This window comes from Thermocrispum sp. (assembly GCF_002919275.1).
In the GTDB taxonomy this organism is placed as follows: Bacteria; Actinomycetota; Actinomycetes; order Mycobacteriales; family Pseudonocardiaceae; genus Thermocrispum; species Thermocrispum agreste.
In genome coordinates, this window is sequence record NZ_PKFA01000056.1 from 1 (window position 1) to 44,599 (window position 44,599).

The 44,599-nt window shown below is 69.0% G+C and carries 44 protein-coding genes and 2 tRNA genes; 28 read left to right on the forward strand and 18 right to left on the reverse strand.

Annotated elements, in window-relative coordinates; all coding sequences use genetic code 11:
- Window positions 1–7: 7 nt before the first annotated feature.
- Window positions 8–83 (reverse strand) — tRNA-Lys (locus tag CXP56_RS14015).
- Window positions 84–205: 122 nt separating this feature from the next.
- On the opposite strand from CXP56_RS14015, the gene CXP56_RS14020 reads away from it, so the two are divergent.
- The 7 genes from CXP56_RS14020 (at window position 206) to CXP56_RS14050 (ending at window position 5,300) form a co-directional block, all read left to right on the forward strand.
- Entirely contained in the window at window positions 206–664 is a 459-nt protein-coding gene (locus tag CXP56_RS14020) for an SRPBCC family protein (protein WP_084609309.1), read from the forward strand.
- A 282-nt stretch (window positions 665–946) separates the two neighbouring features.
- Window positions 947–2,617 carry an amidohydrolase family protein gene (locus tag CXP56_RS14025; RefSeq protein WP_211227609.1) on the forward strand — a complete coding sequence of 557 codons (1,671 nt, stop codon included), beginning with the start codon at window positions 947–949 and terminating at the stop codon, window positions 2,615–2,617.
- 268 nt (window positions 2,618–2,885) lie between these two features.
- On the forward strand, window positions 2,886–3,116 hold the full coding sequence (locus CXP56_RS14030) for a hypothetical protein (RefSeq protein ID WP_028848342.1): 231 nt from the start codon (window positions 2,886–2,888) through the stop codon (window positions 3,114–3,116).
- A 74-nt stretch (window positions 3,117–3,190) separates the two neighbouring features.
- Entirely contained in the window at window positions 3,191–3,655 is a 465-nt protein-coding gene (locus CXP56_RS14035) for a DUF6879 family protein (RefSeq protein ID WP_245566695.1), read from the forward strand.
- Complete coding sequence (locus tag CXP56_RS14040) at window positions 3,618–4,505, forward strand: helix-turn-helix domain-containing protein (RefSeq protein WP_038045435.1); 888 nt, start codon at window positions 3,618–3,620, stop codon at window positions 4,503–4,505. The genes CXP56_RS14035 and CXP56_RS14040 overlap by 38 nt, the downstream gene beginning before the upstream one ends.
- A gap of 119 nt (window positions 4,506–4,624) precedes the next feature.
- Window positions 4,625–4,900, forward strand: coding sequence for a hypothetical protein (locus tag CXP56_RS14045; protein WP_286901397.1), 276 nt, complete (start codon window positions 4,625–4,627; stop codon window positions 4,898–4,900).
- Window positions 4,881–5,300 carry a hypothetical protein gene (locus CXP56_RS14050; protein WP_169725260.1) on the forward strand — a complete coding sequence of 140 codons (420 nt, stop codon included), beginning with the start codon at window positions 4,881–4,883 and terminating at the stop codon, window positions 5,298–5,300. Before CXP56_RS14045 ends, CXP56_RS14050 begins: the two co-directional genes overlap by 20 nt.
- Window positions 5,301–5,427: 127 nt before the next feature.
- On the opposite strand, the gene CXP56_RS14055 is transcribed toward CXP56_RS14050, so the two are convergent.
- A complete protein-coding gene (locus CXP56_RS14055) occupies window positions 5,428–6,954 on the reverse strand; it encodes an aldehyde dehydrogenase family protein (protein WP_051310322.1) in 1,527 nt (508 codons plus the stop codon).
- Between the two features lie 128 nt (window positions 6,955–7,082).
- Between CXP56_RS14055 and CXP56_RS14060 the strand changes: the two genes are divergently transcribed.
- Together CXP56_RS14060 and CXP56_RS14065 are read left to right on the forward strand one after the other, a co-directional pair.
- A complete protein-coding gene (locus CXP56_RS14060) occupies window positions 7,083–8,117 on the forward strand; it encodes a metallophosphoesterase (RefSeq protein ID WP_028848348.1) in 1,035 nt (344 codons plus the stop codon).
- Between the two features lie 111 nt (window positions 8,118–8,228).
- Entirely contained in the window at window positions 8,229–8,840 is a 612-nt protein-coding gene (locus tag CXP56_RS14065) for a TetR/AcrR family transcriptional regulator (RefSeq protein WP_028848349.1), read from the forward strand.
- A gap of 14 nt (window positions 8,841–8,854) precedes the next feature.
- Here CXP56_RS14065 and CXP56_RS14070 read toward each other — a convergent pair whose 3' ends face one another.
- Window positions 8,855–9,631, reverse strand: a complete 777-nt coding sequence (locus tag CXP56_RS14070; RefSeq protein ID WP_286901399.1) for an ABC transporter permease — start codon at window positions 9,629–9,631, stop codon at window positions 8,855–8,857.
- A 56-nt stretch (window positions 9,632–9,687) separates the two neighbouring features.
- Window positions 9,688–10,680, reverse strand: a complete 993-nt coding sequence (locus tag CXP56_RS14075; RefSeq protein WP_051310325.1) for an ATP-binding cassette domain-containing protein — start codon at window positions 10,678–10,680, stop codon at window positions 9,688–9,690.
- Between the two features lie 147 nt (window positions 10,681–10,827).
- On the opposite strand from CXP56_RS14075, the gene CXP56_RS14080 reads away from it, so the two are divergent.
- Window positions 10,828–11,490, forward strand: coding sequence for a TetR/AcrR family transcriptional regulator (locus CXP56_RS14080; protein WP_286901401.1), 663 nt, complete (start codon window positions 10,828–10,830; stop codon window positions 11,488–11,490).
- A 135-nt stretch (window positions 11,491–11,625) separates the two neighbouring features.
- On the opposite strand, the gene wzt is transcribed toward CXP56_RS14080, so the two are convergent.
- Window positions 11,626–12,414 (reverse strand): galactan export ABC transporter ATP-binding subunit Wzt/RfbE, encoded by a 789-nt coding sequence (wzt, locus tag CXP56_RS14085; RefSeq protein WP_028848353.1) that lies wholly within the window; start codon window positions 12,412–12,414, stop codon window positions 11,626–11,628.
- Between the two features lie 7 nt (window positions 12,415–12,421).
- On the reverse strand, window positions 12,422–13,342 hold the full coding sequence (wzm, locus tag CXP56_RS14090) for a galactan export ABC transporter permease subunit Wzm/RfbD (protein WP_245566696.1): 921 nt from the start codon (window positions 13,340–13,342) through the stop codon (window positions 12,422–12,424).
- A gap of 110 nt (window positions 13,343–13,452) precedes the next feature.
- Here wzm and CXP56_RS14095 point away from each other — a divergent pair, with 110 nt between their 5' ends.
- Window positions 13,453–15,186, forward strand: a complete 1,734-nt coding sequence (locus CXP56_RS14095) for an acyl-CoA dehydrogenase family protein (protein ID WP_051310326.1) — start codon at window positions 13,453–13,455, stop codon at window positions 15,184–15,186.
- Between the two features lie 107 nt (window positions 15,187–15,293).
- Here the strand turns inward: CXP56_RS14095 and CXP56_RS14100 are convergent, their stop codons facing one another.
- Complete coding sequence (locus CXP56_RS14100) at window positions 15,294–15,881, reverse strand: bacterial proteasome activator family protein (RefSeq protein ID WP_028848355.1); 588 nt, start codon at window positions 15,879–15,881, stop codon at window positions 15,294–15,296.
- A 171-nt stretch (window positions 15,882–16,052) separates the two neighbouring features.
- Here CXP56_RS14100 and CXP56_RS14105 point away from each other — a divergent pair, with 171 nt between their 5' ends.
- Entirely contained in the window at window positions 16,053–17,252 is a 1,200-nt protein-coding gene (locus CXP56_RS14105; protein WP_028848356.1) for a cysteine desulfurase-like protein, read from the forward strand.
- 158 nt (window positions 17,253–17,410) lie between these two features.
- Window positions 17,411–18,268: an EamA family transporter gene (locus tag CXP56_RS14110; RefSeq protein ID WP_028848357.1), complete on the forward strand. Its 858-nt coding sequence runs from the start codon at window positions 17,411–17,413 to the stop codon at window positions 18,266–18,268.
- Between the two features lie 6 nt (window positions 18,269–18,274).
- On the opposite strand, the gene CXP56_RS14115 is transcribed toward CXP56_RS14110, so the two are convergent.
- Entirely contained in the window at window positions 18,275–19,246 is a 972-nt protein-coding gene (locus CXP56_RS14115; protein ID WP_286901403.1) for an NAD(P)H-quinone oxidoreductase, read from the reverse strand.
- A 54-nt stretch (window positions 19,247–19,300) separates the two neighbouring features.
- On the opposite strand from CXP56_RS14115, the gene CXP56_RS14120 reads away from it, so the two are divergent.
- Together CXP56_RS14120 and CXP56_RS14125 are read left to right on the forward strand one after the other, a co-directional pair.
- The gene (locus tag CXP56_RS14120) at window positions 19,301–19,963 is read left to right on the forward strand and encodes a GNAT family N-acetyltransferase (protein WP_038045438.1); all 663 of its coding nucleotides are present in this window, start codon (window positions 19,301–19,303) and stop codon (window positions 19,961–19,963) included.
- A gap of 104 nt (window positions 19,964–20,067) precedes the next feature.
- The gene (locus CXP56_RS14125; protein WP_028848360.1) at window positions 20,068–21,606 is read left to right on the forward strand and encodes a M28 family metallopeptidase; all 1,539 of its coding nucleotides are present in this window, start codon (window positions 20,068–20,070) and stop codon (window positions 21,604–21,606) included.
- Window positions 21,607–22,088: 482 nt separating this feature from the next.
- Here CXP56_RS14125 and ypfJ read toward each other — a convergent pair whose 3' ends face one another.
- A complete protein-coding gene (ypfJ, locus tag CXP56_RS14130) occupies window positions 22,089–23,024 on the reverse strand; it encodes a KPN_02809 family neutral zinc metallopeptidase (RefSeq protein WP_028848361.1) in 936 nt (311 codons plus the stop codon).
- A 516-nt stretch (window positions 23,025–23,540) separates the two neighbouring features.
- Between ypfJ and CXP56_RS14135 the strand changes: the two genes are divergently transcribed.
- A tRNA-Ser gene (locus CXP56_RS14135) sits at window positions 23,541–23,627 on the forward strand.
- A 113-nt stretch (window positions 23,628–23,740) separates the two neighbouring features.
- Here the strand turns inward: CXP56_RS14135 and CXP56_RS14140 are convergent.
- Complete coding sequence (locus CXP56_RS14140) at window positions 23,741–24,214, reverse strand: nitroreductase family deazaflavin-dependent oxidoreductase (protein ID WP_211227611.1); 474 nt, start codon at window positions 24,212–24,214, stop codon at window positions 23,741–23,743.
- A gap of 176 nt (window positions 24,215–24,390) precedes the next feature.
- Between CXP56_RS14140 and CXP56_RS14145 the strand changes: the two genes are divergently transcribed.
- The 5 genes from CXP56_RS14145 to CXP56_RS14165 all read left to right on the forward strand — a co-directional run bounded on the left by CXP56_RS14145 (window position 24,391) and on the right by CXP56_RS14165 (window position 30,193).
- Window positions 24,391–25,632 (forward strand): glycosyltransferase 87 family protein, encoded by a 1,242-nt coding sequence (locus CXP56_RS14145; protein WP_051310328.1) that lies wholly within the window; start codon window positions 24,391–24,393, stop codon window positions 25,630–25,632.
- A complete protein-coding gene (locus CXP56_RS14150; RefSeq protein ID WP_028848363.1) occupies window positions 25,613–26,266 on the forward strand; it encodes a response regulator transcription factor in 654 nt (217 codons plus the stop codon). Before CXP56_RS14145 ends, CXP56_RS14150 begins: the two co-directional genes overlap by 20 nt.
- 244 nt (window positions 26,267–26,510) lie before the next feature.
- On the forward strand, window positions 26,511–27,848 hold the full coding sequence (locus CXP56_RS14155) for an Nramp family divalent metal transporter (RefSeq protein ID WP_028848364.1): 1,338 nt from the start codon (window positions 26,511–26,513) through the stop codon (window positions 27,846–27,848).
- A gap of 66 nt (window positions 27,849–27,914) precedes the next feature.
- A complete protein-coding gene (locus CXP56_RS14160; protein ID WP_245566697.1) occupies window positions 27,915–29,273 on the forward strand; it encodes a sensor histidine kinase in 1,359 nt (452 codons plus the stop codon).
- Window positions 29,270–30,193: a TAXI family TRAP transporter solute-binding subunit gene (locus CXP56_RS14165; RefSeq protein ID WP_028848366.1), complete on the forward strand. Its 924-nt coding sequence runs from the start codon at window positions 29,270–29,272 to the stop codon at window positions 30,191–30,193. The genes CXP56_RS14160 and CXP56_RS14165 overlap by 4 nt, the downstream gene beginning before the upstream one ends.
- A 73-nt stretch (window positions 30,194–30,266) precedes the next feature.
- Here CXP56_RS14165 and CXP56_RS14170 read toward each other — a convergent pair whose 3' ends face one another.
- From CXP56_RS14170 to CXP56_RS14180, 3 genes are all read right to left on the reverse strand, one after another.
- Window positions 30,267–30,722, reverse strand: a complete 456-nt coding sequence (locus CXP56_RS14170) for an acyl-CoA thioesterase (protein WP_051310329.1) — start codon at window positions 30,720–30,722, stop codon at window positions 30,267–30,269.
- A 437-nt stretch (window positions 30,723–31,159) separates the two neighbouring features.
- Window positions 31,160–31,525, reverse strand: a complete 366-nt coding sequence (locus CXP56_RS14175; protein WP_028848367.1) for an MmcQ/YjbR family DNA-binding protein — start codon at window positions 31,523–31,525, stop codon at window positions 31,160–31,162.
- Window positions 31,526–31,708: 183 nt separating this feature from the next.
- Window positions 31,709–31,891 carry a hypothetical protein gene (locus tag CXP56_RS14180; protein WP_028848368.1) on the reverse strand — a complete coding sequence of 61 codons (183 nt, stop codon included), beginning with the start codon at window positions 31,889–31,891 and terminating at the stop codon, window positions 31,709–31,711.
- Window positions 31,892–32,112: 221 nt separating this feature from the next.
- Between CXP56_RS14180 and CXP56_RS14185 the strand changes: the two genes are divergently transcribed.
- From CXP56_RS14185 to CXP56_RS14210, 6 genes are all read left to right on the forward strand, one after another.
- Window positions 32,113–32,316 (forward strand): heavy-metal-associated domain-containing protein, encoded by a 204-nt coding sequence (locus tag CXP56_RS14185; RefSeq protein WP_028848369.1) that lies wholly within the window; start codon window positions 32,113–32,115, stop codon window positions 32,314–32,316.
- Window positions 32,313–33,275 carry a DUF8832 domain-containing protein gene (locus CXP56_RS14190; RefSeq protein ID WP_286901406.1) on the forward strand — a complete coding sequence of 321 codons (963 nt, stop codon included), beginning with the start codon at window positions 32,313–32,315 and terminating at the stop codon, window positions 33,273–33,275. Before CXP56_RS14185 ends, CXP56_RS14190 begins: the two co-directional genes overlap by 4 nt.
- A complete protein-coding gene (locus CXP56_RS14195; protein WP_286901407.1) occupies window positions 33,268–35,490 on the forward strand; it encodes a heavy metal translocating P-type ATPase in 2,223 nt (740 codons plus the stop codon). The genes CXP56_RS14190 and CXP56_RS14195 overlap by 8 nt, the downstream gene beginning before the upstream one ends.
- Window positions 35,491–35,603: 113 nt before the next feature.
- Window positions 35,604–36,083: a hypothetical protein gene (locus tag CXP56_RS14200; RefSeq protein WP_286901409.1), complete on the forward strand. Its 480-nt coding sequence runs from the start codon at window positions 35,604–35,606 to the stop codon at window positions 36,081–36,083.
- Window positions 36,084–36,247: 164 nt separating this feature from the next.
- Window positions 36,248–36,838, forward strand: coding sequence for a hypothetical protein (locus CXP56_RS14205; protein ID WP_028848373.1), 591 nt, complete (start codon window positions 36,248–36,250; stop codon window positions 36,836–36,838).
- A gap of 22 nt (window positions 36,839–36,860) precedes the next feature.
- Window positions 36,861–37,559: a nucleoside/nucleotide kinase family protein gene (locus CXP56_RS14210; protein WP_028848374.1), complete on the forward strand. Its 699-nt coding sequence runs from the start codon at window positions 36,861–36,863 to the stop codon at window positions 37,557–37,559.
- Here the strand turns inward: CXP56_RS14210 and CXP56_RS14215 are convergent.
- The 5 genes from CXP56_RS14215 to CXP56_RS14235 form a co-directional block, all read right to left on the reverse strand.
- Window positions 37,535–38,416, reverse strand: coding sequence for a PfkB family carbohydrate kinase (locus CXP56_RS14215; protein ID WP_038045442.1), 882 nt, complete (start codon window positions 38,414–38,416; stop codon window positions 37,535–37,537). The genes CXP56_RS14210 and CXP56_RS14215 overlap by 25 nt on opposite strands.
- Before the next feature lie 16 nt (window positions 38,417–38,432).
- Complete coding sequence (gene lpdA / locus CXP56_RS14220) at window positions 38,433–39,827, reverse strand: dihydrolipoyl dehydrogenase (protein WP_028848376.1); 1,395 nt, start codon at window positions 39,825–39,827, stop codon at window positions 38,433–38,435.
- Between the two features lie 501 nt (window positions 39,828–40,328).
- Window positions 40,329–41,138 (reverse strand): hypothetical protein, encoded by an 810-nt coding sequence (locus CXP56_RS14225; protein ID WP_051310330.1) that lies wholly within the window; start codon window positions 41,136–41,138, stop codon window positions 40,329–40,331.
- A 21-nt stretch (window positions 41,139–41,159) separates the two neighbouring features.
- Entirely contained in the window at window positions 41,160–42,047 is an 888-nt protein-coding gene (locus CXP56_RS14230) for a DUF4393 domain-containing protein (protein ID WP_051310331.1), read from the reverse strand.
- 1 nt (window position 42,048) lies between these two features.
- A complete protein-coding gene (locus tag CXP56_RS14235) occupies window positions 42,049–43,383 on the reverse strand; it encodes a DUF445 domain-containing protein (RefSeq protein WP_245566698.1) in 1,335 nt (444 codons plus the stop codon).
- Between the two features lie 230 nt (window positions 43,384–43,613).
- Between CXP56_RS14235 and CXP56_RS14240 the strand changes: the two genes are divergently transcribed.
- Window positions 43,614–44,471: an exodeoxyribonuclease III gene (locus CXP56_RS14240; RefSeq protein WP_028848379.1), complete on the forward strand. Its 858-nt coding sequence runs from the start codon at window positions 43,614–43,616 to the stop codon at window positions 44,469–44,471.
- Window positions 44,472–44,599 lie beyond the last annotated feature (128 nt).

A 44,599-nucleotide genomic window follows, 5' to 3' on the forward strand; every position in this document is an offset into this window, starting at 1 on the left:
GGGGTTTTGGTGGGTCGCCCGGGGCTCGAACCCGGAACCTACGGATTAAAAGTCCGCAGCTCTACCAATTGAGCTAACGACCCTCGTCAGTCAGCGTACCGGCACCAGCCGCGCTGGTAGAGAGCCTACCGGCTGTCAAGGTGCGATCTTCACCCTGGTCACGTACCCTGCCCCGGCCAGGGTTCGCAGAACGAGGGGGTGCGTGATGAACGCAGCAGAACCGATGGTGGCGTTGGCGGTGGAGCGGACCTTCGCGGCCGACCCGGAAGCCGTTTTCGACTGGATCACCGACGGCAACAACCTCATGACCGCGCGGCTGGTGCTGCGGGTGCGGCGCACTCGCGACGGCGAGGGATACGTGTGGGGGAAGGGCGCTCGGCGGGAAGTCCTGGCGGTCGGGGCATGGTTCCGTGAGGACATCGTCGAGTGCGACCGCCCCTACCGCTACGGCTACCAGATCGTTCAGTCGTTCCCGCCCATGCGGCACCTCGGCGGCTTGATCACCGTGACGCCGGTCGACGGTGGCGGTTCGCGCGCCCGATGGGAGTGCAGCTTCGACCTGCCGCCGACTTCCGGTGGCAGCTTCGTCGCCCGGCTGACGAAGGGCATGTTCGCCAGCACGTTCAACCAGATCTTCGACGCCGCCAAGCGTCAGCTTGGCTGAGACGGCCGAAGACGTCGCCGGGGCTGCCGATCCAGGTAGTCCCCGGCGCCAGGTAGTCCCACGGCGTTGCCGGCTACGACCTGCTGCGTCGGCGGGAACGGGCCGTGGGCCGGACTGGCATCCGGTGACGTCCATCGGCGATCCCGCATGCTCTCCTCCGGCCTGACCCAACGGGCTCGACGATACGGCGAAAGGTGGAAACTTCTCCCTCGGCTCTGGCCGCGCAAAAAATCATGAACTAATCTCACGTTTCCCTGCTGCCGGCCTGCTGCGAGGTGCGCCGTGTCCGTTCGCCTGATCTCCGGTCTTCGGGTCGCCGCCGCTCTCACCTTCACCGCCGTCCTGCTCGGCGGGTGGAGCCTGAGCCAGGAAACACAGCGTGCGGCGACGGCCAGCGACCAGCCAGAGGCGGAGGTCAACGTCGAAGGCTTCGCGTTCGACGACAACGAACTGGGCAAACCCGTCCACGGGCTGTTCCAGTCACACAACCACCACTGGTCGTACAAGGGCTTCGGCCAGGGTCCGTTCTGCGGCAAGACCTTCGACGTCGAGGGCATCACCAAGGCCATGGTCGACTGCCCGGAGCACGAGCCGTTCGGCATACCGGCGTGGTTCGAGCAGCTGGCCAGCGGGCAGTCGCTGCTCACCCCGCACAGCACCACCGGATGGCCGACGTTCACCGACTGGCCGCGTCCCGACTCGGCGACCCACAACGCCACCTACTACAAGGGCATCGAACGCGCCTGGCGCGCGGGCGTGCGGCTCTACGTCGACCACCTGGTGACCAACCGCGGGCTTTGCATGATTTACACGCCGCGCCGCGCATCGTGCGACGAGATGGACGCCATCCGCGCGCAGGCGCAAGAGGCGCGCGCCTTCGAGGCCTACGTCGACGCCAAGTCGGGCGGTCCGGGCAAGGGCTGGTACCGCATCGTGGGGAGCCCGCAGGAGGCCCGCGAGGTCATCGCAGAAGGCAAGATGGCCGTCATTCTGGGCATCGAAACCTCCGAGCCCTTCGGCTGCTCGCGCAAGCTCGGCAAGCCGCAGTGCACCAAGGAAGACATCGACCGCGGCTTGGACGAGGTCTACGACCTCGGCGTGCGCAGCATGTTCCTGTGCCACAAGTACGACAATGCGCTGTGCGGTGTCCGCTTCGACTCCGGCACCAACGGCGTCGTGGTCAACCTCGGCAACTTCATCACCACCGGCCAGTTCTGGCAGGCCGAGACCTGCACGGGGCCGCACCACGACAACACCATCCCGCCCGCCGACGCCGGCGTGCTCGCGCTGCTGTGGAGCAAGCTGCAGGGCGTGGTGGACCCGGTGACGTTGCCGATCTATCCGAAGGCACCGCACTGCAACAAGCTCGGCCTGACCGAACTGGGCAAGTACGCCCTGGAAGGCATGATGAAGCGCGGCATGATCGTCGAGCTGGACCACCAGAGCGTGAAAGCCGCCGACGAGACGCTGAAAGTGCTGGAGGAGCACAACTACAGCGGCGTCATCTCCGGCCACGACTGGATGGACCAGGGCTACTACGAGCGAGTCGCCAAGCTCGGCGGCATGATCACGCCGATCGTCGAGCCGCACGGCCACACGGCGGACATCTGGCGCAAGGTCAAGGCCGTCGCCGACCCGCGCTACCAGTTCGGCTTCGGCTTCGGGCTGGACCAGAACGGTTTGCACCTGAGCCTGCCCAAGGCCGGCGAAAGCCCGCGCATCGAGTACCCGTTCACTTCCTATGACGGCAAAGCGAAGCTGCACAAGCAGATCTGGGGCAAGCGGGCCTGGGACTTCAACACCGACGGCCTGGCGCACGAAGGGCTGACGCCGGATTGGTTGGAGGCCGTGCGGCTGGAGGCCGGCGCCGACGCCGAGGAATTCGTCGCCGACATGGTCAACGGCGCGGAGGCCTACCTGCAGATGTGGGAGCGCGCCCAGCAAGGGCGCTGATCCGGCGAGCGTTCCGCCAAGGTCGCCGCGGTTGCAAGGAGGCGGCAGTCCGTCGGCTGCTGGGCCGTCGTCGCCGTCGACGCCGGTGTCGGCTGCGTCGTACCAGCGTGAGGGCATGTCCGGAACTCACATCGCGTCAACGGGTGTGCCGGCATCCCGACTCGTGCACTCGGCCTGTGACGTTCGGCCATCGCCCATCCGGGGAGTTGACGCTCGACACCCCGCGCGCGAAGTTGGCAAGAATAGTCGCGAATATTCGAGGAGATGCATGAGAGTACGGTTCTTGGGGAAAGATCCGGAGTCCACTGTCGGGACTTCTCCCACGTTGTTCGCCACCGATCGGACTGATCGCAGGACGTACATCGTCCAAGGCTGGGTGGTGAGGGATCCGGAAGTCTTGCGTGACGTCGGGCCCGTACCCGAGGGTGAGACCCTCGTCGAGGTGCCGGAAGAAGTGCTGAAGTTCTACACGCGGCGCGACCACGGGGAGGAGAGCTGAGCCGTCGCATTCATCCCGGTTCGGAGCTCAGGGAGCTCTTCCGGCAGTTCGAGCACACCGCATTTCGTCTGGAGGTGCGCTCCGCGTATGCGGTGTCGATCGAAGAAGAGGCATTTCGAAAGTTCCTTGCCGGTGAGCCGTACGACCTGTCTTGGATGGACGACTGGCTCGAGACAGTGCGAGCGGCGACCAGTGAAGGCAAGCAGTTCCAACGTGTGCGGGTCGTCGACGAACCCATGAGCGACTACGCCAGGTGGAGCTTGGAAGTAGCGCAGCACAACAATGCGGCAGGGGAGGACATTCGCTACCTGCAGAGGGAACGGGCGCGTGCGGCCGGATTGCCGAACCATGACTATTGGCTGTTCGATTCGCGGCTTCTGGTGCGCATGGACTACGACGATTGCGATCAGTTCTTAGGCGGTACAATCATCGAAGATCCAGCCGAAGTCGTGCAACACAACTACTGGCGCGATGTCGCATGGCATCACGCCGTGAGACGGGATGAGTTTGCCGCCGACGAACGGTCCGGTCACACCTGACATCCATGCGGCGCGTGCCGCCTTGGGCAAGCGGCTCCGCGAGCTGCGCCGTGCCGCCGGCCTCACCGGCACGCAGCTCGCGGAAGTGTTGTCGTGGACGCAGTCCAAGGTCTCCAAGTTGGAGACCGGCCGGCAAACCCCCAGTGCGGACGACATCCGAGCGTGGACTCGCGGGACCGGCGCCGAAGCGCGAACCGAAGAGCTACTGCTGGAGCTGCAGGTCCTCGAGGAGCGTCATGCGGACTGGCAGCGCGTCCTGCGGCCCGGCCTACGTCGGCATCAGCGTGAGATCCTCGAACTCGACGCCAAGACGCGCCTTTTTCGAGTCTTTGAATCTACCGTGGTCCCGGGACTGCTGCAGACTCCGGATTACGCCAAGTCCCAGCTGGCGCAGGGGGTCGTACTGCATGGTGCGGCCAACGACGTCAACCAAGCAGTACAGGCGCGGATGAAGCGGCAAGAACTGCTCTACCGCGAAGACAAGCGGTTCCACTTCATCATCACCGAGGCTGCGCTGCGGATTCGCTTGGTTCCGCGTCACGTGATGCTTGCTCAGTTGGACCGGCTCGTATCGCTGTCGACGCTACCCAATGTGCGATTCGGAATCATCGGCTTCGACGCCAGGTATGCGATAGGTCCTTGGCACGGCTTTTGGCTCCGTGACGACGAACGCGTCGTCGTGGAGACGTATTCCGCTGAACTGACGCTCGTGCAACCAGAAGAAATAGACCTCTACCGTAAGGTCTTTGATCATTTCGCGTCCCTCGCGCGCCATGGCCACCTGGCGCGAGAAATCATCGTGCGCGTCGCTGACGAGCTGGCTGCGACTGAAGAACCTGACGGCCAGTAGACAACGAGAGAATTTCCAAGTCTGCCAGGGAATATTGGCGAATATTCCTAGTCGGGTAGCCGTCCGTTCCCTACCTTCTCGGGGCGTGTCGACAGACGTCCGATGATGAGGAGGCTTCGGTGCTGGTCAGCAGCGCGAGCAGGGACGCGGGACAGCCCAGCACGTACTCGCGCGAGTTCTTGCAGGCTGTCGCCGCGGATCGTCGACTTTTCGAACGGATCGCGCAGGTGCGGCCGGGGATCATTCGCACCCTGCTGATCCTCCTCGGCGATCTGGAAGACCTGCTCGATCTGCCTACAGGTGTGCAGAAGGCGCTCGGCGAACGCATCCGCCGCATCGGCGAGACGGTGATGGCCCGCGCCGACCGTGCTTCCGGTGATGCCGATGCCGAGTAGCTTCTTCGGGGCGTCGAGTACCTGGCGCGGCAAGCACTGGCACGCTTACATGGTTCTCGACTCGGTCGACGATCCTGTGTCGCGGTGGCGGCGGTTGCAGCGAGAGCCTGACACGGTTCTGGACAACCCGTTTGCGGTCGCGGAATGGATCGAGCAACGAATGCTCAATCTCGGGGCACGCCGTGCGGTGTCCGCTGTCGCCGATCACGAATGGGTCGAGATCAAAGACGCCGAAGACTTGGCCCATCTGTACGGCGAGCACATGTTGATTGCTTCGCGCGGTGATTCGGTCTATGTCGACGTCTACCACCCACCGCGTCGTGTTGAGCTGTTCGTGGAAGCAGTGAGTCGTCGTCAATGCGAGCACCATATGACGACCGCGAGCACTCAAGGCGGCTGACGCAGTCACTGCCACGGTAGGGAAATCGTCCTGCGGTTGGCGAGCACCCACGCACCAAGCTCAGTGCACGGCGGAACTACTGCATGTGCGCGAACGCGGGGCGTGATGTCGACTCGGCGGTGGGGACTCACCGCCCCCGGCCGTGCAGCAGCCGCACGACCCACATCACCAGTTTCATGTGCCGCGGCTTCCGCGCGAACGACAGCAACGGCAACGGCATGCGGTACTTCTGCCGCGCGATGGACTTGGCCGCCGCGAACTCGCGCAGGCCGTCCGGTCCGTGAATGCGCCCGAAACCGGAGTCCCCGAGCCCACCGAACGGCAACGCGCCGACCATGGCGTACGTCTGCACCGAGTTGATCGACGTCATTCCGCTGCGCAGCCGGCGGGCGATCTCCATTGCCTTCGACGTCGAGCGCGTATACACCGCCGAACCCAGGCCGTAGCGGGTGGCGTTCGCCTTGGCCACCGCCTCCTCGAGGTCGCGCACCCGGTTGATGGTGATGGTCGGCCCGAACGTCTCCTCGGTCATCGCCGCGGAGTCCTCCGGCACGTCGGTCAGCACCACCGGATGCACGAACGGCGGCCGGACCGACTCGGGCCCGCCGACCACCGCCTTCCCGCCACGCTCCACGGCATCCGTGATGTGCTTGCGGATGATCTCCACCTGGCTCGGCATGGTGATCGGCCCGAGCTGCGCATCCTCCTGCGCGCCGACCCGGATGCCCGCGGCGATCGTGGCGACCCGGTCCACGAAGGCGTCGAAGACCTTCTCGGTGACGTAGGCGCGCTCGATCCCCACGCACGTCTGACCGGCGTTGCCCATGGCGCCGAACGCCACAGCCTCCGCCGCGGCTTCGATGTCCGCGTCGTCGGCCACGATGACCGCGTCCTTGCCGCCTGCCTCCACGATCACCGGCGTGAGCGTTTCCGCGCAGGTGGCCATCACCTTCTTGCCGGTGGCCGTCGACCCGGTGAACGCCACCTTGTCGACCCCGCTCCGGCACAGCGCCGCCCCTGTCGGCCCGAACCCGGTGACGACCTGCAACACCGGCTCCTCCGGTACGGCCTCGGCGAACGTCTCGGCGATCCAGGCCCCCACCCCCGGCGAGTGCTCGCTCGGCTTGAACACCACCGCGTTGCCCGCGGCCAGCGCATACGCGATCGAGCCGACCGGTGTCAGGATCGGGTAGTTCCACGGCCCGATCACGCCGATGACGCCCAGCGGCTGGTACTGCACGCTCGCGGCGAGGTTCATGGCCAGCGGCCCGGTGCGCACCTTGCGCGGGCCCAGCACCTTGCGCGCGTGCTTGGCCGCCCAGTCGATGTGCTCGATGGCGCCGATGGTCTCCAACCGCGCGTCGTCGGTCGGCTTGCCCGTCTCCGCATGCATCAGCCGGGCGAGCTCGTCGATGCGCCGGACGATGGTGCGTTTCCAGGCCAGCAGCCGGTTCTTGCGCTCGTCGAACCCGAGCCCCGACCACCAGCGTGCGGCCTTCCTGGCCCGCGCGACAGCCTCCGCCACCGCCTCCTCGTCGTGCACCGGATACGTCCCGACGACCTCACCGGTCGCGGGGTTGAGCGATTCCAGTACCTCGCCCGCGGGCGCGCTCGACATGGACTGCGTGGACTCCGTGGACGCCGTGACCGACATGGGACCTCCCAGGTGACCGGAGGTCCATCTTCACTCGGACAACTGACCAAGTCAACGGCGATCCGCTGGACCAGCGCCGCTCGGCACGGCAAGATTCCCGCCAGCTTCGCCCAGTCCGGAGGTCGGTCATGACGGAGTTCAGCAGGCGCAGTGCCCTCGTAGGAGCCGCCGCCGCAGGCGCCCTGTTGGTGCCCGGTGTGGCTCGGGCGACCACGGTCACCAAGTTCCCGTTCCCCACGACGCCGGAACTCACCGTGCTGGTCACCGGCGACGCAGGCACCGGCAATGCGTCGCAGTACGCGGTCACCGCGGCCGCACGGCAGGTACTGGCCGGCGAGCGGCTGTCGCTGGCGCTCGGGCTCGGCGACAACATCTACGAGAACGGGCCGGAGACCCCGGACGACGACGAGTTCGCGGACAAATTCGAGGTGCCCAACACCGGGCTGGACGTGCCGTGGCTGATGGCCTTGGGCAACCACGACAACAGCCTGCTCATCCCCGGTGACGGCAGCTGGCTGCTGCGCGGCAACAACGAAGTCGGCTATCACGAGCGCTCCCCGCGCTGGTGGATGCCGTCCCGCTACTACTCGGTCGCGGTGCCCGACCACGACCCGGTGGCCGAATTCTTCGTGCTCGACCTCAACCCGCTCACCGCCTACCTGCCGAAGTTGCTCTACTGGGCGCCCTACGGCCCCTACATGCGCAAACAGCGCGAATGGTTGAAGCAACGGCTGGCCACCTCGCGGGCGAAGTGGAAGTTCGTCTGCAACCACTACCCGTATCTGAGCAACGGCTCACACGGGAATGCCGGCGCCTACGACGGAGTACCGCCGCTGCTTCCGCACGCCAACGGCGCCTACGTGAAGAAGTTCTTCGAGGACCTCGTGCTCGGCCGGGCCCAGTTCATGCTCGCCGGCCACGACCACACCCTCCAGGTGCTCAAGCCGACCCCGGCCACGAAGGGCACGATCCAGCTGGTCAGCGGCGCGGCGGGGAAGACGTCCGGGCATGGTGGCGGCGACAATCCCGCCTACTTCCAGCGGTTCGACACCCTCGGGTTCATGCTGCTGGACATCACCAGCAGTTCCGTCGGCGTCCGCGTCTACACCGTCGATCCGGCCACCCAGCGCGCTGAGCTGGCGTACCAGCGGCAGCTGGCCTGACCGCGATTGACGTCGACGCCCCTCTATGGCCCCGATCTGGGCCGGGCGGAGCAGCCGGATGCGGCGTGTTGGACGCTTGACGCACTACCGGGGCTGCGTAGCGTAATGCGCATGTCCAGGGTCCCGGTCGACGTGCGTCGTCGTGATCTCGTCGACGCGGCGATCACGGTGATGGCCCGGGATGGCGTCGCGAAGGCCACCACCCGCGCCATCGTCAACGAGGCAGGTGTCCACCTCGGGCTGTTCCACTACTGCTTCAAGTCCAAAGAGGACATGCTGCTGCAGGTCATCGAGACGCTGCACGAGCGGCATCTGCGCGCGGTGCTGGACAGCGTGGATCCGCGGGCAGGGTTCGAGGACATGGTGCGCGCGGGCATCCGCGAGTACTGGGATCGCGTGGAGCGGTTTCCCACCGAGTACCAGCTGAGCTACGAGCTGACCCAGTACGCCCTGCGAAATCCCGCGCTGGCCCGGGTGGCGCGGCGGCAGTACGAGTTGCACCTGGAGTACGCGCGGGCGTTCCTGACTGCCGTCGCCCAGGCTGCCGGGGTGCGTTGGAGAGTGCCGTTGGACGTGCTGGCTCGCAAGGTGCAGAGCGCGGTCGACGGGGTGACGCTGGCGTGGATCGTCGATCGCGACACCGAAGCGACCCTTGCGGTGCTGGATCTCTACGTCGAGCAGCTGGTGGCCCTCGCCGAGCAGAACGTCACCCAGCGCGCCTAGCTCCGTCACCGCGCTCACCGGACGCGCCGGTGGAACAGCACCCGTGCCAGCAGCACGGACACCACGAAGATCCCGCCGCACCACGCCGCGGCCAGCAGGGCGTTCGAGCCGGCGGGACCGCCCAGCAGCAGTGCGCGCAGCGTTTCGATGACCGGCGTGACGGGCTGATTCTCGGCGAAACCCTGCACCCACCCCGGCATGGTGTCGACCGGGACGAAAGCACTGCTCGGGTACGGCAGGAAGGTCATGAAGAACGTGAATCCGCTGGCACCCTCCTGGGTGCGGGCCAGCAGGCCGATCACCGCCGATACCGCGGAGATGGCCAACACGAACATGACCACGACACCGGCGGCCAGCAACCACTCCCGAAGCCCGGCGACGGGCCGGAAACCGATGGCGAACGCCACCGCCAGCACCAGGGCGGTGGACACGACGTTGCGGGCGAGGCTGGCGGTCACGTGCCCGGTCAGCACCGCCGCGCCGGAGACGTCCATGGACCGGAACCGATCGATGGCGCCGGACGACATGTCGGTGCTGACCGTTTGCGCGGTGAGGGATGCGCCGAATCCCGCGCAGAGCAGCAGGACGCCGGGAACGACGTAGGTGACATACGCCGTGCCGGTGTCGATCGCGCCGCCGAACAGGTAGACGAACAGCAGCATCAGGATGACCGGCAGCGTCAGCGAGATCAGCAGCGCCTCCGCGTTGCGGCTGGTCAGCCGCAGGCTCCTGGCGGCCATGGTGATCAGGTCGCCGACGCGTGACGGGGCAGGTGCGATGTGCTCTGGCATGGGAGTTCCTTCGAGGTGTTGCGCGCCTTGATGCGTGCGAGATGCGACGGCGGAGCTCAGGCGTGGGCGGGTTCCTTCGGGCGTTCCTGCGCCGGGCGGCCGGTCAGGGCCAGGAAGACGTCGTCGAGCGAGGCGGTACGGGTGCGGAAGTGCGCGATCGTCGTCCGGCTCGGATCGATGTCGTCCAGCAGCGACCGGACATGGGCGGCGCTGCCGTCGGTGACGGTCGCCAGCCGCAGCTCCTCCGGCTCGGCCGACACCACCGCGTCGCCGAGCTTGGCCGATGCCGCCCGAAAGCTCGCTCGGTCGACGAACGTGATGTCCAGCCGGGTGTCGGCCACCTTCTGTTTGAGTTCCGCGGCCGTGCCTTCCGCGACGATCGTGCCGTGGTCGAGCACCGCGATGCGGTCGGCGAGCTCGTCGGCTTCCTCCAGGTACTGCGTGGTCAGCACGACGGTGACGCCACGAGCGACCAGGTCCTTGATCGCCTGCCACAGGGCCAGCCTGCTGCGCGGATCCAAGCCGGTGGTCGGCTCGTCCAGGAACAGCACCGCGGGCTCGGTCACCAGGCTGGCTGCCAGGTCCAGGCGCCGCCGCATGCCGCCGGAGTAGGTGCCGACGCGCCGGCCGGCGGCCTCGGTCAGGTCGAAGCGCTCCAGAAGCTCCGCGGCCCGGGCGCGCGCCGCTGCCCGCCGGAAGCCGCGCAGTCGCGCCATCATGACCAGGTTCTCGGTGCCGGTCTGATCCTCGTCGACGGCGGCGTACTGTCCGGTGAGGCTGATCCTGCGGCGCACTTTCGTGCGCTCCCGCACGACGTCGTACCCCGCCACCCGCGCGGTCCCGACGTCCGGTGGCAGCAGTGTCGACAGGATTCGCACCGTCGTGGTCTTGCCCGCGCCGTTCGGCCCCAGCAAGGCGAAGACGCTGCCCCGTTCGACGTGCAGGTCGACACCGCGCAGGACGTGCACGTTTCCGTACGACTTCTCCAGTCCGTGGGCCGCCACGGCCAGTTCTTCGGTCACCGCAAGCTCCTTGACTGCGTACGCCATACGCTGTTGCGTACACCATACGCAGTTTTAGGATGAGGAGCAACTGCGACAGGTCGGAGGCACATGGCGGAGCGCCCGGAACTTCCCTCGAGCCTCGAGCTCGCCTGGGGCCGACGCGCGCCGTCGGGGCGCGGACCTCGGCCGGCATTGAACGCCGAGCGCATCGTGGCCGCCGCGGTGCGGGTGGCGAACGCCGAAGGCCTGGAAGCGGTCTCCATGAATCGCGTGGCCGCGGAGCTCGGCTCGTCACCGATGGCGCTGTATCGCCACGTGGCGTCCAAGGACGAGCTGCTGATGCTGATGTTCGACCTGCCGTTGGAGAAGCCGCCCCGGTTCCCGGACGACGCAGGCTGGCGAGAGCGACTGATCATGTGGGCCCAGGCGCACCGCGAGGTGTTCCAGCGTTACCCGTGGATGGTCCGGATGCCGATCAGCGGACCGCCGATCACGCCGAACCACATGGCGTGGTTCGACGCCGGGTTGGCCGCACTTGCCGACACGGCGTTGACCGAGGGCGAAAAAGTCGGCGCGGTCCTGTTGGTCAGCATGCACGTGCGCAGCAACGTTCAGCTGAACGCGGACATCGAGGCGGCGGAAGCCAACACGGACCAGGCCATGGTGCTCGCCCACTACGGCGCCTACCTGCGCCAACTGATCAATGCCGAGGATCATCCGGCGGTCTGGCGCGCCCTGCAGGCCGGGGTGTTCGCGGCCGAAGCCATCGAGGCCGACGACGACTTCGAGTTCGGCTTGGAGACGATCATCGCCGGGCTGGAGGCGCTGATGCAGCGCCGCGAGCGGTCCGCGTAGCGTCACTTCGCCCGCCCGGGCGCCGGCCGCGGTCGCACCGGTGCTGCCTGCCGACGTCAGTGTTGCCTAACCGGGCGCCGGTGCCGTCTGCCCGGCGCCAGTGCTGTTTGCCGAGCGTCGGTGCGGTCTGGCGCGTCAGTGGACGCCGAGCCGCTCCGCCGTCTCCGCGGGCATGGTCTCGAACGGATCCCTGCCCTTGTAGGCGGTGATCACCTCGCGCAGCGGGCCCTGCTGCTTGATCCGGCCGCCTTCCATCCACACCGCCGACGTGCACAGCTCGAGCAGCAGGTCGTCCTGGTGGGAGGCGAACACCAGCAGGCCGGAACGGCGGACCAGGTCGACCAGCCGGTCCCGCGCCTTGTTCATGAACGCCGCATCCACCGCGCCGATGCCCTCGTCCAGCAGCAGGATCTCCGGGTCGATCGAGGTCACCACGCCCAGCGCCAGCCGCACCCGCATGCCGGTCGAGTAGGTGCGCAGCGGCATCTGCAGGTAGTCGCCGAGCTCGGTGAACTCGGCGATGTCGTCGATCCGCTTCTCCATCTGCCGCCGAGACATGCCGAGGAACAGCCCGCGGATGATGATGTTCTCGTAGCCGGAGATCTCCGGGTCCATGCCGATGCCCAGGTCGAACACCGGCGCCACCCGGCCGACGATGCGCGAGCTGCCCCTGGTCGGCTCGTAGATCCCGGCAAGCAGCCGCAGCAAGGTCGACTTGCCCGCGCCGTTGTGCCCGACCAGGCCCACCCGGTCGCCTTCGGACAGCGACAGCGTGATGTCCTGCAGGGCCTCGATGACCGGGACCTTGGTGTCGGTGCCGATGTTCCCGCCGACCTTGCCGAGCACCCGCTTCTTCAGCGACCGCGACTTGGCGTCGAAGATCGGGAAATCGACGTACGCCCGCTCGAGTTCGATGCTCACCATGTGTCGCTCACACCCAGTACGAGACGCGGGAACGGTAGTTGCGCATGGCCACCAGCGTCAGGCCCCATCCGACGACGGTGATGATGCCGACCACCAGCCAGTGCGTCCACGACTGCTGGTTGCCGATCATCGGGGCACGCAGCAGCTCGACGAAGTGGTACAGCGGATTGAGGTCGGTCACCAGCGCCCGCCAGCCTGCCACGTTGCCGAACTTCTGGTACAGGATGTCCGCCGACCACACGATCGGGGTCATGAAGAACATCAGGCTGGACAGCGCCACGATGAGCTGCGGAATGTCCCGGAACCGGGTCGAGACGATGCCGAACAGCAGCGTCACCCACGCGCCGTTGATCACCAGCATGGCGAACGCCGGGACGGCCAGCACCGCGGTCCAGCTCAATCCGGGGTGCCACCACTCGAAGTCCCCCGGCTGCGCCTCGATGATCTGGTACGGCTGCGCCAGGTCGTCGAAGAAGATGACCAGGATGATCGCGTAGACGATCAGGTTGTGGGCGAACATGATCGTCAGCCGGTACACCGTGCGCAGCGCGTACACCGACAGCGGCGCGGGCAGGTGCTTGATCAGCGCCTCGTTGTGGATGAACGTCTCGGCGCCCTCGGTCATGCAGCCGATGATGAAGTTCCAGACGATGAAACCGACCGTCAGATACGGCAGGAACGTGCCGATCTCCGCGCCGAACAGCTGCGAGTAGAGCAAGCCGAGGCCGATGGCGGTCACGCCCATGCTGAGCGTGATCCACAGCGGGCCCAGCACCGAACGGCGGTAGCGCTGCTTGATGTCCTGCCAGGCCAGGTGGCTCCACAGCTCCCGGTCACGCAAGCCGTCGCGGATGTCCGCGATCGCGCGAGCCCAGCTGCGCCGCGTGGCCACCGGAGCGTCCGGCTGGGCGGGAGTTGACACCTGCACGGAGCACGAGCGTACCCGGCAGGTTCGCGCGGCTTGAGCCGACCGTGGGCGGAGGTCGTCCGTTCGTTCTTCGGCGCGCGGAATCGCGCCGCTGCCGGTTCAATGAAGTGATGACCGACCGCCCGCAGCCCGACGGCGGGGCGCAGCCCAGCCCCTCGTCGTTCACCAAAGCCATGTTCTCCGGAGTGCTGCTCGACGAGCTGGTGTTCCCGTACCCGCAGTTGAGCCGCGAGGAGGCCAAGAAGGTGCACGAGCTGATCGGCACCGCGCGGGAATTCCTCGGCGAGCACTACGACCCGTGGCGGGTCGAGCGGGAGCGCTGGGTGGGCGACGACATCATCCGCGGCCTGGGTGAACGTGGCCTGCTCGGGCTGTACGTCTCGCCCGAGTACGGCGGGCAGGGGCTGTCGCAGACCGGCTACTGCCGGGTGATGGAGGAGTTCGGCGGCATCGACGCCACGCTGTCGGTGGTCATGGGCGTGCACCAGTCCATCGGCATGAAGCCCATCCACATGTTCGGCACCGAGGAGCAGAAGGCCCGGTTTCTCCCGGACCTCGCGGCCGGGCGGAAGCTGGCCGGCTTCGGGCTGACCGAACCGAACGCCGGATCGGACGCCTACCACGTGCAGTCCTACGCGGAACGGCAGGCGGACGGCTCGTTCGTGCTGAACGGGGAGAAGCGCTGGATCGGCAACGGCGCCAAGGACGTGGTGTGCGTGTTCGCCCGGTGCGAGAACGGCCACGTCGCGCTGATCCTGGAGAAGGGCATGGACGGGTTCGACGCGCCGCACCGCTTCGACACCCTCGGCCTGCGCGGCAACGACCTGCGCAAGCTGACGTTCACCGACGTGCGGGTGCCCAAGGAGAACGTGCTCGGCGAACCCGGTGACGGCTTCCGCATCGCCATGGCCACGCTGAACAACGGCCGGATGTCGCTGGGCACCGGGGTGGTGGGCGGCACGAAGGCCCTGATCGAGCAGGCGATCGAGCACACGAGCGAGCGCGAGCAGTTCGGCGTCCCGTTGGCCGACTTCGAGCTGGTCGAGGACAAGATCGCCTGGATGGTCAGCTACCTGTACGGGCTGGAGTCGCTGGCCTACCTGACCACCGGCCTGGTCGATGCCGGGGTGGCGGACTACTCGCTGGAGTCGGCGATGTCGAAGGTCGCGGCCACCGAGTTCAACTGGTACGCGGTCAACCGGGTCTTCCAGCTGCTGGGCGGTGCGGCGTTCATGGCCGATTCGCCGATCGCCAAGTCGCTGCGCGACACGCGGATCTTTCCGATCTTCGAAGGCGCCAACGACGTGCTCCGCGCGTTCATCGCGCTCAACGGGCTGAAAGTCGTCGCCGAGGAGTACGACGACCTGCGCGGCATCAACCTCAGCGACCCGATCAGGACCATCGGCACCATCGCCGAGTTCGTGCGCGGGCAGATCACCCGCAGGCTCCGGCCCGCCGGGCTCGAATCGGTGCACCCGGCCTTGGCCAAGCAAGCCGACGCGGTGTCGGACCAGACCAAGAAGCTGCGCGCCGCGGTGGAGTCGCTGTTGCGCCGGTACGGCAAGGACGTGCGATCGCGGCAGCGGCACCAGAAACGGCTGGCCGACGCGGCGACCGACATCTACGCCCAGGTCGCGACGCTGTCCCGGACGAGCGCGCTGTTCGAGGACCAAGGGGTCGAGGCGTCCGGGCAGGAGAAGTTCATTGCGCACTCGTTCTGCGACCGGGCTGCGGCGCGGGTGGAATCCCAGCTGCGGCTGATCGACCACAACGACGACGACGCGATGCATTCCATCGCGCGGCTCGCCTACAACCACGGAGGGTACGGGCCCCGGCTGCATTGAGCCGGTGACGACCACGGTGGAGCGGGCCCGGCTGCATCGAGCTCGGCCGCTGTGCGCCGGGTGTCCCAGCTCGCGCAGCCGGCCCGCTCGTCACCGCCAGTCGGACGTCACAGGTACTGGCCGGTGCCGTGGCTGTCGCCGGGGCCGGAGCTGTGCCCGGTGGAGTGGTGGCCGCCGGTGGGCAGCCCGCGGCGCATCTGCTCCAGCTGCACCCTGGCCGCCATCTGCTGCGCGAACAGCGCCGTCTGGATGCCGTGGAACAGGCCCTCCAGCCAGCCGACGAGCTGGGCCTGCGCCACCCGCAGCTCGGCGTCGGACGGCGTGGTGGACTCGGTGAACGGGGCCATCAGCCGTTCCATCTCTTCCCGCAGCTCCGGGGCGAGCGCGTCCTCCAGCTCCTTGATCGAGGTCTCATGGATCTCGCGCAGCCGGTTGCGGCTGGCGTCGTCCAGCGGAGCGGCCCGCACCTCCTCCAGCAGCTGCTTGATCATCGTGCCGATCCGCATCACCTTGCCGGGCTCTTCGATCAGCTCGCCGACGTTGCCGTTGTCGTCGTCGGACGACTCGGCAGGGATCTTCGCGGCACCCACCGGAGAGCCGTCGGGACCGACAACCACCACGTGGTGTGACGCTTCCTGCTCGGCGTTACCTGCTGTGCCGGATTCTGGGGTGTTCGGCTCGGACATGTGCTCCATCCGTGTGGTCGACGGTGAACGCGGCCGGGCCGGCCGCGATGGCCCACTCTCGAGAGTAGTCGCTACCTGGGCAATCGAGCCCGCAGAGGGCACCCCGGACCGTCCCACCTCTGGCAGCGTCCGTACGGTGTGTTGTCGTGGGGGGACGGGGGGCACTTTGCGGAGGTGAGGATGCCATTCGACATCGCCCGCATCCGTGGCCTGATGCCGGCCCTCGGCGATGGGTGGGTGCACCTCGAGGGCGCTGCGGGAATGCTGGTTCCCGAACAGGTCGCCTCCGCGGTCGCCACGGCGATGCGGGCACCGGTGTCCAGCCCGGGTGGCGTCTTCCCGGCGTCCCAGCGTGCCGACAGCATCGTGGCGGCGGCGCGCCGGGCGATAGCCGACCTGACCGGAGCGGATCCGGAAGGCGTCGTGCTGGGCCCCAGCAGCGCGGTGCTGCTCTGGCGCCTGGCCACCGCGCTGGGTGACGTGTGGACGCTCGGCGACGAGGTGGTCGTCTCCCGGCTGGACGAGCCGGCGAACCAGATTCCGTGGGTGGAGGCGGCGCGGCGGGTCGGCGGCGTGGTCCGCTGGGGCGAAGTGGACATCGAGACCTGTGAGCTGCCCGCGTGGCAGTACGAGACGCTGGTGACGCCGCGGACCAAGCTGGTCGCGCTCACTGCCGCCTCCGGCACGGTCGGCACCCGGCCGGACGTGGCCACGGTGGCGGAGTTCGCGCGCCGAGTCGGTGCGCTCATGGTGGTCGACGCCTCCTTCGCCGCCCCGTTCGTCCCTTTGGACATTCACGCCTCGGGCGCCGACGTCATGGTGGTGTCCGCGCTGTCGTGGGGCGGCCCGGCGGTGGGGGCGCTGGTGTTCCGGGACCCGGGGTTGCTGAACCGCATCCACTCGGTGTCGCTGGACCAGGCCGCGCGCGGCCCGGCCCGGCTCGAGGTGGGGGCCCATGCGTACGCGCTGCTGGCCGGCATGGTGGCTTCGGTGGACTTCCTGGCCGGTTTGGACGACACGGCTGCGGGGTCGCGGCGCGAGCGGCTGCTGGCGTCGATCGCCGCGGCCCGGCACCACACCTCCGAACTGCTCGCCCTGCTCACGTCCGAGCTGCGGGCGATGCGCCACGTGATGCTCATCGGCGACGCCATGCGGCGCATCCCGGCGCTGGCTTTCACCGTGGTCGACCACAAGGCCGCGGAAGTCGTGCAATACCTGGCGTCGCGGGGGATCTGCGCGTTCGCCGACGACGGCACGACGGGATTGTTCGCCGCGCTCGGGGTGGGCGAGGTCGGCGGGGCGGTGCGGATCGGCCTGGCCCACTACACCAGCAGGTTCGAGGTCAACGAGCTCATCAGGGCCCTGCGCGACCTGGCGTGACGCCGAGCGGGCCAGGCGTGTGCTGCCGCCGCATGGCGGCTCGTGCCGTGATCCGGCCCATTGGCGGGCGAGCCGGTGTGCGGCATGATCCATCGCCGATGACGTCGAGTCGGTGACGGGACGCGTGGCGAGGGCGGCGCGCGGAGACGGGTGAGGGCGTGGGCGTACTTCTGGCGCTGGGGTCTGCGTTCAACTACGGCTTGTCGGACTACGTGGGTGGCGTCGCGTCGCGGCGGGCGTCGTTCCTGCGCATCGCGATGCTTGGGCAGATCGGCGCGCTCGTGGTGGTCGGGCTGGCCGCTCCGGTGGTCTCGCCGGAGATTCCCGCCCTGGCCGACCTGGCGTGGGGCGGGCTGTCCGGGGTCGGCACCGCCATCGGGATGACGTTCTTGTTCCGCGGCATGGGGCGCGGTGCGGTGTCCATCGTGGTGCCCACCAGCGCGGTCGGCGGGGTCGTGCTGCCGGTGCTGGTCGGTGTGCTGGTGCTCGGCGAGCGGCCGGAACCGCTCGCGTGGCTGGGCATCGTGATCACGCTGCCCGCGTTGTGGGTCATCTCGCGCGGCAACGGCGACGACGCCCACGCCGCCAGAATGTCGGTGCTGGACGGGCTCGTCGCCAGCGTCGGGATCGCACTGCAGTACCTGGCGCTGGCGCAGGCAGGACCGGACTCCGGGATCTGGGCGGTGGCGTCCGGTCGGGTCACGTCGATCGTCACGGTCCTCGTGCTGGGCATGATCGTGCCTGCGCAGCACATCGACGCGATCGCCGGCGACGGCGAAGCGCGGCGCGCGACGGCCGGAGGCCTGCTGGCCGGAGTGCTCGCCGGCGCCGCGCTGGTGTGTTACCTCTACGCCACGCGGGTCGAACTGATCACGGTCGCGGTCGTGGTGGCGTCGCTGTACCCGGTGGTTCCGGTGATCCTGGGCGTCACCGTCCTGCGCGAACGACTCAGCCGAGGGCAGAGTGCCGGCTTGGTGGCCGCGATGGCGGCCACCGTCATGATCGCGTCGGCCTGAGACGGCTCACCCGACGGTGAGCAGTACCTTGCCGAAGACCTGGCCGCCCTCGAGCGCGCGGTGCGCCTCCGCCGCGTTCGACATCGGCACGGTCTGCCCGATGACCGGCCGGACGGCCCCTTTCTCGATCAGCGGCCACAGGTGCTCCCGCACCGCGGCGACGATGGTCCCCTTGTCGTCCACCGGGCGCCCGCGCAGGTTGGTCGCCGTCACCGAGCCGCGCTTGCTGAGCAGCTTGCCGATGTTCAGTTCGGCTTTCGTGCCGCCCTGCATGCCGATGATCACCAGGCGGCCCTCGGTGGCCAGCGCGTCGACGTTGCGGTCGAGATACTTCGCGCCCATCACGTCGAGGATGACGTTCGCGCCGCCTTCGGCCTTGACGACCTCGACGAAGTCGTCCTCGCGGTAGTTGATCGCGATGTCGGCGCCCAGCTCGCGGCACCTGTCCACCCGCTCCTGGGAGCCCGCGGTGATCGCGACGCGCGCGCCGAGCGCCTTGCCGACCTGGATCGCGTGCGTTCCGATACCGCCTGCTCCGCCGTGCACCAGCAGCAGCTCACCGGCCTGCAGCCGGGCCACCATGACGACGTTGGACCACACCGTGCAGGCGACCTCCGGCAGCGCGGCGGCCTCGACCAGGTCGACGCCGCCCGGGACCGGTAGCAGCTGGGCGGCGGGCACCGCCACGCGCTCCGCGTAACCGCCACCCGCCAGCAACGCGCACACCTCGTCGCCGACCGACCAGCCGTCGACCCCTTCGCCGACCTCGACGATCCGGCCGGAACACTCCAGTCCCGGGTACTCCGGCGCCCCGGGCGGCGGCGGGTAGTAACCCTGGCGCTGCAACACGTCGGCCCGGTTGACCGCCGAGGCCACCACCTCGAGCAGCACCTCGCCCGCGCCCGGCCGCGGATCGGGCACCTCGGTCCACTGCAGCTTTTCGGGTCCGCCTGGTTCGCTGATCGTTACCGCACGCATGCGCCAACCGTATAACCAGTGGCGGCCCGTGCCCGGAGACCGCACGATGTGCCCATGACCGCTGACCCGTGGCCGTTGCGTCATCTCGTGCTCCGCACGCCCAGACTGGAACTGCGCCCGGACGACGACGACGGGTTGTTCGAGCTGATCGAGGTCGCCCGGGCCGGGATCCACCCGCCGGAGGAGATGCCGTTCGCGTTTCCGTGGACCGACGCCGGACCGGAAGCGCTCGGCCCGAACACGGTGCGGCATCACTGGGAACGGCGCGCATCGATCGTGGGCGGGTCGTTCGTGGTGAACTTCCTGGTGCGGCTGGACGGCAAGGTCATCGGCGAGCAAGGATTGGTGGCCGAGGACTTCCCGATCACCAGGGAAGTGTCCACCGGGTCGTGGCTGGGCAGGGCCTGTCAAGGGCAGGGCTTCGGTACCGAGATGCGGGCGGCCGTGCTGATGTTCGCGTTCGATCACCTGGGCGCCGAGACGGCCCGGTCGTCGGCGCTGGACGGCAACGAGGCTTCGGCCGCGGTCAGCCGGAAGCTGGGGTACCGGCCGGACGGCACACGGCTGCTCGTGGTGCGCGGCCGACGGCGGGTCGAGCGGCGATTCCTGCTCACGGCGCAGGATTTCGTTCGTCCGAAGTGGACACTCTATACCGAGGGTGCGGATGCTTGTGTGCCCTTTTTAGCCAGTGGCCAGATTCCGCCGGTGAAACCTTGACGTATCGGGCAATCCGCATAGGGTCATGGCGCTATCGGGGCGCAGCGGCCGGCGGGGCGGCCCGCGCCACGGTGGACCCTTTCCACGAAACCGGGAGTTCGGTTATGCCATCGGTGAGAAAGAAGCTCGCCGCCGTTACCGCGGTCGCGGCGGGCGCTGCTTTGGTGCTCGGCGCGCCAGGTGCCGGCGCCGCTCCGAAAGCGGATCAGAATCTGCCGAAGAAACTGGTCAAAGCGGTCAATCCGGACAAGGTGCAGAAGCACCTGATCGCGTTCCAGCGTTACGCCGACCAGAACGACGGGAATCGAGCCGCCGGGACGGAAGGACACAACAAGTCCGCCGAGTACGTCGCCTCGAAACTGGAAGCCGCGGGCTTCGACGTCACGCGTCAGGAATTCGAGTTCGTCTACGACGAGACGGTGACCGAGACGCTGACCGTGGGCGGCGAGGACATCCCGGTCATCCGCATGGCCTACAGCGCCAACAGCCCGGAAGGTGGGGTGACCGCGCCGCTGATCGCCATCCCGGAGGACGAGACGCCGGGCTGTGAGGTCAGCGACTACAGCGCGGACGTCGAGGGCAAGATCGCGGTCATCCAGCGCGGTGCGTGCACCTTCGCCGAGAAGCAGACCGCCGCGGCCGAAGCGGGTGCCGTCGGCGCGATCATCTACAACAACGTCGACGGCGCGCTCAACGGGACCCTGGGCGACCCGGAGGTCGGTGCGATCCCGACCGGTGGCGTGACCCAGGAGGACGGCGCCAAGCTGGTCGCGGCCGCGGGCCAGGAAGCGACTCTGGACCTGCAGGGCATCACCGAGCAGCGCACCACCAAGAACATCATCGCCGAGACCAAGACCGGTCGGCACGACAACGTGGTGATGGCCGGTGCGCACCTGGACGGTGTGCCCGACGGCCCGGGCATCAACGACAACGGCTCCGGTTCGGCCGCGCTGCTGACCACGGCGCTGGAGCTGGGCGCCACCCCGAAGGTGAACAACGCGGTGCGGTTCGCCTGGTGGAGCGCCGAGGAGCTGGGCCTGGTCGGCTCGGAGTACTACGTGTCGCAGCTGTCGGAGTCCGAGCAGTTCGACATCGCGCTGTACTTGAACTTCGACATGATCGGCTCGCCGAACGCGGCCTACTTCGTCTACGACGGCGACGACTCCGACGGCGTGGGTGCGCCGGAAGGCCCGTACGGCTCGGCCGACATCGAGAAGACCTTCGTCGACTTCATCAAGAAGCAGTACAAGATCACCACGCAGGGCACTGACTTCGACGGCCGGTCCGACTACGGTCCGTTCATCGAGGTCGGCATCCCGTCGGGTGGTCTGTTCACCGGCGCCGAAGGGATCAAGACCGAAGAGCAGGCCAAGCTGTGGGGCGGCAAGGCCGGTGTCGCGTACGACCCGTGCTACCACGCCAAGTGCGACAACCTCGGCAACCTCGACCGCAAGGCGCTCGAGGTCAACAGCGACGCCATGGCGTGGGCGATCGCCAACTACGCGCTGAGCACCGAGAAGGTCAACGGCATCAAGCCGGGTGGCAAGAAGTCGAAGGCCGCCATCGCCAAGCTGCGGGCGGGCGAGCGTGTCCTGCCGAAGGTGGCCAACAGCCACGCGCACGAGCACGCCGCGGTGAGCTGAGGCAGCTCGATACTCCTCTGACGCGGGCGGTTCCTCGAGCGGGAGCCGCCCGCGTTGCTTTGTCCGCGGCCTGTCGGGGATGCGTCAGCCGGGCCGCGCACCTGAGCGCGGAAGCTACGGCAGCGCAACAGGATCGCGGTTGTCCGGCTGGCCGCGAGCACGCCACTCGGTGTGTGGCCTCGCTGGCACCTGCCGGAATCCCAGTGGCTGCGTCAAGGTGGTCGACCAGTTCTCGCCGCCTTGCGCGGCCGCCCTTCGTTCCAGTGAGGTGACGAGCTGGGAGAAGCCGCGCGGGGTCGTGGTGGCGGGATGACGGCGGGCAGCTGGCCGGCTCGTGGTGGCGGGCGAGCTGCGGTGGGCGGCTTGCGCGGGTCGTGGTTTGTGGTGCGTGGCGGTGGGCTGTTTGCGGGGTTGTGGTGACGGTGGGCAGCCGGCGCTGGTTCGCGGTGACTGGTGTGTCACGCGCCGCGCCGATGGACAGGTCAGCCGAGGTCGTTGGTGTTGAACGTGTCGCAGGCCGCCGGGTCACCCGTGTTCAGGCCGGTGAGCAGCCATTTCTCCCGCTGCGCCGACGTGCCGTGGCTGAACTGGGACTCGTCCACCCGGCCGCCACCGAACTCGCGCTGCAGGTAGTCGTCGCCGATGTGCTGCGCCGCATCGAGGGCCTGCCTGATGTCTTCCTGCGTGATGTTGGTGATCAGCGGTTCGCCGCTCTCGGTCGGTGTGGTGGCGGCGTTGTGCGCCCACACTCCCGCGTAGCAGTCGGCCTGCAGTTCCAGGCGCACCAGGCCCGAAGTCGGCCCGGTCTCGTTGTGGTTGATCCGGGACGAGCGGCCCAGCAGGTTCTGCACGTGGTGCCCGTACTCGTGGGCGAGCACGTACGCCTCGGCGAACAGTCCGCCCTCGGCCCCGAACCGGCGCTGCAGCACGTCTTCGAAGAAGGACAGATTCAGGTACACGCCCTCGTCGGCCGGGCAGTAGAACGGGCCGATGCTGGAGTCGGCCGCCCCGCAGGCGGTCTCGACGCGGTCGGTGAAGAAGGTCGTGGTGGCTGGGCGATACGTCGTGCCGGAGCGAGCGAACGCGTTGCTCCAGTAGTCCTGGATCGAGTTGACGATGGCGACGATGGCGCAATCGTGGTTGCGCTTGGCGTCGGCGCCGGTGCGACATTCGGAGCTCAGGTCGCTGTTGGTGACCTGCTGACCGGAGCCGAGGCCAGCCAGCCCGCGGTCCAGCCCGAACCCGCCGCCGAGATTGCCGAAACCGCCCCCGAACTGCGACAACAGCAGGTAGATGATCACGCCGACGATGCCGAGCCCGCCGCCGCCTGCGACGACCCGGCCCCCGATGCCTCCTGTGACACCCCGCAGGTCGCGAATCTCACCTGCGTCGAGGTCGGCTCCTTCGTTGAAGTCCACGTCGCACTCCTCACTGCGCCGTGTGAAGCGTAACCAAGCTGCGCCGTCGATCCGCGCCGTGGACAAGCCTGGGCGCGGTCGCCCGCGCTGTCCAAACGGGCACCGCGCCCAGGGTGAGAGGTTGTTGGGGCGATTGGCCGCACCGCGGGCCGGCGGCTAGCACTGCTGGCCGATATGGACACCTGGCCGAGGCAGGCTGGAACACCGTCGAGATACGCGACCATGTGCGCGCATTCGGAGGACACCCGCGTCTGACGACCGCTCTCGTCCTCGCCGGAATCGGGTCAGGCCGCTCCAAACGAGGGGGCACAGTCGGCGGCCAACCGCGAAGAATCATTCGACACTGCACCACCTGCCCTTCCCGGGAGGGCCGGCCCCGCCGCTGTTCGCCGCGGAACGCCATGGGCCGTGACCATCCGTACACCCAGCATGCGCCTGTCGTGCTGATGAGACAAGGCCGTTCACCTTTCCCGGTCGCTCCGTGCGGGGGAGGTGTCGCTACCCTTTGGGCATCGAGGAGGCGTGGCAGAGCGGCCGAATGCAGTCGCCTTGAAAGCGACCGTCGGGTGAAACCGACCGGGGGTTCAAATCCCTCCGCCTCCGCGTGACGATCGACGACGGGCCGAGCCGGGCAGCTCGGCCCGTCGTCTTCGGAGGGCTACGCCGGACAGTTCGTATGCCGCTGTCTGAGCAGACGCAGCGAAGGGCCGGAAGCGTCATCGAGGACGGAAAGCCAACGCTTTGACGGTGGCGGCCACTTCCGGCCATCGCGGGTCGTCCGGGTCGGCGGGGAAGCCGAGCAGTGGCGCGAGGCGCCGCCAGGCGCGGGGATGCTTGCGCTGGTAGGTGCGGAGCGCGCGGAGCGTTTCGTCCGGCTCGAGGCGCCGGTGTTCCGGGTTCAGCCAGCGATCCCTGCCGATGCGGACCTCCACGGCCGGGGCGGCTTGCAGGTTGCGATACCAATCCGGGTTCGGGCCCCATGCCGCCACGACTACGGCCTCGGGAAGGTCGGGCCGGAAGTCGACGACTTCGACGACCACCTCGCGCCGGGCCCCGGTGCGCCGTCCGCGATGAACCAGGTAGAGCAGCCGCCGCCGGAAAACCCATCCGAGGTGTGCGCGATACAGCCAGATCGGCGCGCGCAGCAGGGCGCGGAGCACTCCCCGTGGTTTGCGATCCGTCAAAGCCATCGTCATGCCACCGTATGCCGTCGGAAAGCCGTCCGCTTGCCGCCCCGGTGTCGTCGGCGTTCCTCGCCCTGTGCACCGCTTGCCCGATATCGGCCGGGCAAGTACCGGCAAGGGGTTGGCGCGTTGCCGGTGGTGATCGGTAACCTCGCGGCGATTGGATACAGGGGGCCGCAGGCATGTACGTCACCACGGGGAATTCTGTGGAGGCGTCGCGCCAACGCCGCGGCTGGCGGGTGGAGCCGGCGGTGGCTTTGGTCGCGATCGCGTTGATCGGTGTCGTCGGGTACGACGTCGTGCGCTCCTGGGGCGGTGAACTCCTCGACGTGAACGTCTACCGCCAGGGCGCACAACAGTGGCTGACCGGCCAGGACGTCTACGCGACGAGCGGGTTGGACATCAACCTGCCTTTTCTTTATCCGCCGCTGGCCGCGGTGCTGTTCAGCTCGCTGGCGGTCGTGAGTGCCGAAACCGCCGGTGTCGTGATGACGGTTCTGTCTTTCGCGGCCCTTGTGCTCGCGGCGGTGGTGCTGGCTCGCAGATTGCCCGAGCGAACCGGTCCGTGGCCGCTGGTTGCCGCCGGAATGGTGGCACTGTGCCTGCAATTCGAGCCGGTCAGGCACACGTTCGGATTCGGCCAGATCAATCTCCTTCTTCTTGCGCTCGTCGTCGTCGATTGTTTGGTCGACCTTCGGTGGTTGCCGCGCGGGGTGCTTGTCGGGCTCGCCGCCGCCATCAAGCTCACGCCCTTGGTGTTCCTGGTGTATTTCCTGCTACGACGGGACACACGTGCAGTCGTGGCGACGGTCAGCTCTTTCGTCGGGTGCATGGCCCTGGGCTTCCTTCTTGCGCCACAGGCCTCCATCTCGTATTGGACCGACGTCGTCTTCGACACCGCAGAACGGGTCGGCAACGAGTATGCGGGCAATCAGTCGATTTACGGTGTGCTGTCCAGGGCCGGGTTCGACGAAGGCGGGTTGATCGTGCTGTGGCTGCTCGTCGCGATCGCGGTCACCGCGATCGGCGCCGTGGCCATGCGCCGCGCGCTGCGCCTGGGCTCCGAACTGACCGCGGTCGCGATCTGCGGTGTCGTCGGCGTGATGGTCTCGCCCATTTCGTGGAGTCATCACTGGGTGTGGGTGTTGCCTGCGCTGGCTGCCACGCTGGAAATCATGTCGTGGCGCGTGCTGCTGCCTGCGGTCGTGGTCGCGGCGATCTTCGTGCTGGCGCCGCACTGGTTGGTGCCGAACAACGACGGCCTCGAGTATGGGTGGACGGCCGGCGAGTGGCTGCTCGGCAACGCCTATCTGCTCACCGCGGCCGTCGTTCTGGTGATCGTGGCGGTGGCCGGTTTCCGGCGGCGGGTGGCGGAGTCGCACCCACGCGGCATCATGTCTGCCGATGCGGATATTGGTGGTTGAGGACGACGACGGCGTCGCGGGTGCGATTCTGGATGCGCTCCGCGCCAGGGGACACGGTGTCTTCCGGGCCGCAGTCGCGGCGGAAGTACCTGTGCTGCTGCCGGATGCCGAGCTGGTGCTGCTCGACCTCGGATTGCCGGACGGCGACGGCTTCGAGGTGCTGCGCACCATCCGGCGCGCCTCCCCGGTCCCGGTGCTGGTGATCACCGCCCGGTCCGCGGAGCGCGACGTGGTCCGTGCCCTCCACCTCGGTGCCGACGATTACCTGGTGAAACCGGTCAGGCTCAAGGAATTGTTGGCGCGGGTGGATGCCGTCGTGCGGCGCGCGCGAGCGCAGACCGCTGATCCGGTTGCCGAAATCGGCGATCTCCGCGTCGACCTCGCGGCCCGGCGGGTCACCGTCGGCGGCGCAGAACTGCGCCTGACCGGCAAGGAGTACGACATCCTGGCTGCTCTGGCGCGGCGGCCGGGTGTCGCGGTCAGCCGCGACGAACTCCTGCTGCAGGTGTGGGGCCATGTCGACAAATCGGTTTCGCGCGCCCTGGACGTGCACCTGGCGGCGCTGCGCGCCAAGATCAACCGGCCCGGGCTGCTGACCACTGTTCGCGGTTTCGGCTTCCGGCTCGGCGACTGACCGGTGAAGCGCACCGGTGCGCTTGGTCGGTTGTTGGTGGCCGGGGGTGTTGTGGTGGCGGGGGTGTCTCGGTGCGTTCGGTCGGTTGTTGGTGGCCGGGGATGTTGCGGTGGCAGGAAGCGTCCCGGTGCCCGGTCCGTTATCGATTCTGTTCTTAAGAACGTGTGAAGCTGGCCCGTCCGCCCATGGCCTGCGCCGTATCGTGCTCGCCGACATTCTCCGGCGCAACGAAGGGCAGGAGGTCATGAGCAGCGATTCCTCCAGCACGAAGACGGCATCCGCAGAGGTGCCGACCGGAAAGGCCAAGCTCCGCTGGCTCGGGCCGGGACTGGTGGCCGCGGCGACCGGTGTCGGCGCAGGCGACCTGGTCGCGACGATGGTGGCGGGCGCCCAGTACGGCACGATGCTGCTGTGGGCGGCGATCGTGGGCACGATCCTCAAGCTGGCACTCGGTGAGGGGGTCGGTCGCTGGCACGTGGCCTCCGGCACCACCCTGCTGGACGGCTGGCGCCGACTCGGCTACTGGGCCACGGTCTTCTTCGGCGTCTACATGATCCTGTGGGGCTTCGTCTACGGCGCGACCGCGATGTCGGCGACCGCGTTGCCGCTGAACGCGCTGTTCGGCGGGCTGTCGGTGCGTTACTGGGCGATGATCGCCGGGGTCGTGGGCTTGATCCTGGTCTGGCTGCAGCGCTACCGGGCGTTCGAGAAGGTCATGACCGCCCTGGTGCTGGTCGCGTTCGTGTCGGTGATCCTGATCGCCGTCCTGGTCTCGCCCAACCTGGGCGAGGTGTTCGGCGGTCTGGCGCCCCGCCTGCCGGACGGCTCGGTGGTGTACGTGCTCGGTCTGATCGGCGGGGTCGGCGGCACCATCACCATGGCCGCATACGGCTACTGGGCATTCGCCAAGGGGTGGAAGGGGCCGCGCTGGCTGTCCATGATGCGGCTGGACAACGCGGTCGGCTACATCATGACCGGCATCTTCGTCGTGGCGATGCTGATCGTGGGCTCGACCTTGCTGCTCGGTCAGCAGCTGACCGAGAGCGACACCGGCCTGCTGGTGCTGGGCGAGGAGCTGGGTGAGCAGTACGGCCAGTGGGCCCGCATCGTCTTCCTGATCGGCTTCTTCGCGGTTTCGGCGACCTCGCTGCTGGGCGTGTGGAACGGCGTGAGCCTGCTGTTCACCGACTGGACCCGCACCATTCGCCTGCCGCACGGCAGGAAGGCCGAAGCCGCGATGGCCGAAGCCGCGGTCGGCGAGCAGGCGGAAGGCGGCGAGCCGGTGGCGTACCAGGCGGCGGCCGCCGAACGATCCCTGCCGTTCCGCGCCTACCTGCTGTGGCTGACGTTCCCGCCGATGCTGCTGCTGTTCCTGGACAAGCCGTTCGGGGTGACGCTGGCCTACGGCGTGCTCGGCTCGGCGTTCATGCCGTTCCTGGCGATTTCGCTGATGCTGCTGCTCAACTCGCGGCGCATTGGGCAGGAAGGCCGCTCCGGGTGGCTGTCCAACGTCCTGCTGACCGCGTGCGCGGCGCTGTTCCTGACGCTGCTGGTCACCGACATCGCCGGGCGGCTGTCCTAGCCTGCACACCGTGACGGCGAGTAGCACGGGACGGCGGGCGGACTGATGCGCCGCAGGCTGCTCCTCGTGCTGCTCGCCTTCGCGGTCGTCGCCGTGGCGGGGTTCGCCGTCCCGCTGTTGCTCAGCACCGCGGAGAGCCGCACCAACGAGTTCATCCTGTCGCGCTCGGCCGACGCGGCCCGGTTCGCCGCGATGGCCCAGACCGCGTTGGCGGAGAACAACACCGATCAGCTGCGTGACGAGGTGGCCGCCCACAGCCGGGTATTCGGCGACGGGGTGTTGATCGTCGATGCTCGGCGCACTGTCGTCGTGGCGGAGGGGTTGCCGGCCGACGACCCGCGCGCGGTGTCCGCAGCGGAAGCCGCGTTGCGCAATCAAACCCAGCCGAGGCCCGCGGATCTGCGGCCGTGGTCCTCCGGAGACGTGCTGGTCAGCCACGCCGTCGGCACCGGGGTGCGGGTGAGCGGCGCGGTGGTGCTGCGCACCTCGGTCGAGCCTGCGGTGGCGGACATCCGGGTCTGGTGGGGCGGGATCCTGCTGGGTGCGCTGCTCGCGCTGGTGGTCGCGGTGTTGCTGGTGCTGCGGATCGCGCGGTGGGTGCTGCGGCCGATCGATCAGCTGGCGGCCGGCATGCACCGCATGACCCAAGGCCGGGGGGACACGCATGTCGAGGTGGTGTCGGGGCCGCCGGAGCTGCGGGGGCTGGCGCAGAAGTTCAATCGGATGTCCGATGCGCTGGCCGAGTCGGCCGAGCGGCAGCGCGCCCTGGTCGCCGATGTGTCGCACCAGCTGCGGAATCCGATGGCGGCCCTGCGGCTGCGTCTGGACGGAATCGCGGATCGGCAGGGCAGCGGGCACGAGCACGACGTCCGGCAGATGCAGGTCGAGCTGGCACGCCTGGAAGACCTGCTGGACGGGATGCTCGCGCTGGCTTCGGCGGACAGCACCGCCACCGACCTGGCCGCCTCCGACGAGCCGCAGGCGCAGTGCGATGCGGCCACGGTGTTGGCCGAGCGGGTCGAGGCATGGCACGACGCGGCATCCGAGGCAGGAGTGCGGCTCGCCGGCGCCATGCTGTCCGAGTTGCGAGTCGGGTGTTCCGAGAGCGAGCTTGCGCAGGTGTTCGACGTCGTCCTGGACAACGCCATCAAGTACGCCGGTGACGGCGCGACGGTGACGTGGTCGGGCGAACGCCACGACGACTACGTGGTCGTGTGCATAACCGATGACGGCCCGGGGGTGGCGGAGCAGGACCTGCCACGGTTGACCCAACGGTTCTGGAGGGGGAGCAGCGGGCCGGGTTCGGGCCTGGGGCTGGCCATCGCCGAGCGGCTGGTGACGGCTCGGGGTGGACGGTTCGAGCTGTATCACGTTCAGCCGCACGGCCTGGGTGTGCGGCTGCGGCTCCCGGCGGTGACCACATGAAGCGGCGGACAGCACTGGTCATGGCGCTGGGGGTGGCCGCGGGGAGCATGGCGGGCGCGTGCACCCGGTCGGCGGAGCCGCCGCCCGGCCTGCGCATCGCCGCGGGGGAGCCCGGTGGGTTCTACGTGGAGTTCGCCCGGCTGCTGGCCAGGACGCTCGACGCCACGGTCGGCTACACGAACGGTTCGCATCAGAACATCGCCCAGGTGCATGTCGGCCGCGCCACCCTCGGCCTCAGTTTGGCCGACGTGGCCGAAGCGGCCGTCGCCGGGCGTGAGCCGTTCGGCGAGCCGCTGCCGTTGCGGGCGATCGGCCGGGTCTACGAGAACTACATGCAGCTGGTGGTCTCGGCGGACAGCGCGATCAGTTCTGTCGGCGATCTTGCCGGCCGCCGGATCTCGCTGGGCGCGGCGGGATCTGGCGCAGCGATCTTCGGTGAACGGTTGCTGGCCTCGGCAGGGGTGAATGCGCGGGTGGACCACAACGAGCTGTCGGTGGCGACGAAGCGGCTTGCCAGGGGAGAGATCGACGCGCTGTTGTGGTCCGGCGGCGTGCCGACGCCCGCGTTGACGGCGCTCAGCGGCTCGCATGCGGTCCGGCTGCTCGATCTCACCACCGTGTTGCCCGCCTTGCTGGAGGCGTACGACGCGCCGTATCACCGGGTGGTCATCCCGGCCGGGACATACGGCAACACTGGGCCGGTGGCCACGATCGGCGTGCCGAACTTGCTGCTGGCCAGCCGGACGCTCTCCGCGGATACGGCGGCGGCGGTGGCCCGTACCCTGGTCCAGCAGGCGCCGCGCCTGGTTCCGGCGTCCGCGCTGGGAACCCAGTACTTGGAGTTGCGCTCGTTGATCGCCACCGGAAGCGTCCCGCTGCACCCGGGGGCAGCAGACGCGTATCGAGAGCTCAGAGGGTAGGCCGACCGGAGGACTCGTGGGTTGGGGCCGCGGGCTGCGGAACGTGGTGACGCGACGGCTACTGGGCTGTGGATCAGCCGTCCGCTGCGGTGTGCCCCGACGGCTGTTCACCGGATGCGCCCGGCGCGAAGGGTTCGAACACGGCGCGAACCTCGGCCGGGGGTCTCTTCGGCCGAAGCTCCTTGGGGTCGACCCACACGTAGCGATTGGTCACCTCGGCGACGCGCTCGTCGCCGCGCATCATGTCGAACCGCAGGATGAGGGACGTGGTGCCGAGCTTGTCCACGAAGCAATCCACGCGCAGCTGGTCCTTGTAGTGGCACGGCGCACGGAACCGCACGTTGGCCTCGGCGACGACGAAGTCGACACCGAGGCCGAGCAGCTCGTCGTAGGAGCCGAAGAGCGTTTCGATGCACTCCATGCAGGCCATGTCGGCATACGCCAGGTAGTGCGCGTTGAACACCACGCCTTGCGCATCGCATTCGTGGTAGCGCACCCGCAGGGGCATGGACGTGATCACTTTGGCCATTCTGCGACGGTAACCGGTCGGCTCGGCCCCCGGCGAGGCGTGACTCCGGTCGACGCGTCAATGGCGGGGCTGGGCGGTGGCGGTGTGGGCAGCTGATCACTTCAGTGGCAGGGGCTGGGCGGTGGCGGTGTGGGCAGCTGATCACTTCAGTGGCGGGGCTGGGCGGTGGCGGTGCGGGCAGCTGATCACTTCAGTGGCAGGGGCCGGACAGCGGCGATGCGGGCAGCTGATCACTGCGCCGTGCGGGTGCGCATGCCGTTCGGTGTCGACCTGCGTTGTCGTGGTGAGGTCGGCGGCTCGGGTCGGCGCGCGGAAGCCGGTCGATCCACCAGCGAGCGGGATCATTGACGTTTGTCGGCGAGCAGAGGCTCGGACGCTGCTCGGCACGGCTACAGCGGCGAGCCGGCCGTGGCGCAGTCCGACGTCAGTCCATCCGGTCAGCCGTCGCCGGTGGCCAGCGTCGGCGGCTCCGGATGGGCGTCGATCAAGTCCTCCGGTGCGGACAACCGCCATGCCTCGTAGACCAGCTCGGTCAACTCGTCCGCATCGATGCCTGCCAGATACACCACCACCCAGCCGAAGGCGCCCGAGGTGAACTGCACCTCGAACACGTCCGGCCGCTCGGCGACCAGCGCCTTCTGCTCGTGCAGCAACTGCTTGAGGCCGACCGTCCGAGTGCGCGGCCAGTAGTACCCGAACCGCTTGCCGCGCACGCGGTAGGAGGTGTAGTCGCCGCCTTGGGTCTGCGTCACCTCGGGCAACGCGTCGATGATCCGGAGAAAGACAGTGCTGTCGACGGCCACCAGGGCATTGTGCGCACCAGCACCGTCAATGTGGTGAAGACGTGTTCGGCTGGCCGGCTCAGGGCCCGCGACCGGTGCGCTCGATGATTCGGACGCCGCTCCGGCGTGGTGCCGCGAGGCGCCTTTGTCCGGTGCTTCGACGGGCGGAACGGTCGGGCGACGGAGCCGACGCGTTCGCTGGGCTCAGCCGGGTGGTTCGGTACCGGAGTGGCCGCCTTCTTCCGCCGTCGTCTCCGAGGGGTCGATGGGGCGGTTCGCCTCGGCGCCTTCCTCGGGGTCGCGTCGTTGATCCTTGGTGTGGCCGAAGACCTTGCGCTCCAGGTCGTCGACGGCCTCTTGGGATTCCTTCGGCGTGCGCTCGGGCATCCTGCTCGCCTCCCGTCTGGTCGCGGGCCGTCCGCGTGCCCGGCCCCACGACCGCTGTAGCCGCGACGATAGCCGAAAGTCGGCAATTCGGCCGCTGCCTCGCGCCTGACGAACCACAAGCGACGCTGCGGCGTGGGGATCACGAGAACAACTGGCACCGCACGCGGGAGTGATACCCCCAGGGGGTATAGTCGGCCGTGAGCAGAGCGAGGAGGAGTGGCATGACCGAGACCACCTACACCGTGACCGGCATGACCTGCGGCCATTGCGCCAGCTCGGTCTCCGAGGAGATCGGCGCCATCGCCGGGGTCCGCGATGTGTCCGTGGACCTGGAGACCGGGAAGGTGACCGTGGTGAGCGACGCGGAGCTGAACGTCGCCGACGTGCGGGCCGCGGTCGAGGAGGCGGGGTACGCGCTGGCATGAAGACTCCCGCCAAACTCGTTGCTTTCGGTGCCGCTCTCGCCGTGGCTCTTGGCGGCGGCTGGGTGCTCGGCGCCACGGTCGGCCCGCAGAGTGAGCCGGACGTCGCGGATGGGGGCACCACAAGCGACGCGATGCACGGCAGCGGCTCCGGCGAGGATGGCGGCATGCCCGGCCACGGAGCCCAAGGCGGTGACGGTGGCCATGGCGGACATGCGGAGGACGGGCACGGCGGCGGTGGTCACGCGGCGGGCGTGCCCGCGGGGCTGAGCGCGTCCCAGGACGGCTACACCTTCGCGCCGCTGACGTCGACGTTGCGCGCGGACCGCACCGAGCGGTTCCGGTTCCGCATCCTGGGGCCGGACGGCCACCCGGTCACCCGCTTCGAGGTGGAGCACGAGAAGAAGCTGCACCTCATCCTCGTCCGGCGGGACTCGGCCGAATTCCAGCACCTGCACCCGGCGATGGCCGCCGACGGCACCTGGTCGGTGCCGCTGCGGCTGACCAAACCGGGCAGCTACCGCGCGTTCGCCGACTTCCGTCCCACCGACGGCCAAGCCATGACCCTCGGCGTCGACCTGGCTGTGCCCGGCACGTTCCAGCCGGAGACGTTCGCGCCGTCCCGGGTGGCGACGGTCGACGGCTACCAAGTCCGCCTGGACGGCGAGCTGAAGCCGGGCGAGACCTCGGACCTGACGCTGACGGTCACCCGCGGCGGCAAGCCGGTGACCGATCTCCAGCAGTACCTCGGGGCATCGGGGCACCTCGTCGCGCTGCGCCAGGGCGACCTTGCCTACTTGCACGTCCACCCGGTCGACCCGGAGGCACGCGGGCCCGAGATCCGCTTCCAGGCGGAGGTGCCGTCCCCAGGAACGTACCGGCTGTATCTGGATTTCCAGCACCGCGGCACGGTCCGCACGGCGGAGTTCACGGTGCCTGCGGAGGGACACCACCATGGCTGACCAGGCCACCCGCACCATGGAGCTGTCCATCGGCGGCATGACCTGCGCGTCGTGCGCCAACCGGATCGAGCGCAAGCTCAACAAGCTCGACGGCGTGCAGGCCACGGTCAACTACGCCACCGAGAAGGCGACGGTCAGCCACCCGGAGACCATCCAGCCCGAGGACCTGATCGCCACCATCGAGCAGGCAGGCTACTCGGCCGAGCTCCCCGCACCGGCCACGCCGGAGGAGGACGGCCGGGCCGCGCGGGACGACGACCCCCAGCTGCGGGCGATGCGGGACCGTGCGGTGATCAGCATCGTGCTGGCGGTCCCGGTGATCGCCATGGCGATGATCACCCCGCTGCAGTTCACCTACTGGCAGTGGGTCTCGCTCGCCCTCGCGGCCCCGGTGGCGATCTGGGGCGCCTGGCCGTTTCACGTGGCCGCGGTGCGGAACGCCCGGCACGGCACGGCGACCATGGACACCCTGATCTCCCTGGGCGTGGCCGCCGCGTTCGGCTGGTCGCTGTACGCGTTGTTCTGGGGCGGTGCGGGTGTCCCCGGCATGCAGCATCCGTTCCGGTTCACCGTCGAGCCCGACGCGGGCCCCGCGATGTACCTGGAGGTCGCCGCGGGCGTCACTGCGTTCATCCTGCTCGGCCGGTACTTCGAGTTGCGGGCCAAGCGGCGCGCGGGCTCGGCCCTGCGCGCCTTGCTCGAGCTCGGCGCCAAGGACGTCGCCGTGCTGCGCGACGGCAAGGAGATCCGCGTCCCGATCGAGCAGCTCGCCGTCGGTGACACGTTCGTGGTGCGGCCGGGCGAGAAGATCGCCACCGACGGCGTGGTGATCGAGGGCAGCTCGGCGGTCGACGAGAGCATGCTGACCGGGGAGTCCGTCCCGGTCGATGTTCGCGAAGGGTCCCGGGTCGTCGGCGCGACGGTGAACGCGGGCGGCCGGCTGGTGGTGCGTGCCACCAGGGTCGGCGCCGACACCCAGCTGGCGCAGCTGGCCAAGCTGGTCGAGCAAGCCCAGGCGGGCAAGGCCCGGGTGCAGCGGTTGGCCGACCGCATCTCGGGCGTCTTCGTCCCCGCGGTCATCGCGCTGGCCGTCGGCACGCTGGGCTTCTGGCTCGGCAGCGGATCACCGGCGACGTCGGCGATCACCGCGGCGGTGGCCGTGCTGATCATCGCCTGCCCGTGCGCCCTCGGGCTGGCCACTCCCACGGCGTTGCTGGTCGGGTCCGGCCGCGGTGCGCAGCTGGGCATCCTGCTGAAGGGCCCGGAGGTGCTGGAGTCGACGAGGCGGGTCGACACCGTGGTGCTGGACAAGACCGGCACCGTGACCACCGGCGAGCTGTCGGTGATCGACTGGCACGGCGACGACGAGGTGCTGCGGCTGGCCGGGGCGGTGGAGAACGCCTCCGAACACCCCATTGCCCGCGCCATCGCCTCGGCGGCCTCGAACAAGGTGGGCGAGCTGCCTGCCGTGCGGGATTTCGCCAACGTCGAAGGCCTCGGCGTGCACGGCGTGGTCGACGGCCACGCGGTGGTGGTCGGCCGTCCCGCCCTGCTCGAGCAGTGGTCCATGCGGCTGACCGACGATCTCGTCGCATGGCAGCGCTCGGCGGAGGCCGAAGGCCGCACCGTGGTGGCGGTCGGCTGGGACGGAACGGCCCGCGGGCTGATCGCGCTGTCCGACACGGTGAAGCCGACCTCCGCCGAGGCGGTGCGGCAGCTGCGCGAGCTCGGCCTGACCCCGGTGCTGCTGACCGGCGACAACAAGACGACCGCGGCGGCCGTGGCCGCGGAGGTCGGCATCGATGCGGGCAACGTGATCGCCGAAGTGCTGCCCGCGGACAAGGTCGACGTGGTCAAACGGCTGCAGGACGAGGGCAAGGTCGTCGCGATGGTCGGCGACGGGGTCAACGACGCGGCCGCGCTCGCCCAGGCCGATCTCGGCCTGGCCATGGGCACGGGCACGGACGTGGCCATCGAGGCCAGCGACCTGACCCTGGTCCGGGGTGACCTGCGGCTGGCGGCCGATGCCATCCGGCTGAGCCGCCGCACGCTCCGGGTCATCAAGAGCAACCTGGGCTGGGCGTTCGGCTACAACCTGGCGGCTTTGCCGTTGGCTGCGGCCGGCCTGCTCAACCCGATGATCGCCGGGGCCGCGATGGCGTTCAGCTCGGTGTCGGTGGTGCTGAACAGCCTGCGGCTGCGCCGATTCCGGTGAGGGCGTCGCGGCAGGGCCGGTCGTCGCCGAGCGCGCTTCGCCGAGCGACGGATCGTCGCCCGGGAACCCACGCTGAGTAGTGTCGTTCTCCCTCGCGTGGGGTACTCGCTGGCGTGAACACGAACTCGTACGTGCTGTTCCTGCTGATCGGCGCACTGCTGGTGGTGATCGACGGCCAGATCATCTACCGCAGCGGGCGCCGGATGCTGCGCCAGTCGTCCTCCGACGCGGGGTCGGCCGAGTCCCAGGTGAGCCTCGTGGTGGTGCTGTTCCACCTGGTTTCCTTCGGGGTCGTCGCGCTGGCGTCGACGATCGGCGAATGGAACACCGTGACCGGCGTGGTGGCGCGGTTGGGGCTGTTGCTGTTGTTCCTCGCCCTTGCGCACTGGGCTGCCACCACCGCGCTGGCGTCCCTGCGCGACCGGGAGAGCGCCCGGTCCCAGCGGCTGGCCCGGCATCGGGCGCGCGAGGTCGGCGGTGCGTCGCTCGGCGAGTCCCCGATCTCCCCGGTGCCCGGGCAGATGGACGCTTCCGGGGGTGCCGAGCCCTATGTGAGTCCGTCGATCGACGACACCGACCCCTACCCTCGGTGACCGGGCGACGGTGCTCGCGCCGCTCGGCCCGTCACGGCGTCTCCGGTGGTGAGAGCGCCTTTCAGTCGCTCTGGTCGGCGTGAACGGCACAGGCTCCTAGCCCGACCGGGGGACGCAGGTTCACATGAGGTAACGATTCTGCGTACTTCCGCGAGTCCCAAGGCATGGAGAACCATGCGGCCGAGGCAAACGAGCTCGAACTGGGCGAGTTGCTGCCCCGCGCGATGCGCCGCGACAGTGTCCTGGAGGGCACCGGCGCCGCGCCTTCGGCTCGCCCCCAGCACGTCGGCGGCCGGATCGTACTGGCCGTCACCACGTTGATCGTGGGCAACGCCGTGTTGTCCGCCGCCATCGCAGCCATTGCCGTGGTGGCGAAAAGCTCGGTGAGCCTGGCCTCCCCGCTGGACTTCTTCGCCGCGTTCGCGCTGACGTTCCCGCTGTCCGCGCTGGTCGCCGGCCTGGTGTGGATCGGGTCGACGCAGCGGCTGCCCGCGTTCGAGCTGGCCACGTTCTGGGTGGTCGGCGTCATCGGCGTCACTTACCTGGCCGGGCTGGTAGGAATCGACGACGCCGTCATGGCCGAGATGGTGGCTTCCGCGCAGTCGCTCGGGGACAGCTGGTTCACCCAGACCTTCGGCATCACCGGCGAATACCTCAGCTACTACACGTGGGTGCCGTTCCTCGGCGGCATCGTCACCGGCTACGTCACCGGCGCCATCTGCGTTCGCTTGGCCCGTGTCAACCGGGAGAGCTGACCGGGCTCGTAGCATCGTCCAGGTGGACGCTGGTGAGCCGACGAGCCTCGACGAGCTGGCGCAGCAGGTCGTCCGGCGCGCCGGTTCGCGCCCGTCAGCACGGTTCGTCCTCGGCATTGCCGGTCCACCGGGCGCGGGAAAGTCGACATTGGCCGCGCGGCTACGCCGCCGCATCGCGGACATCGCGGGCTCGGAAACGGTGGCGATCGCCCCGATGGACGGCTTCCACCTGACCAACGCCGAGCTCGCCCGGCGAGGGTGGACCGACCACAAGGGCGAGCCGCACACGTTCGATGTCGCCGCCTACGTCGCGACGTTGCGGCAGCTGCGGCGATCGACGGCAGCGCTCACGGTACCGATCTACGACCGCGCGCGGCACGAACCGCGGCCCGACGGGGCACGCTTCGGTCCCGAGACGTCGATCGTGATCACCGAAGGCAACTACCTGCTGCTGGACACCGACGGTTGGTCCCAGGTGCGGGACTGCCTGGACGAGGTGTGGTTTCTGCACGCAGAACGGGCCCTGCTGGCCGAGCGTCTCTTCGCCAGGCACGTCAGCGGCGGCAAGGCGGCGGAGGTGGCGCGGCGGAAGGTCGAGACCAGCGACCTCCGCAACGCGGACCTGGTGGCCTCCGGCCTGGACCGGGCCGACCTGGTGCTGGCCGACGACGACGGCGAGTATCGCCTGCTCGAATCCTATGGCCGGGCGCCCGGCCAGTGACGCATCCATTCCCTGGTGCCGAAGTACCGGCAGGAGAACGTGGCCACGCGAGCAGCGTTGGACAGGGCCTCGGGAAACGGCTGCCCGAGGTCACCGAAGTAGTAGCAGAACGCGCCGTGCAAAATGTCTCCCGCGCCGAGGGTGTCGATCACCTGCTCCCGGCCGACCGGCACCGCACAGGTGTCGTCGCCCCAGCGACAGCGGATCGGCGCCTCTCCCGCCGACACGGCCGCCGCGCTGACACCGGCATCAGCCAGGTAGTTCAGGACGTCTGCCGGATCGTCGGGCACGCCGGGGGGCCGGAACGCCGCCGAGCAGATGGCGACGTCGACCAGCGGCAGCAACTCGGCATGGACGTCCTTCCAGCGACCCGCGTCGAGCATCACCGTGATGCCGCGTGACCGGGCTTGCCTGGCCGCCTCCAGGCACAACGCTTCGTGGTGACCGTCGACGAGAACGATGCGCAGGTCGTCGGTGAACACCGTCGACCCGGCGGCAGGCGCGGAGATCCGGCTGCCGTCGAGCGAGACCAGCGTGCGGGTCCGGGCACGGCGCGCGACCACGATCGACGAGATGGGGAGCTGTTGCTGCTCGCCCGCGATGACGTCGACCGGCCGCACGCCGTGCTCGGTCAAGTCCGCCCTGGCGATCTCGGTGAGCTGATGCGACCCGAGTGCGGTGACCAGCGTCGGTCGCGATCCGGACAGAAAGGCGTACGTCACGGCGGCGTTGGCGGCTGGACCGCCCGCGCCCAGGAACTGATCCGACGCCTGGGTCTTGGTGTCCTCCACCGGGTAGTCGTCGACCAGGTAGGCCAGGTCGATCGTGGTCAGCCCGGCGAACAGGACGGCCGACATCGCGCCGACGACGGGGTCAGAAGTTGATCATGTGGCCGGCCAGCCCGTGGATGGCCTCCTTGACCGCCTCGCTCAGCGTCGGGTGGGCGTGCACGTTCCGCGCCGCCTCGTGGACCGTCAGGTCCCACTGCTGGGCCAAGGTCAGCTCGGGCAGCAGCTCGGTGACGTCCGGGCCGATCATGTGCCCGCCGAGCAGCTCGCCGTACTTGGCGTCGGCGATCAGCTTCACGAAGCCCTGCGCGTCGCCCAGCCCGTGCGCCTTGCCGTTGGCGGTGAACGGGAACTTGGCCACCTTGACGTCGAAGCCCTTCTCGCGGGCTTGCTCCTCGGTGTAGCCGAAGGAGGCGATCTGCGGCTGGCAGTAGGTCGCCCGCGGGATCATCGCGTAGTCCAGCGGCATCGTCTCCGCACCGGCGATGGTCTCCGCCGCGATGACGCCCATGGCCTCGGCGGTGTGCGCAAGCATCAGCTTGGCGGTGACGTCACCGATCGCGAAGATGTGGCCGACGCTGGTGCGGCAGTACTCGTCGACGTCGATGGCGCCGCGCTCGGTCAGCGCCACGCCGGTGTTCTCCAGGCCGTAGCCTTCCACCCGCGGCTGGAACCCGATGGCCTGCAGCACCTTGTCGGCTTCCAGTACCTCCTGCTGGTCGCCCTTGGTGACGGTGACCTTGACCTTCTCGCCACTGTCGTCGATGGCGTCCACGCGCGTGCTGGTGCGCACGTCGATGCCCAGCCGCTTGTACCGCTTGAGCAGTTCCTTGGAGACGTCGGCGTCCTCGGTCGGGACCATCCGGTCCATGAACTCGACGATGGTCACGTCGACGCCGTAGTTGTGCAGCACGTAGGCGAACTCCACGCCGATGGCGCCCGCACCGGCGATGATGATCGACCCCGGCAGCTCCTCGCTGAGGATCTGCTGCTCGTAGGTGACCACGCGCTCGGACAGCGACGTGCCGGGCAGCAGCCTGGTGGTGGCGCCCGCGGCGATGATGGCGTTGGTGAACGTCACCGTCTCCTCGGCGCCGTCGACCAGCCTGACGCGCATCGTGTTCGGGTCGGTGAACGTGCCCCACCCGGGGAACTGGGTGATCTTGTTCTTCTTCATCAGGTAGTGCACGCCCTTGACGCGGCCCTCCGCGACGTCCCGGCTCCGCTTGAAGGCCGCGCCGTAGTCGAAGGACACGTCACCGCTGATGCCGAAGGTCTCCTTTTCGTGGGTGAGCAGGTGCACCAGCTCGGCGTTGCGCAGCAGTGCCTTGGACGGGATGCAGCCCACGTTGAGGCAGACCCCGCCCCAGTACTTTTCCTCGACGATCGCGGTGGAAAGACCAAGCTGTGCTGCTCTGATCGCGGCGACGTACCCACCGGGCCCGGCCCCGAGCACGACCACGTCGAAGTGAGTTGCCATGGGCGCGAGCCTACTAGGACCGCGCCGGGCTGGTGCGCCGCTGTGGCAGGTTCGTGGGCCAGCTGACGCTCGCGCTGCCGCGGGCGGGGGATGTGGTTCGGAGACGGCGGTTCGATCGGGTGGGCGGTGGGCGGGTCAGTTGGTGCGCGGTGCTTGGTGGGGAGGGATGGTCCGGATGGGGTGGCTGCCCGGACAGGTGCCGTTTCCGGTGATGTGCACGGTGCTCCGGGGGTGACCTCGCGCCGGAACAGCCGCGTGGGCGGGCCTCCGGTCGGTGTTCGCCGGTCGCCGTCGTGCGGCGGTCGACCCTCATGGTGTGATCCGCTCGGTCGACGACCGCCCCACGCGAGTTCCCGGCCGGTGTTCTCCGGTGCCGTACCGGGTGCCGTCCGACCGCCGGGCCGGGCTTGCCTGTCGGCCGGATCCGGACCGTGCACCTGCCGACCGGCCTGCATCCGCGGCGGCGTCATGCCACGGTGCGGGGACCCGCACTAGTTCGCGTCAGCCGGCGGGGGCCCCGGTGGTGAACGTCATGACAGCGATGCTCTTGTCGTCGTGGCGCTTGGCACGCGGGAGCTCGCGGCCCTCCGGGTCGTGCTCCGCTTCCCACCTCTGGCACCGGCGCAGGATGGCGGCCAGCTGATCGGAATCGCAGCGGGCGACCTCGTCCCAGTCGTCGAGGCCGAGGTGCCGCATGGTCTCGTAGGCGCCGTCGGTGGCCAGCACGACCCACGGGACCGCAGACAGCGGCCGGGTGGCGGTGATCGCCTGGTAAGCGGCCTCCGGATCGGCCTCGGCGATCCAGTAGCCGCCCGGCCTGTTCCGGCGACGGGCGTGCTCGGCCTGGAGGCGGCGAAGCAGCGCGCGATGCTCCTCGTCGTAGCCACCGCCGTCGGCGAGTCGCTGCCGATAGCGGCGGCGAGCAGCCAGGTCGAGGTCGTCCATGCGGTAGTCGCGCAGCGTCTCGGCAGGCGTGATGATCTCGGTGTCACCGAGCACGAGCATGTCGAGGCCGTCCGCGGTGGCGCGGGCGATGGCCACGGTGCTGGTCGGCGAGGTGCCGGGGGTGAGCTGCAAGTCGGTACGCGTCTGCTCGATGGCACGGCTCAGCGTCTGTGGCAGGTCGGCGGCCGGGTCCGCGATCAGCGCATCCCGGATGTGCTGTCCGAGGACGTCGGCGTACCGGGCGGACGGCACCGGCACGGGCAGGAACGCGGATGCGCCGTCGAGCATGACGACGGCGTTCGGCGTGGTGAAGATCCGGTCGTCGCTGTCGCCGTTTCCGGCCAGTGTGGCGTGCTGGATGCGCATGTGATCACCCGTCGGGAGACGTCATGCGCCGGTCGAGCCGTCGGTGGGCGGCTCGTCGCCGAACAGGCACACCTTGCAGAACTCCCGCCCGAACGCGTTGAGCAGGATGCTGCGCCGCACGATCTTGGGTGCCCGCCCGGCCTGCTTCATCGCCTCCAGCACCCGCGGCTGGGCTTCGACCACCTGATACCGGTTCGGATTGCGCACCGTCTCCTTGGAGAACTCGATCAGCCCGAGCCGGGACAGGTTGATCAAGTACGGCTGGATGCGGTCCAGGTGCCGCAGCCCGGCGTGCTCGCCGATCATGCTCAGCCCGCTGGCGACGAGCTCCGAGCCGATCCCGAACGGCCGGTTGGTCCGCACGTCGACGGCGGGCTGGGGACCTTCCCGGTACAGAAACCGCAGGATGCGGGCCTCGTCCGGGGTGATCTCGCTGAGGATGCGGGCGTAGGCGGGGTGTCCTTCCTCCGTGACGTCGACGTCGGCCGACCTGTTCAGCAGCTCCTGCCCGCGGGCGCGCAGTACCTCCATGGTGGGCACCTCGTCGGCATCGTTGTCCCGGGCCTGCGACCGAGCCGGGCCGAACGCACCGAGCAACCCGGTCACCGTGACGCCGCGGCCGTCGGGGCCGGCCGCCTGGCGGTTCAGCTCGTCCAGCCCAAGCGTGCGCCAGGCGAACTCGCGCAGCTCCGCGGTGGTTTCCTGCAGCACTTCGACTGGCCGCTCGCCGTCCAGCGTGCGTTCCACGGCGGTGCGGCCGGCGCGCACGGTCGCGGCCAGGGTGCGGTTCACCGTGCGCCACGACGTGGTCGCCGCGACCTTCAGCAGACCGCCGATGCCCTGCACGAGGTCGGTGTTGCCGACCACCGGGACCCCGCGCTTGACCGGTCGTTTCTGCACTTCGCCCATCTCACACCCCGAAGATCGCCAGGTGAGCCAGTCCGGCGACGATGCCGAGCGCACCGCCGTGCACGAACAGCAGCCACTCGTCCTGCTTGATCGCCGAACGCAGCATCTGCACGAAATCCGCTTCGCTCATCCGACGCATCTGGTTGGCGATGAAGTTCTCGATCTTCGCTCCCTGCCGCTTGTTGAACTCCGCGTCGGCGAACGCCGCCGGGGCGAACGCGCTGGCCCGCCTGGCCACCGACGCCCTGATGTTGTCGTACTCGTCCGTCCCGATGGCTACCCGCACCGCCGTCCTGGCGAACCCGACGGCGCGGTCGACCGCGGGTTTGAGGGTGTCCAGCAGCATGCGGTGGGTGCGGTCCGAACGTGGTCCGTGCAGCAGCTCGTGGCCGACGTTCTGCAGCGTGATGACGTTCTCCGCGATCAGCCGCGCGTATCCCTCGGTCACCTCGTCCTTGCGCTTGATGAACAGCCCCTGCCGCCACGGGATCCACCACGTGGGGCGCACCGGCTCGAAGATCATCGCGATGCCCAGCCAGTTGACCACCCAGCCGATGACCGCGCCGCCGATCGGCAGCACGTACCAGGGTGCCTCGGTGCCGAACACGTCCGGCCAGTAGTACAGCACGCCGAACAGCACCAGGCCCATGGGCAGCCCGAAGTAGAAGCCGAAGTTCTGCATGAACCGCAGCTCCTTGCGGCCGATGTCCTGGAAGATGCTGTTCAGCTTGGTCGGGTTCGCCCGCAGGTAGCGGATGACCATGAGCTTGGCGTCGATCAGCTGGTCGATGTTGGCGCCGATCTTGTCGGTCAGGTCCTTCACCACCGACGGCAACTGCTGCTCGACCCTGGCGAACACCAGCTCCTTCACCTGCGGCGGCAGGTCCTTCCACAGCTGCGGGTCCTCCCGCAGCATGATCTCCTCGACCACGTCGCGGATCTGTTCGGTGGCGATGGCCGTGAGGTGCTCGGCGATCCGGTCCGGTTCGAGCTCGCGGTAGAAGTCGCTGATGCTGCCGAGCTTGGCCAGCCCTTTGTCGACGGCGATGCTGGCCATCTTGTCCGCGCGCGACGGCACGATGCCCTGCCAGCCGATCCGCCCGTCGTACTGCAGCAGCGGCAGCACCTGCACCCGCCGCGGCATGAGCGGGAACAGCACCCGCAGCCCGGGCAGCCGGATGCCGTGGAACCGCAGCGGGTGGAACAGCATCACCACGCCGGTCCAGTTGGTGACGTAGCCGATGACGCCGGTGAACAGCGGGATCGAGATCAAGTGGACCCAGAACCGGGTGGCCGACCCCGGTTCGAGCTGCACCAAAGGAAGCCAGTCGACCATCAGCAGCTCCCTTCGGGCTTGGGGAGGAGCCAGGGCCCGGCAGCATGCCCGGCGCGGATCATCATCGTCTGCCGTATGGCGGATGTCCACCGGACGGCCGGGTGAGTGACCAGGGCGTCAGCCGGTGCCGGACAGCAAGACCGTGCCGGTCAGGGCCGCCGTCCGGGCCGCAGGTGCCGTCCGTCCGGACGCGACGGCGACCCGTCGGAGCCTGCGGCTACGGTGGTCGGGTGCGTGTCGCGACGTGGAATGTCAACTCGGTCAAGCAGCGCATGCCGCGGCTGCTGCCGTGGCTGGACGAGCGCAAGCCGGACGTGGTGTGTCTGCAGGAAACCAAACTCACCGACGAGGCGTTCGCCGAGTTGCTGAGCGAGCCGCTGGCCGAACGCGGCTACGAGTTCGCGCACCACGGCCAGGGCCGGTGGAACGGCGTGGCCATCCTGTCGCGCGTCGGCCTGGCGGAGGTGGAGCGCGGGTTCGCCGGGGAGCCGGGCTTTCCCGGCCCCGAGGCGCGGGCCATCTCCGCGACCTGCGGCGGGATCCGCGTCCACAGCTTGTACGTGCCGAACGGGCGGCAACCGGACTCCGACCACTACCACTACAAGCTGGCCTGGCTGGCGGCGCTGCGGGAGGTGATCGCCAAGGGGCCGGAGTCGGTGATCGTCAGCGGCGACATGAACATCGCGCCCACGGATGCCGACGTGTTCGATCCCGAGGCGTACGCCGGACACACCCACGTGACCGAACCGGAGCGAGCCGCGCTCGCCGCGCTCGGTGAGCTCGGGCTGCGAGACGTGGTCCGGGACCGGTGGCCGAACGAGCGCATCTTCACCTACTGGGACTACCGCGCGGGCATGTTCCACCAGGACCTCGGCATGCGGATCGACCTGGTGCTGGCCGGTGCCCCGGTGGCCGAGCGGGTGCGGGCCGCGTGGGTCGACCGGCAGGCGAGGAAGGGCACCGGTCCGAGCGACCACGCGCCGGTGATGGTGGATCTCGACGAGGCGCCGGACGGCGACATCGGCCCGGTCGTGCCGCCGCCGTCGCGGCCGGCGAAACGGAAGGTGACGCTGCCGCAGTCGAGGTGACGTACGGCAAGCACCGGGCCCGCCACTCGTGGCGGGCGGGGCCGGCGGGTCGGGGGGCAGGGGACTACTGCGCTTCCGACGGGGCGGGCACGGCGATTCGTCCGATCTTCTGGGAGACGAGCTCGCCG

Coding starts and splice junctions, on each gene's coding strand:
- CXP56_RS14020 (WP_084609309.1), top strand. CDS start 206: ATGAACGCAGCAGAACCGATGGTGGCGTTGGCGGTGGAGCGGACCTTC.
- CXP56_RS14030 (WP_028848342.1), top strand. CDS start 2,886: ATGAGAGTACGGTTCTTGGGGAAAGATCCGGAGTCCACTGTCGGGACT.
- CXP56_RS14040 (WP_038045435.1), top strand. CDS start 3,618: ATGAGTTTGCCGCCGACGAACGGTCCGGTCACACCTGACATCCATGCG.
- CXP56_RS14055 (WP_051310322.1), bottom strand. CDS start 6,954: ATGTCGGTCACGGCGTCCACGGAGTCCACGCAGTCCATGTCGAGCGCG.
- CXP56_RS14060 (WP_028848348.1), top strand. CDS start 7,083: ATGACGGAGTTCAGCAGGCGCAGTGCCCTCGTAGGAGCCGCCGCCGCA.
- CXP56_RS14065 (WP_028848349.1), top strand. CDS start 8,229: ATGTCCAGGGTCCCGGTCGACGTGCGTCGTCGTGATCTCGTCGACGCG.
- CXP56_RS14070 (WP_286901399.1), bottom strand. CDS start 9,631: ATGCCAGAGCACATCGCACCTGCCCCGTCACGCGTCGGCGACCTGATC.
- CXP56_RS14075 (WP_051310325.1), bottom strand. CDS start 10,680: ATGGCGTACGCAGTCAAGGAGCTTGCGGTGACCGAAGAACTGGCCGTG.
- wzt (WP_028848353.1), bottom strand. CDS start 12,414: ATGGTGAGCATCGAACTCGAGCGGGCGTACGTCGATTTCCCGATCTTC.
- CXP56_RS14095 (WP_051310326.1), top strand. CDS start 13,453: ATGACCGACCGCCCGCAGCCCGACGGCGGGGCGCAGCCCAGCCCCTCG.
- CXP56_RS14100 (WP_028848355.1), bottom strand. CDS start 15,881: ATGGAGCACATGTCCGAGCCGAACACCCCAGAATCCGGCACAGCAGGT.
- CXP56_RS14105 (WP_028848356.1), top strand. CDS start 16,053: ATGCCATTCGACATCGCCCGCATCCGTGGCCTGATGCCGGCCCTCGGC.
- CXP56_RS14115 (WP_286901403.1), bottom strand. CDS start 19,246: ATGCGTGCGGTAACGATCAGCGAACCAGGCGGACCCGAAAAGCTGCAG.
- CXP56_RS14120 (WP_038045438.1), top strand. CDS start 19,301: ATGACCGCTGACCCGTGGCCGTTGCGTCATCTCGTGCTCCGCACGCCC.
- CXP56_RS14125 (WP_028848360.1), top strand. CDS start 20,068: ATGCCATCGGTGAGAAAGAAGCTCGCCGCCGTTACCGCGGTCGCGGCG.
- CXP56_RS14140 (WP_211227611.1), bottom strand. CDS start 24,214: ATGGCTTTGACGGATCGCAAACCACGGGGAGTGCTCCGCGCCCTGCTG.
- CXP56_RS14145 (WP_051310328.1), top strand. CDS start 24,391: ATGTACGTCACCACGGGGAATTCTGTGGAGGCGTCGCGCCAACGCCGC.
- CXP56_RS14150 (WP_028848363.1), top strand. CDS start 25,613: ATGCGGATATTGGTGGTTGAGGACGACGACGGCGTCGCGGGTGCGATT.
- CXP56_RS14155 (WP_028848364.1), top strand. CDS start 26,511: ATGAGCAGCGATTCCTCCAGCACGAAGACGGCATCCGCAGAGGTGCCG.
- CXP56_RS14165 (WP_028848366.1), top strand. CDS start 29,270: ATGAAGCGGCGGACAGCACTGGTCATGGCGCTGGGGGTGGCCGCGGGG.
- CXP56_RS14170 (WP_051310329.1), bottom strand. CDS start 30,722: ATGGCCAAAGTGATCACGTCCATGCCCCTGCGGGTGCGCTACCACGAA.
- CXP56_RS14180 (WP_028848368.1), bottom strand. CDS start 31,891: ATGCCCGAGCGCACGCCGAAGGAATCCCAAGAGGCCGTCGACGACCTG.
- CXP56_RS14185 (WP_028848369.1), top strand. CDS start 32,113: ATGACCGAGACCACCTACACCGTGACCGGCATGACCTGCGGCCATTGC.
- CXP56_RS14190 (WP_286901406.1), top strand. CDS start 32,313: ATGAAGACTCCCGCCAAACTCGTTGCTTTCGGTGCCGCTCTCGCCGTG.
- CXP56_RS14195 (WP_286901407.1), top strand. CDS start 33,268: ATGGCTGACCAGGCCACCCGCACCATGGAGCTGTCCATCGGCGGCATG.
- CXP56_RS14205 (WP_028848373.1), top strand. CDS start 36,248: ATGGAGAACCATGCGGCCGAGGCAAACGAGCTCGAACTGGGCGAGTTG.
- CXP56_RS14215 (WP_038045442.1), bottom strand. CDS start 38,416: ATGTCGGCCGTCCTGTTCGCCGGGCTGACCACGATCGACCTGGCCTAC.
- lpdA (WP_028848376.1), bottom strand. CDS start 39,827: ATGGCAACTCACTTCGACGTGGTCGTGCTCGGGGCCGGGCCCGGTGGG.
- CXP56_RS14225 (WP_051310330.1), bottom strand. CDS start 41,138: ATGCGCATCCAGCACGCCACACTGGCCGGAAACGGCGACAGCGACGAC.
- CXP56_RS14230 (WP_051310331.1), bottom strand. CDS start 42,047: ATGGGCGAAGTGCAGAAACGACCGGTCAAGCGCGGGGTCCCGGTGGTC.
- CXP56_RS14235 (WP_245566698.1), bottom strand. CDS start 43,383: ATGGTCGACTGGCTTCCTTTGGTGCAGCTCGAACCGGGGTCGGCCACC.